This window comes from Acetobacter orientalis, from assembly GCF_000963965.1.
GTDB classification, from domain to species: Bacteria; Pseudomonadota; Alphaproteobacteria; order Acetobacterales; family Acetobacteraceae; genus Acetobacter; species Acetobacter orientalis.
The window spans coordinates 1-55,081 of the sequence record NZ_BAMX01000031.1 but is presented as its reverse complement, the minus strand read 5'-3'; the positions used below and the strand labels follow the sequence as shown (position 1 = coordinate 55,081).

The window sequence follows — 55,081 nt, the reverse complement described above, 5'->3', positions numbered from 1 at the left end:
TGTTTGAGCGCGTTAATTTTGGCGGCATCAGTAATCTTGGTGCCCAACGCGTAGCCAAAGCCTTGCGTTGTCACCACGTAGGCATCTGGCGTTTGGGCAGCCGGTGGGGTTGCCGCCACAGGGGCAGCTACAGCCGTGCTTTGATCTGGCATTATGTTACTCGGTTATTGTGGGGGTAACGGCCAGAACGCGGCTGTCTCCAACCGTAACTGTACCGCCGCCATGTGGGGTTAGGCCCGCACCATGGAACAGCATTTGCGCCATCGTGCTGCGGGCGTCTGTGTCGTATGTCGCAATGTAGCGACAGGGCCGCATGTAAATGCCATTGTTCTGCGCGGCGTCGCTGTTCCAGTCGCCCCGGCTCTCAATCTGGAATGTGGAGCCGCTGGCGTCTGTCAGGAAGTCAATGAAGGCCATGCCGTCATTAAGCGCCGTGCCAAGCGCGTCTCTGGCATCGGGTGAAGCTGACCAGATCGTGACCTGAAACAACTGCTGCTGCCTGCGGGCAATGCGGGCAGCGTTAGAATAGCCTGCCACCGCGGCTTCTATTGTTGTGGCGTCTGGCACACTTACTGTCGCGCCGTTGGCTGTGGCGTTGGGTATCTGTGTAGCAAGCGCTGCAGCTATGGTGCTGGCCGTGTCTGTGGCCTGTACGGCATAGGCCGCCACGGCCCTATCTTCTATCGCTACGCTGTTGGAGCGTATGCGCAGCCCAACAATGCCTGCTGGCGTAGCGTCAACCTGCACGGTGACAGTTGCGGTGGCGCCCTTAACCGCAAGGTTAACCGTTGGGGGTATCGTCTCGCCCTGCTTCCATGGCCTACCCAACGGCTCATCAATGCGCCGCCAGCCGCCTTGCAGGTCAATAACCGTCACAAAGTCCACGCCGCGCCGTAGCGTGCAATCTGCACCTTCGTAATCTGCCTGCGTTATCCAGCCTCGGAATATTTTGGTTGGCCTCCCCGTAATGGACGACTTACCCTTCCCGTCTGGGTAAATAATGGCGGCCATCTGCGCCACAAGCGCATGAGATACGGAAACAATATCGGCCATATCATACCTGATTGATGCCCATTAAGCACCGGTTGCCGTACTGGCTGGGTTCAACCGCGCTGATTGTATAAGTCGTGCCCAGATCGGTTGTCACGGTCATGTAGGTGGTGGGCACGAAGTTGGGCATCACTGGCAGCAACATTTCGTAATCCGCCGCCTTGATTGAGCCGGGAATACTATCCCCAGTGACGTTGCCTTTATTCCTGATCTGAATGAAGGCGGGCCAACCAGAGGCCAGTACTGTTTTGCCGTTTCCACCCGTGCCGTAATCGTCCGAAGCGCCCACGTCCGTACACACCCCGCCATCCCCGTTAGTGCTGCCCTGCCCCGGTAAGCCAGAGAGCGACACAACGCGGTTGCACAATATGCAAAGGGGCGGCCTGAACGGCTCTAGCCGGGCCACAAAATAGTTCTCGCCAGCACAGGTCAGTAAGTCGCCTGCCAGCACGTCTGTAGTGTCCAGCAAGCCAAACACCGCGGGCTTATCCCATAGCGCTGGCCCATCAAAGCCAAACTTCTTGTCGTTGTTAAACGCAGCCAGAAGCGTGGCGTAGGGCGCGCCCATTGGGGCATCGAGCGCAGCGGGGCGGTATTGCGCGGTTGTCGCCCCCAGCCGGAGCGCGGCCTTAGCATAACCCCGCGCTACTTTTTGCTGAAGGAGAGCTTGGTGCATTAATGCCGCCGCCCTTTGGTTGATGTGCGGTTAAGCAAAGACACCATTTCGCGGTCAATACGCTTGGCCTGCGGGGTCTTTTTGAACGCTGCGGCAGTCATGCCGACCAATGCCGCGTTCTGCCCATCTTCCTTGCGGTCAGCTTTGGAGCGCACATACTGCTCTAGCGTCACGCGCTTTGTTGGCTTGACCATCACTTCTTCCGCCTTATGATGCTGTTCGCTTTGGCGTTAATTTTCGCCTGCGAGGATTTGGAAAGGCCGCCCGCTTTCACCTGCTGTGCCGCCCGCGCCTTTGCGTTTACCGCGTGGGCTTTGTCGGGCATCGGGTAGCGGCGCGAACCGGGCAGGCCAAAATTACTCTTTGGCAGACTGTTCCGCTTGCTCGTCGTTAGTTTCACCATGGGCTACGGGTTCCGCGTCTTCTGGTTCTGGGATGGTTGTCGCGCCAGTGTCCACGCCTGCGCCGTCATGGTAGGCAGCTTGGCCGGGCTGTAGCGCGGTTGTGCGGCCCTCTGCTGGCGTTACGTTGCCAAAGCTATCAACAAGGTGCCCCACCAGAGCGCCGGTTCCCGTCACACGGATTGCAGCCTCACCCACCATCGGGACAGACACGCCGCCCCCAGCAACAGGAGCATTTTTAAAGGGCGGCTTCTGTTCGTCGTAGGTATGGACAACGGCGGCAATAAAGCCGTCTCGTACCAGTGCCCATGCGGTGCGCGGGATTGCGTACCCCGCTGCCGTCACCAGCACCGGGCTATCTTGATATGTCATAAATACCTCAGATGATGATCCGGTTATTCGGCACTTGCAGGCCGGGGCCGGGCGGCGTTCCCATAAACTGGCACAACTGCAACCGCCAGCGGTTGAACAGACCCATGCGATCTTGCACTTCCTGCCTGTTGTGGTGCCAAACTGCCGCTTGATCTGTGTCCAGGTTATCTGTCGCTGACAAAATGGCAGTTTCGAGCGGGTAAATCTGCTGCAAATACAGCCTAACCTGCTGCAACTCGGGCGGTGCCAGGTTGTCCATGCGCCACTCGTTCTGACCGTACTCCGTAAAGAAGCGCCATGATGAGCGGCCAGATATTTGTGAGCCTATGGCCGGATAGCCCATAAACCGCCGAATATCGGTTTTCTCAGCGTCCGTTAACGGGTCTGTTGAGAGGCTGGCTGAGCCGGACATTCAACATTCTCCCAACTGGCCCCACGCTCTATCAGCAAAGCGATGGTCTCAGGGTTTGTAACCACTTCCCCCGCTTCCCAATGGAAAACACCCTTGTTGTGCGTGCTTTCTATGAAGCCGTGCGGGGCTGTAAGCCGGATAGCTAAGGGGTGAATGGGGGCATTATCGCCCCCACCCTGCGCAACCGCCCCACTACGAGGACGGCGCGCCATTAGCCTGCACCGATCTGGTCAGTGCCCAGGCTTTCAATCACAACGCCGCGCTTTAGGTAGCTGTTGGTAGCAGTCGGGATAATGTCTGGCGCTGCTGTTTTATCCGTAGGCAGAGCGAACCCGCCAATCCAGTACCAAGACTGCGCAATGATCTGCTTGAGACGGTCAAGCGGCTCACGCGTAACCATGGCCACGCTGTCGATCATTTCAACAAGCCCGTCATTAAAGCCGGGAATGTCTGTGTGACCGGTGGCCTGATAGTCACCCTCAACCAAGGCGCCCTGCCCCACCACAATGGCGCGATGAATTGGCCCAGCGCCCAAAGACGCCTGCTGCGGGGCTTCTGTCGTGTCAATGAAGCGCACGCCCAGAAGTTCTATAATCTGGCCGTCACGGTACGCGTCTGAGCCGTAAGCGCCGCGATAGAGCAGCTTAAAGTCAGGGTCGCGGAACAAAGACTGCCGCTGGATTGGGTCGAGGTAGCAGTTATACAGCCCACCAATTGTCGGCACGTTGTTGGAGCGCAGGGTGGCAACCGCTGAGTTAACGTCCTGAATGCCCAACGTGTCACCGGCCTGAAACGCGGCAGAGGTTGCGCGGTTGTTTGTGCGCAAGACCAACGGCGCAGTAGCAGAGCGCACCGCAATACCCTCTGTGCCGTCAGCTACAGCCACGTTACCATCAAACGTCAGGGTACCAGAAATACCACCTGGGGCAGTTGAGGTGGTTACAGCATCAGGCTGAACGCCAACCAGTTGGTAAACACCGGCGCCGATAGTAACGGTCATGGCGCTGGCTGTGCCTACTGGTACCACCAACCCATTCACCAGAACATTCTGGAAGCCACGAATGTCGTCAACCTTAACGGTGGTGCCTGCGGAGCCGAGCGTTTCTGTCACGCGGGTATTGCCACCAAGATAGCCGCCCACGCCGTTCTGGCCGCCGCCAAACAGAGTGTTGCGAGCAATGCGGTCGAGAGACTGCATGGCCTGCACGCCGTTTGTGTGAGCGTTGGCGAGGAACTGGCTGGCAATACCAACACCACTCGTCACCATATTCAGGTCAATGGTGTCACCATACTGATTGATGGTTAGGGTGTATTGTTCAGCCCCCCAGCCGCTCTCAGTCAGCCCGTTATCAAAATTGGTGTTGTTGCTGGGGTTCAGCGGCGTTGTAACCGGTGTTTTCAGCCCCTTGCGGGTTTTGGTGAGGGTTTCACCAATCTGCACCGGGAACAGTTCGCGGTCAGCAATAGCGCGAAAGCCCAGCTTGGACTGTAGGCCGTTCTGGAACTCACGGGCCAGAAAGCCCTGCTGAATAGCGCCCTGTAGGGCTGCGGGAAAGTTTGCAATACTCATGGTTTTCTCTTGATGCTGGGAAAAATTGGCGCGTCATCAGACGCAAAAACGCCCAGCATCAGCCGGGCGGGAACAGGTGTTAGCCGTTGAGGAATTGCTGCTTTTGTTTAGCGTAATCCTCGTCGGAGAGCGTGCGGGCGTTCAGTGGCCCCGGCTCTCCTGCTTTGGGAGCAGGAGGCGTCTTTGTCGTGCCCGTCTCAGCCCCCGGCTTTGGCGGCTCAGAGAACAGATAACCACGAGCCTCTTTAGCTGCGGCCATCACCGCATCCAGTCCTTCGACCTCGCCATTCTCACCGATCTTGACCGCATCAAGGTCGATCAGCTTCACCACATCCTCAGGTGCTACGGCACCAAGGCGGGTGGCTGCGGCCTTCGCTTCTGCACGAATAACGGCGGCATCGGCTTGGGCTTTCGCTGCTTTCCCAGCCTCTACCGCATCGGCCTGCGCCTTGGTTACGGCTGCGGTGGCATCGGTCAGCTTGCCCTCAAACTCAGTTTTCTGCTTGTCAAATTGCGCTTTTAGGCCATCGCGGGACTTAATCGCATCATCACGCTCAGCACGGATGGTGTCCCGCTCCGCGCGCGCCGCCTGCAATTCTGCGCGCAGGGTTTTGAGGTCGCTGCGGGCCTTTTCAAGTTCGCGCGGTGTATTCGGGTCAATCGGAGGATTGGGCTCTGTGGTCATCTGACACTCTGTTTTTGGAGTTTCCAGCATCTGCTGGGGAACGATCAGGCCGTAACCTGTCGCGTTTCTGTGCGCCCTGTTCCGGCGGCCTGCCGGTCAGTTTTGGCGGTATTCTTTGCGGCTTCTCGCTTGGCCACCAGAACAGGGTCGGTCAGCTCATCAAGCACCCGCTCCCACTCAGCCTGCGGTGTCGCTGTACCCACTTTTGCCGCGTAAATGCTGCACGCCGTCTGATTGCTCATAAAGCCGCTGGCAACGGCGGTCGCTAACCCTTGAGCCAACTGCAAAAGCTCTGGGTCTGTGCTGGGGAAATAAGGCGGCCATTGCAGCGCCAACCCGGCATCAGGCAGGTTTTGGTAAGTTTCACCGCCAATGATAATCCCGCCCGTCACGGCTGATGAGAGCCGGCAGATCATGCGATACAGCGCGAGCAATCCGTACTCGCCGTAGGATAGGCGCAGGCGGTCGGCCAGCCATACGAGGCTTTGGCACATCATCTCCATGGCGCGGCCAGATTGTGCGGCGCTTATTTTGTCAGCGTGTGCGCGGTTGCCGTGTATCTGCTCCAGCACAATAGCACGCAGTTCACGGTACTGCTCCAGCATGGCGCTTGAGGCATCACCGTTGATTTCCAACAATTTTGCATCGCCGTCCATTGGTAACGTGAGTGCAGTTGCCGAGCCACCACCGGCCCCGCTACTATCGCCACCGCCCATGGGGTCAGACCCGGCTTTAATCACCAACTTGGGGTCAGAGCTGTATTTCAGACCGCGCCCAGATTGAGACAGCAGGTAGTCGCACTCAATAACGGTATCAATCGCCCGTTCAAACGTGCAGGGGCCGTCCACAACGCCCGGCTGAGCCATGTTGGCCATCCAAACCCACGGCACGAATTTTAGTCCGTGCTGCACCGTGCGGACTTTATCGACCTTGTCCGGCTCCCCTTTGCCAACGGGCCGGGGCACGTAAACGCGGCACTCCGTGGTGTTCCATTCGCGCCGCCACCAATATTCCGTGGCCGCGTTATCCTGCGGAATAACCCAACCCTGCGCGGCAAGGTCTTTGCCTTTGACCTTGTATTGCTCCGTTACCCGCACAAGTTGGCGTGCAGCGTTCCATTCTGGAGTGAGGTAGCGCGTGTCAAACATTGTCACGCACGGCACATGTTCGGCCACCTCCACCAGCAGGGCGGACGAACCAACGGAACCAGCAATGGTGGCTTCAAGCATCACCGCTGGTAGCGCACATTCTGCGTCAAGTGCAGCAAGCGCCTGCGCAGTACGCTCATCTGCAGCCTTTACCGCTGGCCAATGGCTCTCACCAAACACCAGAGACGCGCTCTCATCAACCACGGTCGCGCACATATTCGTGCGAACAGACGGCCTGCGCTGCGCCAGCGGAATGTACCCGCCCGCTCCGTTGTATTCGCTACTGAACGGGTTGGGGATGCTGTCGTACTGCACGCAGTCTCGCACCCGCATAAGCGCAGATAAACGGGCCGCGCGCGGCGGCAACTGCTCGTCGCGTAGGTAAGTTTCCCGAAGTTGTTTCCAGTCCATGCCACCCCGTGGCCGTTAGCGGCCCAGATTGAAACGTGTTGGTGTTTGGCGTGCAGGCTGTGGCGGGCACTTTAGGCCGTACAGGAGGTATCCTGTGGCATCCACAATGTGATCGTAGCCGCTGCGCTTGTCTGGCTCGTTCGTGCCGTCCCGGTAGGTTTGGCGCTCGTAGGCCTCAATGGATTTTGTGCACTTAGGGTCAACAAACGCCGTAATAGAGCCATCAGCCGCGCAAAACTGCGCGTTCGTAACGTTCAGGCGGTCACGCACAAGGGGGTGCGAGGCCGCAGCTACAACAGCAAACCCCTTGGCGCGCAAAATGCTTATATCAGTGCGCCCTTGAGCAGATGTTTTGCGCTGCGCTCCGGCTGGGTCTGGGTAGATGGTAATGTGGGCAACAGAGCCGCCACGCTGGTAACGCCGAACGATTTCATCCGCCATTTCATCAGTGTTAGACGTTGGCATGATAATCTCATCAACCTGCCCTATCGTGCCATTTTCACCCTGCTGCCAGATGGTGGCCGACATGGGGTTGATGTTGAAATCCATACCCACAAGAACAGGCTTGGCATTACTAAATGGCCACGCTTTTACGTTGTTTGCCCTGCTGAATGCGTACAGAACACGCCCGGCATAGGTCTCAAACGAGGCCTCATATTCCTGCCTAAACTGGCGGATATCCATGTCTCTCATGGCCGCCTTCACTTCAGCGTCTGGGATGTTGCCCCCAGCCCGCGATGTGTAAAGGCATGACCACCAGCCACTTTCGTGCTGCGACCCCGACTGGCCCTTTAGGTAGCTGTCTCGAAAATGGTTAAACCCCTTGGGGGTGCCAATAAAGAGCGCGTGGCCACCTGCAGTTGAAAGCATTGGCCTGATTGTCTCAGTCCACGCCTCCAGCTTAACGTCTGCCCATTCGTCGCCCACAAAGAAATATAGGCCCGACCCACGCAACGCGTCATAGTTATCAAGTCCCACAATACGAATGATATGCCCTGATTTCAGGGTCATGCTGCATTCGGTTTCGTTTGGGCGCTTAAGCAACCATTTCTCAGGAATGGCGCGCTTTAGCCGGTTCCAAAAGTTCTTTTTGGCCTGCTTGAAGGTAGGGCTACCAAACCAAATTTCATTCTCAGGGTGCACGTCATTTTTGACGGCCATTCTCACTGCGCGGCGTATTTCTTCTTGCGCCAGAAAGGTTTTACCAAACCGCCGCCCACATACAGCGGTACGAAACCTGCTTTCTGGCCGCCAACCGTGCTCGTAAATATTCCACTGCGGGTTGGTTAGCTTAGCGCGCTCACCCTTCCTCAGTAGTTTCGCCACGGTCTATTCGCTCCGGGTCTTGGTCATTTGCCATGTCGTCAAGAGCATCATCGTCTTCAGGCTCAGGCTTATCCAGGCCCAAGTGTTTGGCTAGGGCCGTTAATGCCGCGATCTTACTATGCGACTTCACCTTGATTGTGCGGTCGCCGCTCTCGTTTACCGTCTCGCTAATTTCGGAGATTGAGCGTCTTGCGTCCTCAGTCAGGCCGTCAGTGTTACTTATTTTCACACGCCCATCGGCGATAGAAACAACGTCCGTCACATCCGCAAAGCCTATGCGCGCAAATTCACGCAGCACATTTTCTTTGGTGATTGCGTAGCGTTCCATGATCTTGTCAGTGCGTTTTTTGGCCCGACCATGGGCCTCCTGAATTACTGGTACAACCTTGGCATTTTTCAAAAGCCGGAAGGCGTTACGCTCTACGGTGCTGTCTGATGCATTTGGCTTATACGCCACTCGGTACGCTGCCGCCGCGTTTTCACCATTAGACAGATACTCTTCAACGAACCGCCTCTGCTTTGGCGTGAGATTAGCCATGCCACTTTACCGCGATATATCTCCAAAGATTAAAAGCACTCCCCGCCTTACCGCTATTCGATTTAAGAGCGCACGGTTTGCCCACATTCGCGCCACTTTGACAGGTGGGCACGGTGCATTTAGGGAGGTTGGGGTTCGTCACGTCCGTGCCAGAGGTAATAAGGTCGCGCTCGCCCAAACTGTTATAAGGATGGCAACTGCCACCCATCTTCAAACGCTCGCAGGACGGCTTCACGCCGCACGGCTGCGTTTATTCTTGTCATGCTTACGGTTGACAATTTCCCGATGATGATGCCGCCTGCCCCGGCTTGTGGCCAGCAGCGCACACGCACATCAGGTCTCGTTCCCGCATTTGCACACTCGATCAGCGACAGCGGCGCATCAGCGCGATGCCACGTTGCCTCTGTTGTCGCAATCACGCGACATAGATACGGGACGCCGCTCATACTCCCAACACAAACCGCGTCGTGACGCTTGAAGCGCACAACATGGCCGGGTTTGAGAGTGCGCATTGCGTCCAGAAACGAAAAAAGCCACCGCGATGGGTGGCCTGTTGGCGTAGGTATTCGATTGTGGTTAAACACATACCATTTAATGTACAGCGGTACAAGTTTTATCCCGCGCCCGTTTGCTGCGTTCGCTCTGGTAGTATGCGGCCAGCGTTTCCAGAACAATGCAGCACTGAGCGTTGGCTTTGTTGGACGCTAGACTGCGGGAAATTGACGGGAACAACCGTTCGCCAATTTTAGCCAGCGTCATTTCGTCGGCCAGCATCATTTCCAAAAGCGTGTGAGCACATTTACCGAGTGTAAATTTCACGTCCAGCACATGCCCCCAGGCATTGGCCCGCACAACCTGCCACGAAATATCGTCGTGTTTTGTCGTGGTGTCCGGCACGTAATCTGGTTTGTATTCAACGTAGCCGCATTTCCCGAACACGTAATCACGATACCACCGCTCGGCGGCATTGGCCGCATCTTGAGAAATACTCTGGGCATTGAGTAGCGCCTGAACTGTGGTCAACACACGCGGCGGCGAACCCTTGGTGAAAACGGACTTAGCCAACCGCTCCACCGTAGGCCCGTTATCCACCGCATGAGCGATTTGGTAGCGTGGCCGCGTGCGTGTTTTAGTCATGCCTCTTTCCTCACCTGCTCCAGCATTGCTTCCTGCCCCTCAGTCAAAACGACCCACGCTTTCATCTGCGTAATGGCGCACGCGACCTCCCAATTACGAGGCTTTGCGTAAATCTCGACGTTGCTGGCGTGGCGGCAGTCTGTGGGGGTCACTTTACAACCACCAGCCGTTTAGAAACGTTGGGAGGCGCAATATTGGACGGAATGGGCCAGCGCCACGATTGCGAAAAAATGCACGTTTTTTACGATGGTTTTTCATACCCCTAGACTCCCACAATCCCGCCCCGTTGTACAGCAAAAACGTACAGCATTTTCGCGTACTGCTAGTCGGGTACTGGCCCTTTCACCCAATCCCACCAGAGCGGCAGTATTTCCTCATCGTTAAGCCCGTCTTCGTGCTCGTGAAACACGCGCCCGTCGCATGGCGGGAGCAGTTCCACAGGCTGGGCAACGGGCCATTCTTCTTCTGTGATTAAGTCTTGGTCTGGGGTCATGCGTGCCCCGTCAACACAACAGAAACCGCAACCAGAGCAGCCAAAAACCCACTCAGAAAAATCACGCACCCCATAGCCAAATCAGCCAAGCGTTCGTGTTGTTTGATGGTCATTTCTGCCCTTCCCCACCCTCTGGATACTCAAACCCAACAAAATGAAATTCCCCGCCGTCCTGCATCTCAACAGCAACCTCATAAACCGCTGTTTGGTGGGGCGCATTTGGTGGCCTGAAATGCACTTCAAACCTCGTTGCCATGGGGCGAATTGACCGCCTTTCTCCGTCCAAAGGGCCGCCCACGAACAGGACGGGCACGCCCTCTGGCTTGGGCTTGGGTGCCGGTCTGCAACGCGGCTTCGGTTTGGTAGAGCGCTCCTGAATGGGTCTCGCTCCGAATAGGTCACGGGCCGAAAGGAGGTCTATGACTTGCGCGGTCATTCCTCAATCTCCACACAAGGCCCTGCATAAACGAAACCCAATGCGCCAGCTTTTTGGGGTGTCAGTTTGGAATTATACGTTAGCCAAACATCCTCCCAGATAGACCAAGTAAACGGCCACAAACTTCCGTCCCTATCACGTAGCCAATGGGTTACCCCGCCCGTCCCTTCCGGTGGCAAAACCGGGTCGACAGGTTCAAGGCTTTTTAGCCGCCGCGCCTCAGTCAATATCGGCCACCCATCGTCGGTATCAATCACAACCACATGACCCGCCTGGGTGTTTTTTATCTCTGCGATAGTCCCGGCCACTTCCGGCTCCTGCCGGGCTGGGACTGATACGCGCTGGCCTACCGTAAATTTCTTCATTCCGCAGCCCTCAAAAATGCCTCAGCTTCCTCGGCGGCAGTGAGTAGCGCCATGGCGAAAAGTCGTGCGAATTTGGGGCTTTCTAACTCTAGCGTTGCTGTGCTTTTGCCATCCGCCATCGTCACATTCACGCTTCCATCTTCACTCGCCACCACCGCTAACTTTGTATTTATTTCCAACTTAGACATACCCCTAAAATCCCCCACGTTGCCCGCTGAGTGCGGTGCGGTTTCAGTACATAACATTTACGCTTGAAACGCTTTCGCGACACTCTCCGCTAAACCTCGCGGCTCTCATGCGGATTTTCCAAGCACCTCCTCCACGATGCCCATGTTCTCCGGCGCATATCGCTGCACGGCAGTGCGGAGCATCGACTGGAGCGCCAGTAGGCTTCCCTTGGCGGCATTGGCCTGCTTACGAACCACGACTGGGTCACTCCATGCCGCGTTGTCCGTGACTGGCCGGGCCTGCCGTCCGGTAATTGCCTCGTATGCCAGCGGCGACTTGCTGCGAATGAGCGAGAGTGCCGCCTTCTTGCGCTGGCTAACCTGCCATGGCTCCACGCTGTGCTCGGCCTCGTCCTTCCAGCCCGTGAACTCCCTGCGGTCCCAATAGCGCCGCCACTCCAAATCCATCCCAGCCAGCGGAGCGCCACCAGAGCGCATAGGCCCGGCAATGCGGGTGGCGCCAGAGGCTCGCTCGTTTTGCCGTCGGATTTTCTCGGATTTCCACTGCTCGGTCAGCAGTTCGGTCAACACCTTCACCGCCGGGAACCACTCGCACTGGCTCGCCACGTAGTGCAGCGCATCGGTTGTGAACGCAGCAGGCGGAACGTCACGGATGAGCATTTCAGCATACAGCACGGCCTGCGTCTTCGTCACGGGCGGATTGCTGCGGACAACGACTGACAGCCGCAGAATCCATTCCACGATAGCCTCCCCGGCTGCTGGGTTGCGGGCTGTGACAAATTCAGCAACGGCGTTCATCGGCAAATCTCCTCACCAAGGGCGGCGGCCTGCGCGTCCATCTCGGCTAAGCTCATGGTTGGCATCTGGAACTCACTGCGAATGCGGTCAGCGGCGTGCCCAGTTCGGGATGCCACGGCCTGCGTCACCCAACTCACCGCATCGGCTGGACGCAACTCGGACGCTTCCCGAATGATGCTCAGGAGCAGCCCGCAATCATCCCGCGCCGTTTTGAGCCACTTGCCGAGCAATGGCCTCAACTGGCGGTCTGGCTTCCCGGTCATGTACTTCAACCGCTGCAATCCGTCTGCCCAAAGCTGGCTCCGGGCATCTGGCGCTTGAACTTCCATCGGCATGATTTCAGCTTCGACCGGCTCCGGCGGTCCCGAACGTAGTGAGGGTAATTCTCCTCTCCTTTCCCCTCCTCTCCCCTCCTCTCCTGTTGGAATTGGTTCGTTACTGGTGGGGAACTTGTGGGGAACCGTTTCTTTTATTATCTCGCAATTTTGGGAAACGGTTTCTTCCTCGATCTTAGAGGTGGCGGAAAACTGCCGAATTTCTTCTGACATAGGCCATTTGCGGGAAGGTTTCTTTGGAGACTGAAACTTTCCAAAGTTTCGAATTGCTCCAAACTCGCTACCATCGCACGAATAATGAAGAATGAACCCTTGCTTCGAGAGTTCGTGCAAAAGAGCTTCGATATTGACATCATCGGAGCCTAAAATTCGAACTTTTAGCTGCTTTGGCTTCCACGCAAATGCGCCACCATCATCAGCTTCCGTCCAGAGGCCGATAATGAGGAGCCGCGCAAATGGAGAGAGGTCCATAAATGCCTCATCTGTCCAAATGCCGGGGTGAACGCTACGGATACGGGCCATTAAAACCCGCCTTTCGTTCTGATTTTTTGAGTGCTATAAAAGGGAGTACCCATCATCTTGTTACTCCAAGATTGTGGTCAGAAGGCCGCCCGGTGCTCCAACACCAGCGGCCTTCGCCATATTAGCAGGGTTGCGGGCCGGTGTGTACCGGGCGCATTGAGAAAAACTGCTGATAATCACGGCAAAATCTCCGTAATCGTCACGACTGTTTTCTGTGCGCACATGCGGCTTTTGACGGCTCGAATATCGAACGTGGCATAGTCCGGCCCGTCATCGACAATGAACCCCAACCCGCGTTTATTCCGCACACGCTGGCGCGTTCCCAACTTGCGCACATTGAGCAGCTTTGGCGTTGTCAGGGCGTCGATCAGAAATTTAGCCCCGCCCTGTACCCCGTCATGGTCTGGCGTACCGCACGAATGCCGCTCAATCGTCACGTGCGCTTTCTGGAATGGCTCTGGAATGCGCAGCCCCGAAGTGGCGGCGGCAACTGCGCGGGCCATCTTCTGCCGCATGCCAGTGAGCGCCCAACGGCTCTGGCCAATGCTGTGATTGAGTAGAGGATATGGCTGGGGAAGCTCGAAGCGTATCACCCTCATGCGAACTGCCCCTGCCGGTTGCGCTCACGCTCTACCGCTGCCAGTTGGTTGCGCGTATCCCGCAACTGGTCACGCAGGCGCATGTTCTCGTTGCGAACACGCAGAACGGAATCAAGAAAACGCGCGTTCTCCAGCCTCAATCTCTCGTTTTCGCGCCGCAATTTTGTGTCAGGGGATTGGAATATTTTCAGCATGACTTACATCCCCAAAGCTTTGCGGTAGATATCAAGAAGAGTTTCCTGCTCTTCCACATCTGCCGGTTCCTGCTTGCGTAGGCGTATGATCTGCTTGAGGACTTTCACGTCAAAGCCAGCAGATTTGGCCTCTGTGAAAATGTCCTTGATATCGCCAGACAGAGCTTTGCGCTCGCTTTCAAGACGCTCCACGCGCTCGATAATTGACCGTAGGCGATCGACGGCAATCCCGCCCACATTTGCGGTGCTGTTATGGCCCAATTCGCTCATACGTGCCTCCATATTTTCCCGCGCTGAATAAGACTTATTGTACTGATAGAGACGTCATAAGAGTCAGCGATATCAGCACATGTTTCTCCCCTCATCAGTCGCACTCTGATTTTTGGTATGTCTTCCTCATGGAGCTTTGCCCCCTTCACAGCGCTACCGCATGTTTTTGTCCCATGCCTGCGACGGTCTTCTTGATTTTCCGCTAAGCTTGCCCAGCGCAGATTGTCGGCGCGGTTGTTCGTTTTATCTCCGTCATTATGGGCAAGTATGGCCCCCACAAACGGAGGAAACCCCAGGAAAGCATCAGCAACCAGTCGATGAACGCGCCGCGTTTTGATGCTTCCTTGATGGCAAAGGCTCACATGCGCATAACCATGAGTCCAAGCTGGTATGAGTGCTGCGCTATGGCCAAAGCGACGAACTCTTCCATGTGATGACACTTCATAATTTTGGAATTCATCAATTGGACGCCAGACCTCTTCTTTGCACATGCACACAAGAAATCCCGAAAGTGTCTCAACGGGAGAGGATATTCTTGGAATGCTCATCAAATACCCTCCCTGAAGCGCCAATATCCACCAGTCGGAGGAACCCACTCGACGCCCAGAGCGCGAGTAAGAGGACTATCCTTCCGCGGTATCGGCTTCGCGCCATTTCGTACGGCAGAGAGGAATGCCTCCGTGAGTCCATGCTTGGCGGCAAATGCTTTTGCTGTTCCTTCATCATTAACCTTGCGGTTAATAAGCGCGTAAATATCTGGTGTAGTCAGAGAATTTCTCATCCTCCACACTCCCGTTCCAGCCGGTCAGCTTTAGCTTGCAGCGCGTCCGCTTTGGAGTTCAGCCATTGAGCAAGCTCTCGGAAGTAGAGTGCGCGGCGCAATGCTCTGCCCGCGCGCTTTCGAGCGACAACAATTCGCCACCGCAAAACGAGTTTCCCCATTTGCTTTCCCATTCATCATTGAGGGCGCGATAAACGGCAGCTTCATGCTCTGCCTTTTTCTGCAAGCGCCCAAGATTGGCTTGGTAAACGGCAAGCATTCTCATGAATAACTGAGCAGTTATTGTGATCGGCTCGCCGTAATAGATACTCTTCGCTTGCCGGTCTGAAATTTTCAGAGCAGAGGCTAAGCGATGAATTATTTCCTTGACGCCGAGACCTACCCCGAACGTCTTTACGATAGTTCGGGCCATAGTCTGGGCGTCACGCGTGACTGATTCAGTCATCTGCATTGGACGTTTTTCCAAACTTTTGGAACGATTTTCCAAAATATCTTTCATTGCCTGCTCCATTCTTTGTTCTGCGAGAACATGAGACTGGAGAAACAAACATGGAGGTGATGCCCCACACATATGATTGCGCAGACCCCACCACACCCATAGCCTCACCGTTCCTCAGTATCTCACTACTGAGGACGGCTAAGCTTTGGAGCTTCTTGCATCCGGGCGCGACACAGGGGCAGCGGGTTGCGCTGGCTCTGGAAGTCGCCAAGATGCTGGGGGTTAGCGCGGAATACATGACCGAGTGATGGCGCTAGAATGGTATGGAATCGTCCAGATCGGACGAACCGCCCCAGCCATTGGACTGCTGGCCGTATCCTCCCTGCTGGCGAGGCTGTTCGCGCGGCTGGGGTTGCTGGTTACTCTGCCCGCCTTCGTTGTCAGCGCGGCTATCAAGCAACACGAGCTCGCCACGGAAGCGCTCAACAATCACTTCGGTCGTAAAGCGTTCCTGCCCAGACTGATCCGTCCATTTGCGGGTTTGCAACGCCCCTTCAAGGTAAACCTTGCGCCCCTTGCGCAAGAAGCGTTCGGCCACATCGGCAAGGCGCTCGTTGAAAACAACTACCCTGTGCCATTCCGTCCGCTCGCGGCGCTCGCCAGATTGCCTGTCGTTCCACGTGTCACTGGTCGCCAGAGAGAACGATACGATCTTCTGCCCGCCCTGCGTGGTGCGGACTTCCGGGTCTTTCCCCAGATTGCCGACGAGAATTACCTTGTTTACAGACCCGGCCATTTACTTAGCCCTCACAAAAATGCACTCGCGCCCGTCCCGCTCAATTACGCGGATATTGTTCGGGTCTGCGTAGGCGCATTGTTTCAGAAATTCCGGGGCACGGGCCTGCGTGCCAAACTTCGCCCACTCGGACGATTTCAGGTCGCGGGCATAGGCCAACTTGAAGCCGTGGGGAGGTTTGATAGCGCTCATGCGTGCCGTCCCGCGCTATGGCGCGTCAGCGAGATTTGGGCATCTAGTGCGATAATGTCGCGGAAAGATGCGAGCGGCAGAGAGCGTAGGCGGTGCTCCTCTTTGTCAATTTTAGCCTCTGACCACGCCTCATTTGGGCATGAAGGCTCGTCTAGGTCGCACTCAGTGGTTGCCGAGAGCATGCGTGCCCAATCCGGGCCATGCCTGCGAAACAGAAAAGAAATTTGCTGCGCAATGCTGATTTCTTCGCGCTTTAGAACGAGAGCGATATCTGCGTTAGATGCCCCGGCGGCCTTCATGTCGCACAAAATTACACGCTCATCATCGCGCCACTTGATGTACACTTTACTCTTCGGCTTCGGCGCTTTGTACGTGTCCAAAAATGCACGCAGTTTCTTCTCGAACCGCTTAGGAACAGCTTTCCAGTTTGTTATTGCGCTCGGTGTTATTCCCAAGTGCGCCGCGGCTTTGACCGGGCAACCACGCATGGAGCGCATTTTTATAAGCAGTTCCTCGCTCATGCCACGCGCTCCGAGGTTGGGGTGCGTTTTGGCATCTTGGGGTGCGCCAAAAAGGCAAACACCCGGTCGCGTGTTTTTTTGCGCAACTCCCGCCCTTCGCGCAGGTCACGCACAAATGCTGGATCGTTCACGGCATTCTTCCCGAATGACGTGGGTGAGATGCCTTCGCGGGCTAAAAACGCCTCCACTGCAGGCAAGATGGGGTCGGGTTCAGTAACCATAAATAGGAAACTAGTAGGAAATATCCTAGTATGCAATAGGATAATTCATATTGGATATTTCCTATTTTATATAAGATAATGAGCGCATGACTGTTCTCGATAAAGCTAGGCTCGCACTTCTCGAGCTAATCGGACGCAACTCCGAACATACTCTCAAGAGTTTGTCTTTGGCTCTTGGGAAGAACGATGCGTATCTTCAGCAATATGTAAAGAAAGGCTCTCCGCAGAATTTGCGTGAAGATGTGCGCGAGAGGCTATCTAGCATATTGGGTGTATCAGCCGATATATTCCGCAGTGACGGCGATAATAAGCGCGTTGATCTAGATAAGGTGCATACAGAGGCTTACACTCAAGAAAGGCCAGCTCGGCAGATTAGCGAAATAAGCGGTCGGTTAGTAATACCGGAGTATGATGTCCAAGCTGGCGCTGGCCCCGGTACACTTATAGATCATGTTGCATCAGAAAACGGGAATATCCCTGTTGATCAGTGGCAAATCCCTGCCCGTTTTCTCGAGGCGTTCACCGACAACATACAGTCCCTCGCCATTATTCAAGTACGAGGCGATAGCATGGAGCCAGATTACCATTCTGGCGAGCGGGTCTTAGTGGACTTAGCTCACAGAACCCCTACCCCGCCCGGTGTATACGTTGTTTGGGACGGGCTGGGGTTAGTTATGAAGCGGCTTGAGGTTGTTTTTGGCTCATCTGACCCAATCCAAGTCAAGATTTCCTCCATAAATCCAGCCTATGACAGCTATGAACGGCCACTAGATGATCTCGTCATCAGCGGTCGCGTTGTTGCTAAGTGGATGTGGAAATAAGATTTTTCCCAGATAAATAAGATTTTTCCTCTTATTTCCTATTTTCCTATTGCATTATAGGAATATTCCTATCATATTAAACCCATCAACCAAACAGGTGATGGGCAATGACACAGACAAGCACGGTCGAGCAGCAGACTGCTCCCGCACTTAAAGAGAAAATCGAAAACACTCTGGTTTTAGCTGCATGGGCTGCTGGCCGGGTCTATTACTCAGTGATCGACAACCCTTACACACAGGCAGCTTTTGGCCTGCTTGTGTACGGCTCAATCGCTTACCTCCTCATGTTTACAGAGACTGGCCTCGCCGTAACGGGAGACCTTCTCGCAATGCTTATGGCGTTCGGCGCGCTGTTTGCTGATCTAGGCTCCGCATTCCTCTAACGCCCCCGCGTCACCCAGCTTGTGGGCTGGGCTTCGTGGCCGTGTTGGCTGAGAATTACTTGTTGAGGCAACAATGCAAAAAGAAATTACTTTAGACGTTGTGGAAACACTTGTTCCGTCGGTCGTGTTTGCTGCTGGTGGCGTCGAAGACGTGGTTTCACGCCTAGAAGCGCATGTGCGCGGTCTATCGTTAGACGCGACAACAGAAAAAGGGCGCAAACACATCAAGTCAGTTGCCTACGATGTGGCCCGTTCCAAAACCGCCCTCGATAATATGGGTAAGGTTGTTCAGGAAGCGGCAAAAGCCACTGTTGACCGCGTCAATGCAGATCGGCGGATTATAAAAACGCGCCTTGATGCTTTGCGCGACGAAGTAAAAGCGCCGGTTGTTGAGTTTGATGCCCGCGAAGCTGCGCGCGTCGAGGAGCACCAGAACGCAATACGTGACATGGAGGCGTTGGCACGGTTCGACTTTGCGCCTGATGAAGAAACTGTTTCCGCTCGTCAATCTGAGCTTACCCGCCTTTATGGGCGTGACTTTGAAGAGTTTAAAGAGCGAGCGAAGGTGGGTTTCGAGCAGTCAGGTGTGAGCCTTTCTGCTCATGCTGAGGCAGCAAAGGCTCGTCGCATCCAACAAGAAGAAGATGAGCGCAAAGCGGCGTTGGCCGCAGAAGAAGAGCGCAAGCGCCTTGAGGCGGAGCGTATTGCCCGTGAAGAGCGCATTGCTCAGGAGGCTGCGGAGCGCAGCCGCATGCAGGCGGAGAAAGCTGCGCAGGCAGAACGTGAGCGCCTTGAGCGTGAGGCTCAGGCGGCAGTTGCAAGAGAGCAGGCAGCCGCACAGGCGATGAAAGAGGCTCAGGCCCGCGCTGAGCGCGAAAAGGTCGAGGCCGCAAGACGTGCGGAGGAAGAGAAAGAGCGCGCCGTACTGGCAGAACGTGAGCGTGTTGCGGCGACGAAAAGGCAAGAGGAAGCCGAGGCAAAGCGCCGGGCCGCTGATAGGGCCCATAAAAGCGCGGTCAATAATGCAGCCCTGCTTGCTCTCGTGGAGGCTGGCGCATCTGAGGGCATCGGCAAGGCGATCGTGACAGCCATCGCGCTCGGAAAAATCCCTCACGTTTCGATCAATTACTGACACCGCCGCACGCATCGGGTCTCCCAGAGGCCCGGTGAAGTGGCCGTGTTACCGGCGAACGATTTCCCTAGGGAGAGATGAAAAATGGCAGAAAACCATTACGCATATGCAAAAGCTCTGCGAGATGGAGTTTTTGATACAGATGAGTTGCCCACAAGTTTGGCTCAGGAAATTACAAACTACGAACGCGCTGTGATCGGGCTTTCATCAGCATACAATGCACTTGATGCACACTTCACTAATGAAGACGGCGCAAGTGACATGCTGGCAAATATTGATGAACTAATTTGTGGCATTGTTCATGAAGTAACAAAACTACAAGAGCAGAACAGTGAAAGTGCTTCTTGCCGCGCTCAAAGCCATACTGAGTATCGGCGTGAGTTGGCGGAGTGCGTGTGATGCTCAGCGACCGCGAACGAAGCGAACTGGTTGCCCTTATTGCCGCAGCAAAAGAGTGCCTTGCAAATAACGCGATAACGCCAGCGCAGGCACATTCTTTGCGTGTACATGGCGAGAACATGGTGGAGCTAGAGCGCGTCAGGCGCTTTCCGGCTTATGCGCCTTGCTTGGTGGGGTGTGTGGTATGATTGATCCAATCTTTAAGGCAGTTAACCAAATTTATGCAACGCATCTGGTTGATGACCTTCGGGCGCTGTCGGATTGCATGAAGGCCATTCGTGCAGAAGGGGCAAAAACTGACAACGAGGCGCTAGAACTGATTGGTATTCTAGAAAATCTAGAGCGGCACGCAAAGTATGCACGGGAATTACTGCGCACTGAACTGGCGCAACAAATGCAAGCGGACGGCGTGACAGGCATGCAGTCGCAGAACTGGAAAGCCTCACTGACTGATGCAGCGCGGACAGCCATTATCACTGACGAAACGGCGCTTAAGGCGGCAATGCCCGGCCTGTGGGAGCCTCAGCCAGACAAGCTGAATAAGACTGAACTGAACAAATTGGCACGCAAGGGCGATGTGCCCGGCGTGACCCTATCGAATGGCGGCGCTCCAGTTCTCCGTGTGAGCGCAAGGAAAGGTGAGTGAAAATGAGCAACGCAGTAGCGACACATAACCCTGTTTTGCAGCCAAACAATTTCCAAGAATTGATTGGGTTCGCAAAAATGGCGGCTGCATCTGATCTGATGCCCAAGGATTATAAAGGTAAGCCAGAAAACATCATGATTGCCGTTCAAATGGGATCTGAATTGGGTCTAGCGCCGATGCAGGCAATCCAAAATATCGCGGTAATAAATGGGCGCCCGAGTGTATGGGGTGATGCAATGCTGGCCCTCGTTCGAGGGTCAGGCAAGTGCTCTTCTGTAAAAGAAATTTTTGAAGGTGATGGCGACAACCTCGCGGCAGTTTGCGTCGTTCGCCGCGTTGATGGTGACGAGGTCCGCGGAGAATTTAGTGTCGCCGATGCAAAACGGGCCAACCTGTGGAGCAAGCAAGGGCCATGGCAGCAGTACCCGCGCCGCATGCTACAAATGCGAGCCCGCGGCTTTGCGTTGCGTGATGCATTCCCAGATGTTCTGCGCGGCCTGATTGGGGCTGAAGAGGCGCAGGACATCCCTGCGGACCCTATTGATGTGACCCCTCGTCACCGCCACGTAGAGCCGCCCAAAACCATAGACCATAAGCAGATTTTCAGCGACCGGCTTGAGGGCTGCCCCGATGCACTCTCAGTCGATAATCAATGGACAGTCTGGGAAAGCACAATTCAAAAAGCCTTCGACGCTGGCCGCCCCATTCCAGAAGCCGTACAGGACGCTGTGCGTGACATGATCGCCGCCAAACGCGCCGAGTTCGACCGGCAGGCCACAGAGGCACCAATCGAGGAGCCAGTAGCATGATCCTCTTTTACGACACAGAAACAACTGGCCTGCCAGATCGTTCCGCGCCACTCAATTCTGAGCGCCAGCCCCGCTGTGTGCAGCTTGCTGCGTTACTTACTGATAATGCTGGCAATGAGTTGTCCTGCATCAATCTGATTGTGCGCCCAGATGGTTGGTTAATTCCCGCTGGGGCGGCAGCTATCCACGGCATTACCACAGATAAAGCTAAAGCGATTGGCATTAGGGAGGCTGTTGTCGCGGCCGCTTTCTATGACCTTAGCCAAAAAGCCGACCTTCTTGTGGCGCACAATGAAAAATTTGACAGCCAGATCATCAATATCATGTTTGAGCGCTTTGGTCGGGGCTGGAAACTTGATGCTCCAGCCTTCGACACGATGGAGGCTGCTGCGCCAATCGTAAACCTCCCGCCAACGCCGCGCATGATCGCGGCTGGTATCGACAAGCCCAAAGCGCCAAAGCTGGAAGAATGCATACAGCACTTCTTCGGCGAGAAACTTGAGGGTGCGCATGACGCCTTAGTCGATGTTCGCGCCTGCGCTCGTCTTTATTTCCACCTTCGTGCCGAAGGAGCCGCCGCATGACCGATAAACCCACCGGCGTGTTCGTGCGGTTGCCGCTGAGTGATGAGCAGGAAGAGCAGTTTGACACATTTTATGGATTAGGGGGAGGACTTGAAAAAGCAGTTTCCTGCCTCGGCACCCCTGTCACGGGCGGGGAGTTGGAGGTTGTGGGTTATATAACCGATAATCGGCCATTTGACACCAATACGCTCACACATTGGATTTTATACAAACATCGGCAACATGACCGGGAGTATGGGGTTGTACTCCAATCAGACGCCCTCGCCCAGATAGCCGCCCGTGATGCTGAGATTACGCGGCTGCGTGAGGCGCTTGTTCAGCAAAAAACCTTTCATGAAAGCGAAGATAAATCACTCTCAAAGCAGCCACCGTCATCCCAAGGAGCATGGAGACGCAACCAGCATCAGGAACAGATAGAGCTTATTGACGAAGCCCTGAAAGGCGGTGCGGCATGAGCGAGGAACTTCGCCCCACCCGAAACGGGCGGGAGTATGGAGAGGCTGCTGCGCTCGAAATACAAAAAGCCCTGAAACTATCATCTCATGACCTCCCTGCGTTGGCACGATACGCAAGGTCTTGCTTTGACGATGGTGCCGCATGGAACACCCGCGCAGGAGAGAAGGCGTGAAGGGGAAATTATACCTCGCCCCCGTAACGATAAAATCTGCATCTGCTTTTGTGGGAGAACACCACAGACACAATAAGCCGCCGCAAGGGGCCTTGTTTGCTTTAGGTGCTGGATATGGTGAGAATATGGTCGGTGTAGCAATTGTAGGGCGCCCTGTAAGCAGACATAGGCAAGATGGCCTCACGGCAGAAGTGACTAGATGCTGCGTGATTGATAGCGCCCCTAAAAACACTTGTTCATTTTTATACGGGGCGGCTTGGCGGGCCTGTAGAGCATTGGGGTGGCAAAAACTCATTACATATACGCTACAATCAGAAAGCGGCGCATCATTGCGGGGATCTGGCTGGCGTATAATAGCACAGACTACGGGGGCCAATCCCGCAAACTGGCAGTCTCGTATCGGGCGAGACCATCAGGACGTTACTGCACATCCTAAATTTGTATGGGAACAAACAATATGACCACCCCCGCCCAAATAGCCGAGATGCTGGCGGGGGAGCGGGAACGGTGCGCGAAGGCCGCAACAGAAGTCAGTAATGCCTATTATGACCAGCGCTAAGAGGCGGATGGCGATGATGAGAGGGTTTATGCCGACGAGCGTATGTGCGCTGCACAGGAGTGTGCAGAAGCTATCCGCAACCTAGGAGGCGCGCCATGAGGACGAGAGATGAGCAGATTGATAGCCTGTATCATGATTATATTTACACAGCATTATCACGCAGTGATTTTCGCGCCCACATCCTCGAAGCCGAGAGCAGAGCAGAACAGCGAGTGCGGGCGGAGATTGGGCGGGATAGTGAGCGGTTGGATTGGTTGGAGAAAACCCGATCTGTTGTGCTGGAAGATGCCGATAATGGGTGGTGCGTCACGATTGGCGGCATTGAATTTTCGCTACGGGAAGAAACCGCACGTAACGCCATCGACGCAGCGCGGGAGGTGGAGTGATGGATGATTGCGCACATTGCAAAAATGGCTGGCTAGATCGCGGTGATGTTGAATGCATCAATGGCGTTCTTATTGACATAGACGAGGCTCATGAGGGTCACCAGAAGGACGTTTGTTACCCTCCAAGCCCATGTCAATCGTGTCCATCATGTGATGGGGAGGCTTTTGATGGGAATATTGAATGCCATGCATGCAACTCAACTGGCTGGAAGTCCGGGAAAGATGAAAGTCAGGCCAGACTAGAAGAATGGAGAAACCCATGACTGACCCAAGAATTGAGGCTGCTGCGCGGGCACTTTTTGATAAGACACGCACCAAGGTCGAATCAAAAAAATCTGTTTCTATCTGCGATTATTCTGATCTGTCTGATAGCGACAAGGAATATTGGCGCGATGATGCCAAAATTGCCCTCGCAGCAGCAGACGCGGCGGCTTGGAGAGCAACGGCGGTTCTCCCGCCAGCCGTGGACGTGGGAGGTGATGATGAGTGAGGCATTGCCAGCCCTAATGACGCTGTCGGATGTTTTGGAAAGGCTGAAAGGAATTGTCGGGAGGACTTTTATTCTTCAGCACTTAAAAGAGCATCCAGAACACAAAGGCAAACCCACGCACCGCCGCATTGGCAGGAGAATTATTGTCTATGCGGAAGATTTCCCACGTCTGCTTGAAAGCTTAGAATGTCGCTCAAAGTCGTCAAACGCCCAGGCCGTGAAACGCTCTATGTGCGCGGAACCATCGGCGGACAGAGCATATATGAAAGCACAGGAACTAATAACCAAAAGCAGGCAGAGGCTTACAGAGCAAAGAGAGAAACGGAACTCTGGCAAGAGAGTGTCTATGGTAAGCGCGCAGTAATAACCTTTGACCGAGCCGCGGCGGCCTACCTCGCTGCGACTCAAAGGAGCGCGACAACAATCACTCACATTGAACGGTTACTAGCCCACTTTAAGGGCAAGAAAATCAACACTATAAAGCAGCAAGACCTTGATGGCGCTTATTCCGCCATTCTCACGGCAGGAAACGAGGCAAAGGCTGCTACCAAGATAAGAGCCGTATTGACGCCGCTCAGAGCAATTTTGGAATTTTCAGCCATTCGTGGCTGGTGCGACAAACCAGCTTTTGAGCGCCCCAAAGTAGAACAAGTCAGAATGCAGTTCTTGCGGCCAGAGGAGGCTACCTCTTTAGTTAATGAGGCTGCGCCGCATATTCGCCCCCTGCTCGTCTTTCTTATAGCGACAGGCTGCCGCATGTCAGAGGCTCTGGAACTAGATTGGCAGGATGTTGATTTAGATGGAGCAAGGGCAGTCGTTTGGCAGAAGCAGGGAAATGAACGGCATATTGACTTACCCAAAGTGGTGCTCATTGCGTTACGCGGGATACCGTGGCGCGATGGTCGGGTGTTCCGTCCAGCAGTCAAGAGGCGTGATCGAAATGGAATCATGAGGTGGGCCGTCGGAGAATCGTATTCTGATACGAATCGGACTGGTGGCGGCCAGATTAAGTCCGCTTGGGCTTTTGCGAATCGCCGCGCTGGACTCCCGGGATCAGAAAGGGTCTGGACGCCAAAAAACGAAAAGTGGCCCAAGCGGCAGTTCGTTCCCGATATGTCTCCGCACTGCCTGAGGCATACATTTGCTACATGGCACTATTGTGCGTACAAAGACCTTCTTAAGCTCAAGGAGGATGGAGGCTGGCAGACCATAACAATGGTAACGAGGTATGCAAAGAAAATGCCAGACCACTATCGTGAGCAGATTTTGCAATGGTGGGGCTATACAGACTGGCCAGAAATTGAGTATTGCGTGCCATATCCGGGCCAAGAAGTAGAAACACAAGGAAAGTGATTGTTTTTCAATGAGTTAATATGTGTGTATATCGCCTTCACACGGCGGGGGTCACAGGTTCAATCCCTGTCGCGCCCACCATATTCCCTTTTTCAGGGAGTTATGGTTCTCGGTTGCTTTATTAGATATTATAAAAATATAATTTAAAATTCTTCACCTTATAATTCCATAAAAACCTTCCCTGAAAGGTATAAAGGTAATATTATTTTTACATCTATCAATCTAAACGGATTAAAATATTACTCTGCTACCATCATATAGTAATTTTAATAATTAACATTCATACGCCCCGACAATAAAAGCCTGTAACGATGTTAAACTAAATACTCTCTATTCTAAAATTTCCATAAACATAAGGTGCTTGTATGAGTCACTTGACGAATAAAGAAAACATTATTCATATAATATCATTTTTTAAATTTTCTATTGCACATTTTATTAAAAAATTATGGTCTGGGTGACCATCGTAGCTAGAAACTCCAATAGAAAGGTGAATATTAATGCTCGTTAGGTCTGCTGTATAAAACGTTTTATTTTGAATGTCGGATTTGATACGCTTGCCTAGTTGTATAGCGCCTTCTGTATTCATCTCGACGAGAACAAGAAGAAATTCTTCGTGGTTATATCTGAATAAAAAATCTGAAGGGCGCGTGGTTTTTTGCAAATATTCAGCAACTTGTTTTATAGCAGAATCACCAGCCGGAGAGCCTAAATTTTTATTGATTTCAGAAAAATTATCAATATTCAGGACAATTACCGAGAGTGGCATGCGGGCATGCACAGCGATAGAAATTTCCCGAGATAAAATTGCAGACAAAAAACGCCGGTTTAATAAAGTTGTAAGAGGGTCAACGCCCTCAGTCGTTTTGTCATTATTTTTGAAAAGATCACTTAAAAGGCTTTTTATTTCATCAACAGCTTGCTGAAACCTAATGGTAAATGCTTGCTGGGTTTCTGAATTAATAATTTGTGCTTTAGAGAGAAAATCTTGATCGAATTGTGTGGTTTTATTTGTTAGTTCTACTAACTGTGGGGTGCCGCCAAATAATATGGCAGCGCGATGGCGTAGCCATAACCCCAAAGCTGAGCCAGATAAAGAAGGCAATATATTTTCATGCGTAATAAGAGCAAAAAGAAACGATTGGCTCCATTCCATTAATGCTACAAGTTGCCCTTCCCTCTCCGTAGCTAAATTTTGTCCAAAAGACATAGCTCTGTAGGCTTCGGCCTCTTGAACATTTTTCTTTGTATCTGAGATATACGATGCACTCATAAGAGCCATTGCTTTATCTATTCTATTGCACGAGAAAAGAATGGCATCAGACAACTGAAGTGGATCATGCATTTCCTGCATGAGGCATGTGCCTAGCTCAGTTTTAAGAAGGATAGCTCCTTTTAAAACTAAATTAATAGGAATGCCCAGATGGGCATGCACTTTTCCTATTTTTTTCTGTGCTATTTCATCAATATCACTAAATTGAGGATCAAAAATATTTTTTATCCAAAGTTCCATAGAACTCTTTAAGCGCTGATGCACCGTATCATGGGAAAGAAAAGGAGCGGCATCTTCAGACCTAAGAAAATAACTATAAAATGTGGAAGCCAAGCATGAGGCCTCTCGACTAACAATCGCATGAAGTTGTGCTTGAGTGTCTGGTCTAAGGGCTTTGTAGATTGTTGGAGAGTAGTGATTTAAAGAAGAGCTCATAGAAATTCAAATTTTCTAATTGTGGAAATATTCCTTATTTTAACATTTTTTTGTATATAAATAAATAGAAATTATATTCTACACCCCTTATCCGTAATGTTTTTATAAAAAATTACCGTTTTTTAATAATGCAGCGTTTTTCTAAACGTATGCGCATTTAAGTTTATATATCTCATCATCTACGAGAAGCATTAATATCACCGGCACAACGTTAATAAAAAATTAATATATTTATATTTAAAAATGCCACTATATAGTTTGAGTATATTCAATAGTCAGAATTGTATGAATTTATGAAAAGAAATTTGATTAATCCTATGAAGAATCATATTTTTTCGGAAGTATCAAACGATATTTTACAGAAAAAATTTATAGCTGTAGCACGCCCCTCTTTACCCACGGCAGAATATATTCTGCCGTATCTACAACAAATTGATCAGAATCATTGGTATTCAAACCAAGGTCCGTTGCATAATATTTTTCAGGAAAGATTGGGGGCGTTGTGGGGCGTTGAAACTGGCCGCATTGTGTTAGTCACCAGCGCTACAACTGGGTTAAGTTTGGCTTTACGAGCGCATAATATTACGCACGGCAAGTATTGTCTAGTGCCATCATGGACCTTTGTGGCGACTGCATCTGCTATTGTGAATGCAGGCTTAAAGCCTCATTTTTTAGACATATCTCCAAATACATGGAGTCTTGACCCTAGTTATGTTGAATATCTAGCAGAAAGGCGTGATATTGGTGCTATTTTAGTGGTGGTACCATTTGGTGCCCCTTTAGACCTTGCGGAATGGGATAATGTGGCAGAACGTACCGGGTGCCCGGTAATTATTGATGCTGCGGCCGCATTTGATACATTGAGGAGCGATGGCCCTATGCGGCCACAGAAGAGCACTGTCGTTGTTAGTCTTCATGCTACTAAAGTTTTTGGCGTAGGTGAAGGTGGAGCTGTAATTGCACGAGATCCGATTGCAGCAGAACGAATAAGAGCTTTAACGCGTTTTGGATTTTCTGGTGGTAGAATAGCTCATTATTCTGGTATTAATGCAAAAATTTCAGAATATACAGCTGCGGTTGGCCTGGCATCATTGGATTGTTGGGCTATAACGCGTGCTAAATGGAATAGGGTCACGGAACTTTATAAAAAATATCTTCCTTCTACTGTCACTCTGCCTCCAAATTTTGGTAATAGTTGGATTTCTTCTACCTTAACTGTGCTCTGCTCTGTAAATTCATCTACACTACAAAGCTGTCTTTTAAAGCGTCAAGTTGAAACAGTCTTGTGGTGGGGGTATGGTTGCCACGAGCAGCCTGCTTATACTGCCTACACTCGCGAAGCGCTCCCAGTTACACATGATTATGCGCAAAGGAGTGTGGGTTTACCATTCTGGTTGGGCATAGAAGAAGAAAGTATTCAATACATTTGCAATGTAATTTTCAATTACTTGGAATGAGAGTATAACAATAGAATGTGTTTGGTCTATATCCTGATCAAAAATGATTTCTTGTGTTTAGAAATGTCCCGTACGATTATGAAATCCGTCCCAAAAACCTTTTAACATGTAATGAATGCGTTTTTTCCTTTCTTCAACAAAAAGTGAATAAATCGGAAAAAATAAGAACGTACGTTTGAAAAAATGCATTCTCCAGCGTCTGTTTAGATTTTTTCGTTTAAATAGGATAATAGAATTTCGTATCAGATAATAATTTCTAATAGGTTTATGTACAGATATATGCCTTCCAAATAAATTTATTTTCTTTTCTCCTATTGTATGCTGCATAATACACTGATTAACTTGAAAATTCTTATACCCATAATTTTGGGCACGTAATCCCCACTCAATATCAACTAAGTCAATAAAAAGTCCTGCATCCATTAGGCCAACAGTGTCAAATACGTTTGTAGCAAACAGAGAGCCTGAAGAAATTGAAAAATCGACTTCCACTATAGAATCTTGGGGGGTAAAAAGTATTTTTTCTATTTTGTGCCCATTATCTCGCCAGATATGATTTACGAACTTGTTATTCGTATCTTTATAAGCAACACCCACAACGCCCACTTTGATATTGTCTTTTCCACTTAGTCTTTTATGATTTTGCAAGAGTGTTTTTACAGTATAGCCATCAAAAACACTATCTTGATCCATAAAAAACACATAATCAGCATTGTGTTTGATAGCGCGACTGATGCCAATATTTTGAGCAAAGGCAATGCCCATATTACTATCGAGTTTCTCTATTATTTTTTTTTGATCGTTTATTCTTACTCCAGATAATGATTTTGAATGATTATCTATAATAACGATTTGATCGACTTGATGGGTAATGGAGGCAATCGCTGCATTAAGCTTTTCAATATCAGGATTATATGTGACTAGAATGGCAATAATTTTTTCCATAGTAAGCAGTTGGTTCCATAATGATAGTTATGTAATTTTGCAAAACATTATATATATTATTTTCTGTTTATCAAATGTTGTTATTTATACGTATATCAAAATATACTCCCCACTTGAGGAATGGAATGTTAAATTATTTTGCAAAAATATGGCAAAAATATCAACATTTAAAGAAATAAAAATACAAATTAATATGCAAATACGAAATTATCTCTGCACTTTATGTTGCTGTTTCTGGAAATGATAAGATAATTACTTATATGGTAAAATATATAAAAAGTCTGTGCTTCAGTATTTGCCTTTTTGCCCAACCCTCTTGGCAAAGACCGTTAACCCTACATCGCAAACGACAGCAATACGCAACGTTGCGAACGATTTTAGCGTGATGAGAAAAATAATTTTGAAAATGCAGGAGATAGCTTATTTACATTAAGCTGTAAGAACTCTACCTGCACGACCGTGTGCTTGCAAGTATGTGCTTTTCGAGAGCAAAAAGGGTACCTTGCCTCACATAATTAATTATGTGGCTGACTTATGCGGCGTTTTATAGGTTGCTCATAAGTTTATAGTGTTTCTGAGACAACTGCGTGTACCTAGAGAAAACAAGAGATTTTATGAGCGGTATACTTATAAAATTTATTTTGAAATTTTATTTTTCTGCCCATGGAGGCCGTTCAAATGCCTGCATCAAATACTCAAGTAACGCAGTTACTCTGGATGGTCGTATAGAACTTGGTGGCGTTAAAAGATACACACCTATAAGTGCCCCCTCCCATTCAGGGAGTATTTGTTGGAGGTGACCGTTATTGAGGTCTGTCCGCACCATGAAGTCGGGAAAAAGACCGTAACCTAGGCCCTGTGCAAGTGCAGGCATAAAAGCCTCTGCATTATCTGCCAGAAGGCTTGCTTTTTGTGTTAAGGTAAACTCTTTACCAGACCCTCTTTGACGCAACCGTATTATGCCCGGCCCCGTATTATGGGTGTAAACAAAGCCTTTATGACCAGCTAGGTCGCGTGGGTGCGTAAGGTTTCCCGCAGTTGCAAACCATATTGGTGCGGCAACAAGAAGCAACCTGACATCGCAGATTTTTTTGGCACGCAATGATGAATCTGCCAAAGACGAGATACGCAAGGCAATATCAAACCCATCTGCGACCAGATCAATAGTCGCATCGTTAAAGCTAATATTTAGCTCTATTTCTGGGTAACGTTGCATGAAATCTGGCAACAAAGGTGCTAGGTGGCTAATGCCAAATGTCATTGGTGCAGCAACACGCACGCGCCCGGAAGGGCGTTGCAAGTTTCCCCTTGCCTCCGCTTCTGCCGCCTGTGCCTCTAACACAATTTTGTTGGCATATCCTAATAATGCACGCCCTGTTTCAGTGAGCGATAGGTGGCGAGAGTTACGGGAGAACAAGCTGACGCCTAATGACTGCTCAAGACGGTTGATCGCTTTAGATACGGTAGGTTTAGAGAGCTGCACGTCCTCTGCTGCACGCGAGAACGAGCCAAATTCAGCTACTTTTGCGAAAATAGCCCATGCTTCAAAATCTGGTAATCGCATGTTGGTTTTGCCTCATTGTGTGTGACGCTACGCGGCCAAACTGTATGAGAATATGCAAAATTTAGAAACGATATTTTTCTATTATTTCTATATTCTGATCCAATGTGAATTGGCTACTCTTTAAATCAGAAACCGAGACCTTGAGGCTTTAGTGGAGCACCAACATGATAGACGTACGTCCCTTTGCACAACTTGGGCATGCTAACCACGGCTGGCTCGATGCAAATTACCATTTTTCTTTTTCCCGTTACTATGACCCCAACCGTATGAACTGGGGCGCATTGCGTGTGTGGAACGATGATATTATCGCCCCCGGAACGGGCTTTGGCACACACCCGCATGATAATATGGAAATTATTACTTATGTAAGACACGGCGCTATCGCACACGAAGACAGCTTGGGCAACAAAGGCCGGACTTTGGCTGGAGATGTACAGGTTATGTCGGCTGGTACGGGTATTAGACATAGCGAACATAACTTAGAAGACGTGCCAACACACGTATTTCAGATTTGGATTATACCCAATAAAGCCGGGCACGTTCCTTCTTGGGGTACGCGCTCATTCCCTAAAGATGGTCGCGCCGGAAGATTTGTGACCCTAGCCTCCGGCTACCCTGATGAGAGTGAGGCGCTACCCATTCATGCAGATGCTCGCGTGTTGGGTGCCACGCTTAGCAAAGGTGAAAGTCTGGAGTACCTGCTTGGCACACAAAGGCTTGCGTATTTGGTGCTGGCTAAAGGCGCAATTGAAATTAACGGTAAAACTGTTAATGAGCGCGATGGGGTAGCTATTTCAGAAACTGAGGAGTTAAAAATTCGCGCACTCGAAGAGTCAGAGATAGTGATGGTAGATACAGGTCCCTGAAATTCTGCGCAAATATTCCCCTAGTGAGGGGAATATTTGCGCCTTCTTGTTCTTCTTCATTTCAATTTATTGGCGTAGTGGTGCAAAAATCTGCCTTTTCTCACATCATTTTTTGGTAATATGCTTTAGCATAAGCCCCTCAATACCACATGTGGTATTGAGCTGTACGGTGACGTTTAGTAAGCCTATTTTACAATTTCAGGTCTGTTTATGTGCTTAGAAACTGGAATTATAAAACTCACATTTCTGTCCATATGACATGGTTTAAGAGAATAATTTAGAACAATTAAACCGCTCTAATAATCAGAATTTTTTTGATAATTCTATACTATATGACAATAAACAAACAGAAATTGCTTGCTTATTGTCACATTTATTTTCCGCTATTTAAGCTCTAGCCTGCTGTGCCGGTAACGATGATGGAAGCATGATGTGCTCAACTTTTTTTTCGTGCACCGCAGTACAGAGGATCTGCACAATATCCTGATCAGTTAACGTTGACAGATCTCCCAAACTGTCAATTTCGTCGCTTGCAATTTTACGCAAGAGCCGCCGAACTATTTTACCAGAGCGCGTGCGTGGTAAGTCGGGTACCAAGTAAACAGTTTCTGGCGTGGCATAGCGGCCCAATGTGTCTGCAACTAAAAGTTTAATGCCTGCTTCTGTTGGCTGCGTTGTTGCATCTTTACGGATAATGGCAAATACGATCAGGGCCTGCCCTTTTACCGGGTGTGGTATGCCAACAGCCGCACTTTCTAACAAACGATGGTCTGTTGCCAGTGCATCTTCTACTTCAGCCGTGCCAAGCCTATGTCCTGCAACATTAATGACATCGTCCATTCTCCCGGTAATCCAGTAATATCCATCTTCATCGCGCTTGGCGCCATCACCTGTAAAATAGAAACCAGGCACCATAGAAAAATACGTTTTGCAGAAACGATCGTGGTCGCGCCAGATGGTACGGGCTTGCCCCGGCCAAGAACCTGCAATACAGAGACTGCCCTCCGTAGCATTGTGTTGTATCTGGCCCTTTGTATTAGCTATGGCCAACTCTAGCCCCGGCAACGGCGTACTGGCTGAACCGGGCTTTAAAGGTTGAGCACCGGGCACTGGGCCTAAGACAATGCCAGCAGTCTCGGTTTGCCACCACGTATCTACTACAGGGCATTTCCCGCGGCCTATAACGTCATGGTACCATAGCCATACATCAGAGCTAATGGGTTCTCCTGCAACGCCAAGTAGGCGAAGGGTTGCAAGGCTATGTGCCTGTACCACGTCATCTCCATCAGCCATCATGGCTCTTACCGCAGTGGGAGATGTAAACAGCATGGTAACCTTATACTGATCGATAAGATCCAGCCAGCGCCCTGCATGGGGGGCATTGGGCAGACTATCGGAGATCATGGTTGTGCCACCATTGGCTAGAGGGCCGTACACCACTGAGGTATGACCGGTAATCCAGGCAACATCTGCCGTGCACCACAGAACGTCTCCTGGCTGTTGTGCATATACCATGCCCATGGTGTAGGCCGCCCACACCATATAGCCACCAGTTGCATGCACAACGGCTTTTGGTTTGCCTGTGCTGCCTGACGTGTAAAGCATAAACAAAGGTGCCTCAGCCGATACGACAACGGGTACAAAATCAGGCTCAAACGTATCGACAAAGTCATGGTAATCATAATCTCGGCCCGGCAACATGGGGACTGCTGCCTCGGAGGTTCTAACGACCAGCACTGAGTGCACGGTACTCTTCTGCTCACACTTTAGCAAAGCTTCGTCCATCGTTTGTTTAAAGGGTACCGTTTTGCTACCCCGCTTGGCTTCGCTGGCGGTAATAGCCAACACTGCCCCACTATCCATCAAGCGTTCGGCAATGCCCTCGGCTGAAAAACCACCAAACAAAACAACATGAACGGCCCCAATACGTGCACAGGCCAGCATGGCAACCACGGCCTCAGAAATCATGGGGAGGCAAATAGCAACTCTCTGGCCTTTCTCTACGCCCAGGTCTGTGAGTGCATTTGCAAGGCGGCATACACGCTCGTGGAGCATGCTGTATGTAATTTGTTCAGCCTCAGGCCGTCCTTCTCTATGGCTTATAAGAGCAACTTGGTCGCCCCGCGTTGTTAGGTGACGGTCAATACAACAGACAGATGCATTAAGAACGCCATCTTCGTACCATTTGATAGAAACATCGCCATGAAATGAGCCACGGAACCCTTTGCTTGGTTTACAGTGCCAATGAATACGGCGTGCCTGCTCCAGCCAGAACTCTTCTGGGTTCTGGCGTGCATGGTCTTGCATAGCCTTTAAATGCGTAGCGCTCATGGTTGTGGCGTAGCGTTGGTAGCGGCTTGCAGGCAAAGAGGGCGTATGCGACATAACTTCTACTCCATTGTTATTTTTGAGTGGGAAGAAGTATAATTAAGCGGCGTTGCGGCTATGTTGTTGTACACCTGCTTGCGGCAGCACTGTTGCAACAATACTGGCATCGAGAGCTTCGTAATCATAATATCGAATTGTTTTATAAAGCTCTTCGCGGGTTTGCATTTTTGGCAGCATAGCTTGTGTGCTCCCTTGTTGTGCCAACGTGTGGTAAAGGTCTGCTTGGGCTTTATTGGCAACACGTAGAGAGCTTACTGGCCATATGACCATGCTATACCCCATGGCTTGAAACTGCTCTGCCGTAAAAAACGGAGAGCGGCCAAACTCGGTCATATTTGCAAGCAAGGGTACATCTGGCAAACGGCGCGCAAACTCCCGAAACATCTCTTCAGATGTTAACGCTTCAGGAAAAATAGCATCTGCCCCGGCTTCTCTATACAGTTTTGCACGGGCCACTGCTCCCTCTAGCCCTTCAGACCCTGCGGCATCTGTTCGTGCAATAATAACTAAATCACGGCGTGCTTTCACTGCTGCTGCAATTTTTTGAGCCATATCGTGCGGTGCAACCAGTTTTTTGTCGTTAAGGTGCCCACATTTTTTGGGTAGTATTTGGTCTTCAATATGTACCGCCCCTGCCCCGGCATCTTCAAACGCCCGTACCATGTGCATAACATTCAAAGTTTCCCCATAGCCGGTATCTCCGTCTACCAGCAGAGGTAAGCCAGAGGCGCGTGTAATCTGGCGGATAAAAAAGCACACATCTTCTATTGTTATAATACCAAGGTCTGGCAGGCCCATGCTGGCAGACATGGCTGCTCCGGAAAGATACAACGCATCAAAACCAGCATCTTTTGCTTGCAAAGCGGCCTGCCCATTGTGGGCACCGGGAATGCGCATAATGCCTTTTTGACCCAACTGAGAACGAAAGCGCGTTCCTGCAGGGGCTGCTGGCACATCGTGCCCTGAAAGATATGTCATGCTGCATTCTCCAGTCCGTCACGTTCACGCAGAGAAATGAAAGGGCGGTTATCTGGCCCTATATAGTTGGCAGAAGGACGAATAATTTTACCGTCTTCTCGCTGCTCAATAATATGGGCACACCACCCAGTAACGCGTGCAATTACAAACAGAGGCGTAAACATAGCTGTTGGCACCCCCATAGCTTGGTAAGAAACGGCACTAAACCAATCTAAATTAGGGAACATATTCTTCTTTTCGGCCATAATGCGCTCTATGCGTTCAGCAACATTGTAGAGCCGCATTGTGCCGTTACGGCGCGCCAGACTGTGTGCCGTGTCTTTGATAATTTCATTGCGCGGGTCTGCAATGGTATACACTGGGTGCCCAAAGCCAATAATAACTTCACGATTTTCTAGACGGTGGCAGATATCGGCTTCAGCTTCATCTGGAGTATGGTAACGCTGCTGAATATCAAGAGCGACTTCGTTTGCGCCACCGTGTTTTGGCCCACGCAGTGCCCCTATAGCTCCCCCCACTGCCGAGTACACATCAGACCCTGTGCCTGCAACAACCCGTGCAGTAAAGGTTGAGGCATTAAATTCGTGCTCTGCATAAAGTATAAGAGACGTATGCATGGCTTGTACCCAAGCATCAGGCACTTCTGCGCCATGTAAAAGGTGCAAAAAATGTCCCCCCACGGTTTCATCTTGCGTAAAGGTCTCAATTCTTCGGCCATGTGTAGAAAAATGGTACCAATAAAGCAGCATAGACCCCAAAGACGCGACAAGTCTGTCTGCTATATCTCGGGTGCCAGCTATCGGGCAGTCACTACGCTCTGGCAACGCGCAGCCCAGCAGAGAGACCGCAGTACGCATAACATCCATCGGGTGTGATGCAGCGGGTAAACATTCCAACCCATTTTTTACTAAAACAGGTATTTCCCTAAGTCGCATTAAGTTCTGTCTGTAGGCTGTAAGCTCATGCGAGTTGGGCAGGTAACCATAAATGAGCAGATACGCAACTTCCTCAAAAGTGCAGTTTCTGGCCAAATCCTTTATATCGTACCCACGGTAGTGCAGGTCGTTGCCGCTATGCCCGACTGTACTAAGGGCTGTGTTGCCAGCCACCGTGCCAGACAAAGCAACAGATTTTTTTGGTTTTCTGTGCAGGTGTGTTGTCATGGTATTTATCCTGTCTGCAAGGCATATGGATAATGTGCCGTTTTACGATGTCAGAATGGCAGATGGCTTTGCACGCTCGGCCTCAATTTTGCTTTGTCCAAAATTGAAGATTCCTTCGGCTTTACTTTGCTGTAGAGCCGTTGCTGGAAGTTGCAGTTCCAAGCTGTGCAGTTCACCCGCTTGCAAATGGGGCAACCGCTGCACAACTTCTAAAAAGCGCTTTATTTCTTCTTTTGGTACAATACCGTCAGCAAGCGTGTTGAATTTGCGAATATAGTCAGCCCGCTGCCATGGCGTTGCGCCCAGAGTGTGGGCATTGGCAACTGCCAGTTCATCTTCCAGAACGGTACCATCTTTCATACGAATAATAATACGGCCACCAAATGCCTTACGGTCTGGGTTGGTGTCGTGGTAGCGTTCTGTCCATTCTGGCTTTTCTAATGTGCGTATTTTACGCCATAGCCTTACTGTATCTTCACGGCGTGCACGTTCTGGTGCGTAAGACCGCTCGTGGTGCCATGTGCCATCTTGCAGCGCTACAGCGACAATATACATGATTGAGTGATCCAGCGTCTCACGAGAGGCATGAGGATCAAACTTCTGCGGGTCGTTAGCCCCTGTCCCAATCACGTAATGCGTGTGGTGGCTGGTTTCGATCAGGATATCTTCAACCGCATCCCAATCAGAAATTTTCTGACCCATTTTAAAAGCCAGATCAATCAAGGCTTGGCTCTGATATTCAGCAGAATGTTCTTTCGTAAAAGAAGACAGAATGGCGCGTTTTGCTTCGCCCAGCGCTGGTAGCGGCACTTTATAGTGCGCGTTTTTACCATCAAGCATCCAAGCAATAACGCCGTCTTCTCCTTCATATATGGGAGTTGGTGCGGTTTCCCCCATCATGGCACGGTCAACGGCTTCTACCGCCATTTTACTGGCATGCGCTGGGGCATATGCCTTCCATGATGAAATTTCGCCTTTGCGGCTTTGCCGTGTTGCTGTGGTAACATGCAACGCTTGCCCAATAGCTTGATAAATAACCGTAGGTGGCAACCGCAGCAGGGTGCCAATGCCAGCAGCTACTGATGGGCCAAGGTGTGCTACATGGTCTATTTTGTGCTTATGCAAGCAAATTGCACGGGCCAAATCTATCTGAATTTCATAACCTGTAGCCGCACCCCTAATAAAATCTGCCCCACTACGGTTACATTGCTGCGCTACAGCTAAAATACCGGGCAGATTATCTCCGGGGTGCGAATATTCGGCTGCTAGAAATGTATCATGGTAATCTAGTTCGCGCACGGCAGTGCCGTTGGCCCATGCAGCCCATTCGGCATGTACCCGTATATCTGGCCCCATTCCAAACACAGTGGCGCCGTTATTGCGCGTATGCGCAAGCGCTTCCGCACGAGCGCTCATGACGGAGTGGCGATTGAGAGAGGCAACAGCCACGGAAGCGTTATCAATAAGCCTGTTGACAACCATTTCCGTGACATCAATGTCAACAGGAACGGGGTCGGCTGCGACCTGCGCTATTTTCCATGCGAGTTGCTCTGAACGGGGCAGGCGCGCAGTTTCTGGGTGCACACAAACATCATGGTACTGCATGTTTTAATTTCCTGATCTTGCTCTGAATACACACAGTCTGACAAATAAAAACAAAAATCAGGAGAGAGATAAGAGTGGAAAAAAGCGAAGAAATTGAGCGCATTTGCGAAGTTTGCGAAGGTTTGTCATGCCTATAAACCGCTCAAAACTGTTTGCAGGGCAACGTTTGCGAGAACTGCGAAAACGCGACAAATTGACCCAACAAACACTTGCTTCGCTGCTCGGAATATCACTGAGCTATCTTAACCAGTTAGAGCGTAACCACAGGCCCCTGCCCGACCGCCTACTGCACCTTATTTGTGAACATTACGATCTTACCCCTGCGTGGTTTAACGACACGCGCGAAGCCCACCGGCTGCAAGCCCTGCGTGAAACAATGGGAGACGTCGTTTTTAAAGAAGCACCGCTTACAATGGCCCATATGGCTGAAGCCGTAAGGCACGCTCCCGCGCTGTGTGATGCATTTTTAACATTATACCGTGCCTATACTTTTGAGCAGCAACGCGCACCGTCAACCTTGCCTGATATAGCACCGTTAGAACCTTATGAAGTTGTAGGTAATTGGGTACAAGAAAAGCATAACTATTTTCATGAACTTGATTGCGCGGCAGAAAAATTCTACCAAACATTGCCAGAGCATAAAGACGGCCTAGAGCCAGTTTTAACCATGTTTCTACTAGAACAACACGGTTTAAAAATAACCCATGATACAGACATGGAACAGCAAGGGTTGGTCTGGCGTATTAATAGGCAACGCAATACAATTATACTGCCGCATAATCAGCCACAAGAAAGCCGCTTGTTTTACTTGGCTCAAATTATAGGCCAACTCAATTACGATACGCTTATAACCAAAATTTTAAACCGTTCAGCTCCTAAAGATAAAAATTCTTTCCAATTAGCGCGTGTTTATTTGGGAAACTACTTTGCGGGAGCCTTGTTGTTACCCTATGGAGACTTTTTACAAACAGCACAACAGATGCGTTACGATATAGAACGCATTAGACGGCATTTTGGTGTTAGTTTTGAACAAGTAAGCCACCGTTTAAGCACTCTGCAACGGCCGGGTTTAGAAGGTATTCCCTTTTATTTTCTGAAACTTGATATTGCAGGAAACATTTTAAAAAGTTTTTCGGCTAACCGTTTTTCACAAGCACGTTTTGGAGGCCCTTGCCCTTTGTGGAATATTTTTCGTGCATTTGCCACACCGGGCCAAGTTCAGGTTCAACTGTCACAAACGACTGACAGTACAGTTTATCTTAATGTGGCCCGCACTGTTTCCCACGAAGGGCGCACCTATACAGATAGGCCGCGACAAAGCGCTATCGTATTAGGGTGCCACATTAAAGACGCTCCCCAAACTGTTTATGCCGATGGTTTGGATCTAGCGGATCATAGCCTTGTCATTCCCATTGGCCCTGGGTGCCGGGCCTGTAGTCGCGATAATTGCAGCCACCGCTCTCTTCCTCTTTCTGGGCGGCTGTTAGATACAGGGAGCGATGCCCGCGGCGTTGTGCCCTATAGGGCCTACCCAGAATAGTGACAGGCGTTAAAGAGTAACGATACCGCTAATCTGGGTACGCGTTACGCCGCCCACCCAAATACTCTCTGCAATTTGCTCTATATATACACGCCCCTCACGCTTTAATATTGTACCTTGGCTGGCAATATATTTTACAGGTACTCGGCCAGTGCCAATTAACCACTGTGCCAGAGCAGCGTTTAGGCTGCCTGTCACCGGGTCTTCTGCTACTCCAGCACCCATAGCAAACGCCCGCACCTCGAATTGTGCGTCAATGCCATCCTGAACAGGGTTCCACGGCCCAATAACACCAATTTTCATATCAGACAGGGCTGCATAATCAGGCTCAAGAGCCAAGACTTCTTTCCGAGAGCCAAGCATAATTGCGAGCCACCCCGGCCCGTTATCCGCCCAAGAAGAAGCCAGAATGGCAGATAATGGGATTTTTAACCCTTTAGCAACACGCTCAAGCACTACAGGGTCAACATGACCCAAGCGTAAAAGTGGTGGCGCCGCAAAGGATAATTTTTCAGTATCTCTACGAATTGCAACAAGCCCAATCCCACATTCTTGAATAATTGTGCTCCCTTTTGGTTGCCCACCAGAAGTTAACCACGCATGGCAACTCCCTAGTGTTGGGTGCCCAGCAAAAGGCAGTTCTGTTTTAGGTGTAAAGATACGCACTCGATAATCAGCTTGCGGTAAAGTTGGTTTGAGCAAAAACGTTGTCTCACTCAGGTTTGTCCAGCTTGCGAAGCTTGCCATTTGTTCGGTGGTTAATGCATCTGCACCGACCACAACAGCAACAGGGTTACCTTTACAGGGAACTGATGAAAAAACATCAACCTGTTTGAAGTTATATTCAGTCATTATCATGTTCCGCTTACATATAATGAAGAAAAGATCAGCGATTATTGCCTTGAGCAGGGCACAAAGCGTCAATTAAACAACGTGCCACCTGCCCTACGTTAGCAGCTGGCCCCGGGGGGGAGAAAAATTGACCACAGGCATAAGTACCTTCCATCAATAAAACGAGGCCATCTGCAAGAAGTGTTGGATTGATGGCACCTATGTCGGTAGCTTTCTGTTGCATCCAAGCGCGAACTTCAGTTTTTAAAGTCTCGGCCTTTTGGCGTACAGAATGTGCCCGATCTGGAAACTCAACGAGTGCATTTGACACACCGCAACCACGATAAGTCGGTTGAGACGCGCGCTCAGATAACCCATCAAAGTAAGCTAAGAGTTGGACACGACTGTCATCTGGATAAGCGCGACACACATCATCAATACGATCCCAAAAACACTGTTGATAATCTGCCAAATAAGTCTCGGTTAACCCGTCTTTGGACTCAAAAAGCCGATAAAGTGAAGGCTTTGTTACGCCTGCCTTCTGTACAATCTCGTCTACGCCAACACTACGAATACCTTGCGTATAGAATAGCTCCTGAGCAGCGTCTCGAAGTTTGCCAGCTACTTGGGGGTGTGGCCCTTTGCGCTTTGCTAAGACCTCTAAGCTATCAGTTCTTGACTTTATCGACTTTGGCTTCATAAGAGACCTCATAAATAACTTACTGGTCAGTAATATGAACCCGCTTCCTCAGCATGGCAAGCCTACCCAGCCCTTACGCTATTTTGTTATTGTAATGCTGGTTACGTTTGTGGCGCTGCTTGTCTCTGCAGGTGTACGCGCTACTCCTGGCGTATTGATGGTACCTTTGCAGAACGAACTTGGGTGGAGCCGTGCCAGTATCTCTTTTACTGCCGGTGTAGGCATTTTTCTTTATGGTCTCGTCGGGCCTTTTGCTGCCGCTGTAATGCAGAGTTTGGGTATTAGGTACACGCTTATTGGTGCCTTAAGCCTGATTGGTGGGGCTGCATTCTTGTCTTTATGGATGACCCAACCATGGCAGTTTTTTATCACATGGGGTGTTTTATCAGGGCTTGGCACAGGTGCTGTGGCTATGGTTTTGGGCGCAACAGTTGTTAACCGTTGGTTTGTCCTACGCCGTGGCACAATGATTGGTTTGCTCGCGGCAAGCACAGCAACAGGCTCCCTTTTATTTTTACCTGCGCTAGCGGCTCTTGCGCATACTGGGGGCTGGCACGCACCGGTATTGGCTGTATCACTCTCTTGTTTAGCTCTTATACCTTTGGTTGCCTTCTTTATGCCTGAGCACCCGGCAGATTACGGCCTTCGCCCTCATGGTGCGCCGTATAATTATGTTCAGCCCATACAACCACCGGGCAGTCCTGTAAGGCTTACACTCACAACACTTGTTCAAGCCATAAAACAACGTGACTTTTGGCTACTCTCCTTCACTTTTTTTATTTGCGGATTCACAACAAACGGCTTAATCGGCACTCACTTTATCGCCATTTGTGCAGATCATGGCATTGGAGAAGTGCCTGCTGCAGGTTATTTGGCTCTAATGGGTTTTTTCGACCTTTTCGGTACTACACTTTCTGGTTGGCTGACCGACCGCTACAACCCTCGCTGGCTACTCTTCAGTTATTACAGCTTACGCGGTCTTTCTCTAGTCGCTCTGCCATTTTGTAATTTTTCTATGACAAGCATGATGATATTTGGAATTTTTTATGGGCTAGACTGGATTGCTACCGTCCCACCAACTCTTAAATTAGCAAATGCTGCATTTGGTGATAAAGCAACCCCAATTATATTTGGTTGGATTTTATTGGGGCACCAGGTTGGCGCTGCCTGCGCAACTTCTCTGGCTGGTTTAATGCGCCAGGTACAAGGTAATTACCAAGACGCACTTATTCTTGCTGGCATATCCGGTATTTTCGCTGCTTTTGTTGCTACAAGAATCTGTTCCAAATTGTCTTAAATATTTATGAGCTTGTAACCGTTTTGTGCCGGTCAGGACGTGATTATGCTGCTCATACTTCAAAAATGAGAGGGCTGATATCGCCTAGATAGGAATGACGTCGATGTCGTAACCGAAAGCTAGATGCGGATATGAGCGATATTATGGGCAGTTATTTCTGCGGAAGGTTTCTTTCTGTTACAAATACAGAATCTTCAAGTCCTTATGTCTTTATCTCTGCATCATCGTAATCCATTTGACCATCTCCTGATGGCGCAGGCACAAGCCGAACACGCCTTGCTCCGTTCGGGCGACGGGCAAAGAGATCGCTACTCCATTAAGAAAATACGCTGTTCGTGACACAAATTTCCGTTAGAGTATTCTCGCGTCTCAGTCCTATCTAAAATTTTTATAGTCGCAAGCAGACAAATACTTCCTTTAGTTTTTAGTCATTCATATTCGACATTTTATCTTGAGGTTATGCCTCTTTATAAACGAATTATTTATTGCAACTGGCAGTTCATTATGAAACTGGATTTAAAATCTATGAGACGGATGATTGTATTGATTGTATGAGGCATGTTCAAGTAGAAATTTCTTAATTGTATGGAAAAATTACTCCATGTCCGATTACGCTTATCTGGCTCAATGGAAAGAGGAAATCGGCCGAAGTCCGAATGCCATCTATCTGACACTGGCGGACGCGCTGGCACTTTCCATCCGCAAAGGCGACCTGCGGGAAGGAGACAGACTGCCCCCTCAGCGGATGATTGCGGACTATCTTGGTACCAATCTCACGACCGTGACCCGAGCATTGACAGAGGCCCGACGGCGTGGGCTGATTGACGCAACAGTCGGGCGCGGAACCTTTGTGCGCGTGGGTGCTGGGGAAAGCCACTGGCGCCATACAGGACCGGCGGTGGTTGACTTGACCATGAACCTGCCGCCTATTCCGCAGGATCCACCACTGCAGCGCATCATCCAGAGTGATCTTACCGCTATCCTCAAACAGCAGGACTTGAACAGCCTGATGTCCTATCGGGTAACGGGTGGCACGATTGAAGAACGCCAGCTTGGCGCAAAATGGATTACCCCGCTGACAGGCCAGCGTCGCACAGAGGAAATCCTTGTGGCACCGGGTGCCCAGAGCGCGCTGGCCGCCATTGTCAGCACATATACCCAGCCAGGCGACATCATTGTCACCGACCGCATTGCCTATCCGGGAATACGTACAGTCGCTGCACAGTTCGGCCTTATCTTGGTGGGCGTCGATAGTGATGTCGAAGGCATGATGCCGGATCAACTGGACCGGGTCTGCGCCGAACATCACCCTCGCCTGCTCTACTGCATTCCGACTATTCACAACCCCACAACGGCCACAATGTCACTCCAACGTCGCAAGGATATTCTGAGCGTTGCGCAACGCCACCACCTGCATATTGTTGAAGATGATCCCTACAGCCTGCTGATGGATGCACCGGCTCCAGCACTAGCCGCCCTTGACCATAGCCGTGTCAGCTACATTGCAACACTTGCCAAAACACTGAGCCCGGGCCTGCGTACGGCCTATGTCGCACTCCCCAGCGCGGACATGACCAGACGGGTGACTGCGGCTATCCGTGCGCTCGCGCTGACCAATGCGGGCCTTCTCAGTGCGCTGACAGCACGGTGGATGCAGACTGGGCAGGCACAGACAATCCTGGATGCAATCCGCACAGAACTTCGTCTGCGGCAATCAATCGCCCGCAAGGTTTTGGGAGACGGGCATTGCATGAAGCCTGATGGACCGCATGTCTGGTTAAAACTGCCGGACTGGTGGGGCAGTGCGGATTTTGTGGCGTATGCCCGCAGACGTGGTCTGGCGCTGGTGCCGAGCACCGTTTTCACAATCAGTGGCGAGCCACCTCAGCGCGCGCGTATCGCATTAGGTAGCGCACCGGATGCGGCGAGCCTCGAGGAATCCCTGCATGGTGTTCTCTCGATCCTGCAACACAAGCGCTCACCCGGTTTTGCAGATATTGTGTGATCCGATCACGGGGCAGGATTCGTGCGGACCGCCCCGTTTCGGGGTTTTTGTCTGCGTGGGAAGGAAACAAAAAGACGCCGAATTCACAAATGCGTGATTCGAAAAAAACAGAAAAACAAAGTGTTAGCGGGCAATCGTCCGATTGTATGGCACCTCAATTCAATTTGCATGACAATGCCTCTACACGAGAGAAATATATTAGCCATATTGTTTTTTTTGTACCCAAAAACTGAGGCATACAATATTTTGCCCCTGAGTTATCCCGTGTCATGTCTGTCCCGGCAACAGCGGTCAGCATCGGCCCTCCGCCGGAGATCGCAGCACACGGGAGAAATACTATGCCGCAAATCGAACATGCTCCTCATAAAGATGGTGACTGCTTCGTCAATTATGAAAACAAGGTTTTCGAGGACGTCAAAGCCCAGCCCGGCGAAAAAGCCCTTATCACCTTTCACACCGTGGCCAATGAAGGGTCGGTTGGGTTTGTAAACCTGTTGCAGGCCACACGTCTGATCCGCAAAGGGTTCGAGACATCGGTGCTGCTGTACGGCCCGGGTGTCACTCTTGGCGTGCAGCGCGGTTTTCCCCGTCTGGGTGATGAAGCTTTTCCGGGGCACATGAACTGCAACAAGCAGATCGCAAAAATCCTTGAAGAAGGCGGTAAAGTTTACGCCTGTCGTTTCGCACTTCAGGCTCTTTATGGATACGGCGAGCATAACCTGATCCCCGGCATTACGCCGATCAACCCGCAGGACGTGCTCGACATCATTCTGCTCGCCCGTCGTGACAACGCCTTCATCCTCAACACTTGGACTCTCTGAAGGCTGAAGGGAGGACCGCCGCCATGTCCCGTATCGTTCGCGCCGCTGCCATCCAGATCAGCCCCGTCCTTGGTGACGATGGTCTGGGTACAGCCCGGAAAGTCTGCCAGGCCATCCGCGATGCCGCCGAAAAAGGTGTGAAGCTGGCGGTCTTTCCTGAAACCTTTGTTCCTTATTATCCCTATTTCTCGTTTATCCAGCCTGCTTTTCGCTTCGGCGGAGAGCATTTGGAGCTTTACGAACGCGCCGTCATCATTCCCGGGCCGGTGACCGACATGGTGGCTGAAGCCGCGCGTGATACCGGCATGGTTGTGGTGCTGGGGGTAAACGAGCGCGATTTCGGCACGCTGTACAACACACAGATCGTTTTCGATGCAACGGGCGAAATTCTGCTCAAGCGACGCAAGATCACGCCCACCTATCATGAGCGTATGGTCTGGGGACAGGGCGATGGTTCCGGTCTGAGAGTTGTCGAGAGTGCGATCGGGCGTATCGGGGTACTTGCCTGCTGGGAACATTACAACCCTCTTGCCCGCTATGCGTTAATGACCCAGCACGAGGAAATTCACTGCGCGCAGTTTCCCGGTTCGCTGGTGGGCCAGATCTTTGCCGATCAGATGGAAGTTACAATCCGCCATCACGCGCTGGAATCCGGCTGTTTTGTCGTGAACGCCACAGGATGGCTCTCTGAAGACCAGATCAAGGACATCGCGCGCGAACCTACACTGGAAGGGCCACTGCGGGGCGGATGCTTTACCGCTATCGTCTCGCCCGAAGGCAAACTGCTGGGTACGCCGTTGACCGAAGGCGAAGGCATGGTCATTGCCGATCTCGATTTCGGGCTGATTACCAAACGCAAGCGAATGATGGATTCCGTGGGGCATTACGCCCGCCCCGAACTGCTGAGCCTACTGCATGACCAACGGCCCGCGCGCGCGGTGCATTACATGGGTGAAACCGACCCGTCTTTCTTGCATGCGAATGAGGTCGCGCCATGACCGTACCAACACTTGGCACGCTTTCGGGGCGCAAGCTTGTCACCGACCTGCAATCCTTCGGGCTCCAGATCGGCGGCGATAAGGGTGGCATTGCCCGCAAGGGCGGAGCTGGCCCTTCGGATCACAAGACCATCACCATCGCGGGGCAAACCGTCATGGTTCCGGTCTATACGTCGGGGGCGCAGCGCTCTCCGTTTCAGGCTAGCCCGCCCGACCAAAGTGGTGCCAGCACGCTGCTGCACGATGGGCGGCCCCTGGGCACAATCCACTTTCCTGCGGCTCCGCGCTTTTACGGGCTGACGACGGCGGACGGTATCCCCTACTGGAAGATCGCCCTACTGCACGGGCGCGACACGCTGGCCACGACGGTACACCAGACCTGCATCCGCTATGCCGACCGACGTACGTCCTGCCAGTTCTGCGCCATTGGCCAGTCACTGGAAGCCGAGCGCACCATTGCCCACAAAACGCCCGCGCAACTGGCCGAGGTGGCCAAAGCCGCCGTGGAACTGGACAATGTGCGTGACATGGTGCTGACAACCGGCACGCCCAACGTCATCGACCGGGGTGCGGCGGTTCTGGCTGAGTCCGCTCGCGCCATCAGGGCGGCGGTAGACCTGCCACTTCAGGTCCAGTGTGAACCGCCGCGTGATCATGGCTGGTTCCAACGCCTGCGCGATGCAGGGGCCGATAGTCTTGGTATGCATCTCGAAGCCGCCACGCAGGCCGTGCGCGAAAAGATCATGCCGGGCAAGGCTACGGTCAGCGCCGATCGCTATATGGATGCCTTTGCCAGCGCAGTGCCGGTTTTCGGGCGTGGGCAGGTCAACACCTACATTCTGGCAGGTCTGGGTGACACCGCCGCAGACATTCTGGCTCTGGCCGAACGGCTGATCGCTCTCGGGGTCTATCCCTTTGTGGTACCATTCGTGCCTATTTCCGGAACACCACTGGAAAATCACGCGCCACCCTCATCCGATTTCATGAAGTCAGTTCTAGCGCCACTCGGGCGGATGCTACGGGAAGCAAACATGAAATCCACCGATATCCGGGCCGGGTGTGGCCGGTGCGGTGCGTGCTCCTCTCTGTCGGCCTATGAACAATGAACACGCTACTCGATGGCATGGAAAGCCGACCGTTCATTCCCACGGAGTATGTCGTGCGCCTTGCCCGCACACCTTGGGAACGCACCGGTTATCACGCGCTACGCCGCAATGTGTTCTGTACCGAACAACATGTTTTTGCGCATGATGACCGAGATGCGCTCGATGATGTTGCCATTCCCATTATCGCGGCTTGCTGCATAGCGGGCATGCCGGATCGGATCGTGGGTGCCGTGCGCATTCATGAAACCGAACCCGGCGTCTGGCGTGGTTCCCGCCTAGCCGTTCATGCTGATCACCGCAAATTAGGACGGATCGGGGCTGAACTGATCCGCATGGCGGTCAGCACTGCACACGGGCTTGGAGCCACACGATTTCTGGCACAGGTGCAGGAACAGAATGTGCTGTTCTTTCGCCGCCTGCACTGGAAAAGCCTTGGTGCCATCACCCTGCATGGGCTGCCGCATCATGACATGCAGGCCGACCTCGCACGCTATCCGGCACATGGGCAGGATCAGACATGGCTGCTACGCCCGCAGCCCCGCACCCGGCAGGTGGCCTAATGGCGCACGATCTTGCCACACTACTTGCCACGCTGCGCCATAGCCGCGCGCTCGCGGGCAAGAAGGACATTGCTCAAGCGGCAGCAATCCTGCAGCCCACCAGCCCCGACGCTATCCGCCTGGGCGATGACTGCGCGGCGATACCAGATGGCGATGGATATCTTCTGCTGGCCAGCGAAGGGTTTCAGGACAGCTTTGTCCGCTCAATGCCTTGGTTCGCCGGGTATTGCGGCGTGATGGTCAATGTCAGCGATATCGCGGCCATGGGTGGTCGCCCCATGGCTGTGGTGGACGCATTATGGAGTGACACGTCAGACGCTGCGGCAAAGATTTTGACCGGCCTGCATGACGGAGCACGGACCTATGGCGTACCTGTCGTGGGTGGTCATACCAACATGCGCAGCACCCATAACTCGCTGTCGGTCGCGATCCTCGGCCGGGCCCGCCATCTGCTGAGTAGCTTCGACGCTCAGGCGGGTGAGGTTCTGATTGCCGCAATCGACCTGCGCGGTCGCTGGCACGACCCCCACCCGTTCTGGGATGCCAGTTCAGCCCTGTGCGGCACCGACCATGTGGCACGCCTGCGAGGTGACATAGAACTGCTGCCCGCAATAGCCGAGGACGGGCTGAGCCGTGCAGCCAAGGATATCAGCATGGCTGGGCTGCTAGGTACGGCACTCATGCTGGCCGAATGTTCTGGTGTGGGTATGACCATCAGGCTTGATGACATTCCCCGCCCCGCCCCTGCGCCTATGGAACGCTGGCTTTCGGCGTTCCCAAGCTATGGCTACCTGCTGACGGCCCGTCCCGAAAATGCCGACGCGATCATGGCCCGCTTTCATAAGCGTGGCATTGCATCTTCGGTCATCGGTCAATGTAACGGCACGCAACGGCTGGATATGACATGGGCAGACGAGAGAGAAACCTTCTGGGATCTCGCACAGACACCGCTCATGGGGTTTGCGCCATGAGCCTGTGCATTGGCATTTTAACCCACTCGACCAACCCGCGCGGCGGCGTGGTACACGGCATGGCGCTGGCCGAAGCCCTATGCCAGGCTGGGCATGACGCCACCCTGATTGCACCAGATGTAACGGGCAACGGATTTTTCCGCACACCCCGCTGCGCCACCCGTTGTATCCCCGCCGTGCCTGAGCCTGATCTGCCCACACTGGTGGAACGCCGCATTAGCGAGATCAGGAATGCAATACGGGGGCAGCATTTCGATGTACTGCATGCCCAGGACCCCATCAGCGCCAACGCACTGGCCGACCTTGTAGCAGAACGCCGGATATCCGGCTTTGCTCGCACGGTTCACCACCTTGATGATTTTTCACACCCGGCCCTTGCAGCGCGGCAAGAACGCGGGGTCAGGACGGCGGCCGAACTGTTCACTGTCAGTGCCGTGTGGGAAAATATCTTGCGTGATAATCATGGCCGTGCAGCCCCCGTTATCGGTAACGGGGTCGATCCTGTGCGTTTTACGCCAGAGCCGGGCCGGCAGGATGAAACGTTGCGGGCGCGCTATCGCCTGCCGGCCGATCATCGCCTGATCTTGGCTGTCGGTGGGGTCGAGCGGCGCAAGAATACGCTGCACGTGCTGGACGTATTTCTGGCCCTGCGCCGCGAACAGCCTGACGTGCATCTGGTTGTGGTGGGCGGAGCATCGTTGCTGGATCATACCGCCTATCGCACCCAGTTCGAGACACGTCTACGCGACAGCGGGAAAGCCGAGCATGTGACCATAACCGGCCCGGTGTCCGATGACGACATGCCGGCATTTTACCGGCAGGCCGCCGTGCTGGCTTATCCATCCGCCACCGAGGGGTTCGGCCTTTGCCCGCTGGAGGCCCTATCCTGCGGCACACCCGCCATTGTGCCAGAAATTGCCCCGTTCACGGAGCACTTTTCGGAAGTGGATACACTGTGGTGCCACCCGGACAGTCCCCATACCCTGCTTTCGGCTTTGCGTGATGCCCTCAGCCCCCGCAATCTCGCGCGTTTTCGGGTCAGCGGGCCCACTACCGCCCGCCGGTTCGACTGGTGCCAGGTGGCGGAACGGCACATGCCCGCATACCGGCGCCTGGCAGCCCTATCACAAGCCGAAACCCCTTTTTCCGGAGCTCTGTCACCATGCCTGAGATGATTTTTCGCGTGCGCTGGCCCAATGGGCAGGAGAGCGACTGTTACTCTCCATCGCTGGTCATACGCGAACACTTCACACCCGGTCAGGATTACCCAGTTCGGGAGTTTCTTGAAAAGGCTGACACGGCCCTGACGGACGCCAGCGAGCGAGTTCGCGCGCGCTACGGCTTTGCCTGCAGCCGCGCCCTTGGCCAGCTACAGGCCATCCGGCAGATGGGGGAACCTTTTCTAACCCAACCCGATGCGCTGGTGCGCGTCCTGTCTTTCAAATTCTGAGACGAAAAGAAAAGATCATGACACAGAACGAGAAAAGCATTCCCGTCGTTATCGTGGGCGGTGGCCAGGCTGGCCTGTCCATGAGCTGGTATCTCTGCCGCGAACAGGTCGAACATGTGGTGTTCGAAGCAAAAACCGCCTGCCATTCATGGAATGACGAACGCTGGGACAATTTCTGCCTGGTCACCCCTAACTGGCAGTGCGAACTCCCAGGGCATCCCTATAAAGGGAATGACCCGCACGGTTTTATGGTGAAGCAGGAAATTATTGATTACGTCAAAGGTTTTGTAGACTCATTCAGCCCGCCGCTACGCGAGCAAACACCGGTAACCTCCATTACGCGCCATGAAGCTGGTGGCTATCGAGTTGTGGCGGGGGGCGAGACTTGGCATGCCCGGCATGTGGTCATAGCCTCGGGCGCGTATCAGGACGCGGTCATTCCCGGCTATGCCGGTGCAATCGACCCCGCCATTTATCAGGTTCATTCGCAGGATTACCGCAACGCTGCGCAGCTACCGGAAGGGGCAGTGCTGGTGGTGGGGAGTGGCCAGTCCGGCGCACAAATTGTCGAAGATCTGTTCCTTGAAAAACGCAAGGTTCATCTGTGCGTCGGCTCTGCCCCCCGTGTCTCGCGCTTCTATCGTGGGCGGGACGTTGTGGACTGGCTTGCGGACATGCAGTTCTACGACCTGACGGTGGATAATCACCCTCTGCGCGATGGCGCGCGTGACAAAACCAACCATTATGTCACCGGTCGCAATGGTGGGCATGATCTTGATTTACGGCTCTTTGCCAGAGAGGGCGTGGGTCTGCACGGCACGCTGGAGACAATTCGCGATGAAGTGGCGCACTTCGCGCCAGACCTTGCACAAAACCTTGATGATGCGGACAGAACCAACGCCGACATCAAGAAGTCCATTGACGCCTATATCGCCCGTGAAGGGATCAGTGCGCCTACCGCAGCACCCTATGTGCCGGTCTGGGAACCCGATGGCAGCAACACCCCGCTCGACCTGAAAGCCGCCGGGATTACCTCAATTGTCTGGTGCATCGGCTTCCGCCCGAACTATCGCTGGATCGACGTGCCAGTCTTTAACGGAGCCAACAAGCCGGTCTGGCATAGGGGGGTGACCGACGCGCCGGGCTTTTACTTCCTTGGCCTACCTTGGCTGCACACATGGGGGTCGGGCCGGTTCTCCGGTGTTTCGCGCGATGCCGCGTGGCTGGCCAGCCAGATCACCGGCAAAGATGTTCCTGTAGCCTGAACGGAGTAAAGCGCCGTGCTTCCATGGACGACATACGAGGCGATGTACAATGCAGCATTGCACCAGCCTGAGCAATTCTGGCTAGATGCGGCCCAGCGCCTCACATGGAACGACACGCCCCGCATCGCGTGCCAGACACGAGCCGATGGCTGGCATGACTGGTTTCCTGATGCCACGCTCAACACCTGTTACAATGCGGTGGACCGGCATGTGGAACGCGGCCGGGGTGCGCAGGCGGCGTTGATCTGGCACTCCTGCGCCACAAAAGAACGGCGGATCGTCACTTATCAGGAGCTGCAGGATAGGGTGGCCGGGTTCGCCGGCGGCCTGTGCACGCTGGGTGTGAAAAAAGGCGACCGTGTCTTGATCGCCATGCCAACCATGATCGAAACGGCCATTGCCATGCTGGCCTGCGCGCGGATCGGTGCCGTGCATGTTGTGGTTTTTGCAGGTTATGCCGGACCAGAACTGGCCCGCAGGATCGATGACGTGGCCCCCAAGGTCATGATTATCGCCAGTTGCAGTTTTCAGGGGCAGACTGCCATTCCGTCCACCCCGGCCCTCAATGCTGCGCTGGCGCAAGCCACGCACAGACCGCAGGCATGTATTATTGTGCAGCGCGACGCCTGCCCTGCACCTCTTGTGCCCGTGCGCGACCATGACTTTCATGCCCTAGAACGCTCCCCACCTGTGGCCCCCCTCATGCTCCGTTCTCAGGATCCGCTTTATATCCTTCATACATCGGGAACGACGGGAACATCGAAAGGCATTGTGCGGGACAATGGCGGGCATGCCGTAGCCCAGGCCCTATCCATGGCGTTGATTTATGCCTGCAAGGCCGGAGATACGTTTTTTACAACATCGGATCTGGGCTGGGTGGTTGGCCATTCCTACGGTGTCTATGCACCTCTAATCAGTGGCTGCACCAGTGTGATCGTGGAAGGCTCGGTCACCTCTGCCGCCATTCGCACACTCTGCCGCGAACATGCCGTGACATGCCTGTTCACGACCCCGACACAGATGCGGCTCATGCGGCAGGAAAGTCGTAACCTATCAGGGTCGACGTTGCCTGCTCTGGCCCGCATCTTCGTGGCCGGAGAGTATGCCGACCCAACATTGCTGGACTGGGCGCGAGCATATTTTCGCAAACCAGTGGTCAATCACTGGTGGCAGACCGAAACCGGGTGGAGCATTACGGCCCATTTCTTCGGTCTGCCCGAGCCTGAACCGATAACGCTTCTGAACGACATAGGGCGACCCGCACCGGGGTTCCGCCCGACCATTGTTCCCGCCACGCCGGATGAATCGTGCGGCGAAATTGTCCTCTCCTTACCATTGCCGCCTGGCTGTCTGGCTGGTGTATGGAAGAATAAAGAAACCCATGTACCTGAAATTTATCTTAATGATACAGGTAGGTTTTACCGCACATTCGACGAGGGCATGATCGAGAAATCAGGTGCCGTTCACATGCTCGGACGATCCGACGATGTCATAAAAGTCGCAGGTCGGCGGATTTCGGGGGTGCAAATAGAAAAAATCATCGCTACCCACCCTGCCGTTTATGCGTGCGCTGTGGTGGCAATTCCCGACGCATTAAGGGGACAGAGGCCGTTGGCTTATGTCGTGACGGATCGTGATCTCACCCCACCTTCCGCTGAAGACATTCTCAGACAAGTACATCAGGCCCTCGGTCGGTGGGTGGGAATAAAAGAAGTTCGTTTTGTTCCGCAGATACCCACAACTAAATCCGGAAAAATAACTAGAAAATATCTTCATATTTCCTAAAAATTAGATGAAATTACATCAGTTCCGTTTATACGGGATATGTTTTCAAAACATAACGGAAAAATGCAAATAAATTTCTGCCAAATTTAACAAGTTCACGTACATTCTTAGAGTTTGATAATCTCTACCAGCCAATCGATGAAAATGCGTACACGCGGAGAAAGCTGTTTGTTGCTTGGATACAGCACAGAAAAAGGCGTGGGGGTTGGCGGAAAATCGGCAAGGACCTCGATCAGAGTGCCCTCCCGCAGATCGTCCGCAAAGCGGTAACGTGGCGCTTGTATGAGACCAAAGCCCATGCGTGCTGCTGTAACACTGGTGTCTGCACCGCTAACCAACAAGCGCGCTGGAAGTGCTACCTCGATTACCTTGTCTCCGTGCGTGAACTCCAGCGGTAAGGGGTGGCCGGTACGCGATGACACAAAGCCGATCATCTGATGCCCCTCAAGATCCTCCGGTGTCGATGGTATTCCATGCTGGGCAAGATATTCCGGGCTGGCCACGGTGGCTTCCTCCATAACACCCAGAGGCCTTGCCACCATATCGCTGTCGGTGAGCATACCCGCACGCACGACGCAATCCACCCCCTCACGCACCAGATCGACAAACCTTTCACCTTCTCCAAGATGAACGGTCAGTGCAGGGTGCCGCGCTAGGAAATCCGGTAGTGCTGGCAGCAAGATCGTGCGCGCGAGATAGCCGACAACGTCTACACGAAGCACACCGGAAACACCGCCGGCCACACTCCGGTCCGCGTCCTCCAGATCAGCTAGGATCGCAATGCATCGCCGATAATAGGCGGCTCCCTCCACGGTGGGCCGGACGTGGCGGGTCGAGCGTTGTAGTAGTCGGACGCCTAACCGGCTCTCTAAAGCCTTGATCGTAGCGGTCGCAACGGGCCGGGAGACACCGCAAGAGGCTGCCGCAGCAGTGAAGCTGCCACGATCAACAATGCGGACAAAAAGGTCAAGTGTAGCGAGCCTGTCCATGGGATTATTCCATGATGCAAAACAATGCAGTCGAAAAAGAAGATCTTATCGAACAAACGATGATGTGACCAACATAAGCGCACCATCAACCGGAGTGTCCTATGCCTGAAGCAAAAAAGATTGCCCTTGTCACCGGTGGAAGTCGAGGCCTCGGTCGTTCGACTGTTGAGGCTCTTGCCCAACGCGGTGTTTCATCAATCTTCACCTATCACACCAACAAACCTGCAGCCGATGAAGTTGTTAGAAATGTCGAACGCAGTGGAGCACGCGCCGTGGCTCTGCAACTCGACACCAGTAAGACTCAAGCTTTTCCGTCTTTTGCAGACGAGATTCGACGCATCCTGCCGAAGTGGGAGGCTGAGCGTTTAGATTATCTCGTCAACATGGCAGGGACATCACATAGCGGCCTGTTCGGCGAAGTCACAGAAGCAGACTTCGACGCCGCATATAACATTCATGTCAAAGGCCCATTTTTCCTTACACAGGCGTTGCTACCGTTGATCGCGGATGGAGGTCGGATCGTGAATATTTCTTCCGGCCTGACCCGTTTCACCTTCCCAGGCCGAATTGTCTACGCTGCCATGAAGGGGGCTGTGGAAGTCATGTCACATTATATGGCCAAAGAACTCGGTCCCCGCCGTATCGCCGTTAATACGGTCGCGCCGGGCGCCATCCAGACTGATTTCTCAGGGGGGGTTGTGCGCGACAACCCGGACATTGCCCGGCATATCGCGGAGGCGACCGCGCTTGGCCGCCCTGGATTACCTGAAGATATCGGCCGGATGATTGCCTCTCTACTCTCCGAGGACAATCGCTGGATCAACGCGCAACGGATCGAAGTCTCTGGCGGTCAAGCTATTTGAATCTAACAGCGACAAGAAACCTGACATAAACGACTGACATATTGTCGCCCAGACTATACCAAATAATGCCGACTTTCGTCGTCGGACTACATCTCGATCTGGATGAGAATTGCGACGGTGAACTGCCCCGGGTTTACCGGAGAGTAAAACTCTCGGAGGA

Annotated in this window: 66 protein-coding genes (1 of these 66 cut by a window edge); 29 read left to right on the top strand and 37 right to left on the bottom strand. The window is 52.3% G+C overall.

Annotated elements, in window-relative coordinates; translation table 11 throughout:
* The 27 genes from Abor_RS11045 to Abor_RS13235 all read right to left on the bottom strand — a co-directional run.
* Positions 1-152, bottom strand: the 5' portion of a protein-coding gene (locus Abor_RS11045) for a hypothetical protein (protein WP_048841947.1). Its footprint begins 55 nt before the window's first position; the window shows 152 of its 207 coding nt (coding positions 1-152); the start codon lies at positions 150-152; the stop codon falls past the left edge of the window.
* 4 nt (positions 153-156) lie between these two features.
* Positions 157-1,053, bottom strand: coding sequence for a hypothetical protein (locus Abor_RS11040; protein ID WP_048841946.1), 897 nt, complete (start codon positions 1,051-1,053; stop codon positions 157-159).
* A 1-nt stretch (position 1,054) separates the two neighbouring features.
* On the bottom strand, positions 1,055-1,726 hold the full coding sequence (locus Abor_RS11035) for a hypothetical protein (RefSeq protein ID WP_048841945.1): 672 nt from the start codon (positions 1,724-1,726) through the stop codon (positions 1,055-1,057).
* On the bottom strand, positions 1,726-1,920 hold the full coding sequence (locus tag Abor_RS11030) for a hypothetical protein (RefSeq protein WP_048841944.1): 195 nt from the start codon (positions 1,918-1,920) through the stop codon (positions 1,726-1,728). The genes Abor_RS11035 and Abor_RS11030 overlap by 1 nt, the downstream gene beginning before the upstream one ends.
* A gap of 162 nt (positions 1,921-2,082) precedes the next feature.
* A complete protein-coding gene (locus Abor_RS11025; protein WP_146855080.1) occupies positions 2,083-2,499 on the bottom strand; it encodes a hypothetical protein in 417 nt (138 codons plus the stop codon).
* A gap of 7 nt (positions 2,500-2,506) precedes the next feature.
* Positions 2,507-2,911 carry a hypothetical protein gene (locus Abor_RS11020; RefSeq protein ID WP_048841941.1) on the bottom strand — a complete coding sequence of 135 codons (405 nt, stop codon included), beginning with the start codon at positions 2,909-2,911 and terminating at the stop codon, positions 2,507-2,509.
* Positions 2,875-3,123 carry a hypothetical protein gene (locus Abor_RS11015; protein ID WP_084594501.1) on the bottom strand — a complete coding sequence of 83 codons (249 nt, stop codon included), beginning with the start codon at positions 3,121-3,123 and terminating at the stop codon, positions 2,875-2,877. The genes Abor_RS11020 and Abor_RS11015 overlap by 37 nt, the downstream gene beginning before the upstream one ends.
* Complete coding sequence (locus tag Abor_RS11010; protein ID WP_048841940.1) at positions 3,123-4,481, bottom strand: hypothetical protein; 1,359 nt, start codon at positions 4,479-4,481, stop codon at positions 3,123-3,125. The genes Abor_RS11015 and Abor_RS11010 overlap by 1 nt, the downstream gene beginning before the upstream one ends.
* 79 nt (positions 4,482-4,560) lie before the next feature.
* Positions 4,561-5,166: a phage scaffolding protein gene (locus Abor_RS11005; RefSeq protein WP_048841939.1), complete on the bottom strand. Its 606-nt coding sequence runs from the start codon at positions 5,164-5,166 to the stop codon at positions 4,561-4,563.
* A gap of 44 nt (positions 5,167-5,210) precedes the next feature.
* The gene (locus Abor_RS11000) at positions 5,211-6,725 is read right to left on the bottom strand and encodes a portal protein (protein ID WP_048841938.1); all 1,515 of its coding nucleotides are present in this window, start codon (positions 6,723-6,725) and stop codon (positions 5,211-5,213) included.
* Between the two features lie 15 nt (positions 6,726-6,740).
* The gene (locus tag Abor_RS10995; RefSeq protein WP_181014224.1) at positions 6,741-8,051 is read right to left on the bottom strand and encodes a terminase large subunit; all 1,311 of its coding nucleotides are present in this window, start codon (positions 8,049-8,051) and stop codon (positions 6,741-6,743) included.
* Positions 8,026-8,589: a terminase small subunit gene (locus Abor_RS10990; protein WP_048841936.1), complete on the bottom strand. Its 564-nt coding sequence runs from the start codon at positions 8,587-8,589 to the stop codon at positions 8,026-8,028. The genes Abor_RS10995 and Abor_RS10990 overlap by 26 nt, the downstream gene beginning before the upstream one ends.
* A 591-nt stretch (positions 8,590-9,180) precedes the next feature.
* Positions 9,181-9,726 (bottom strand): hypothetical protein, encoded by a 546-nt coding sequence (locus Abor_RS10985; RefSeq protein WP_048841935.1) that lies wholly within the window; start codon positions 9,724-9,726, stop codon positions 9,181-9,183.
* Entirely contained in the window at positions 9,723-9,878 is a 156-nt protein-coding gene (locus Abor_RS10980; protein ID WP_158319738.1) for a hypothetical protein, read from the bottom strand. Before Abor_RS10980 ends, Abor_RS10985 begins: the two co-directional genes overlap by 4 nt.
* A 170-nt stretch (positions 9,879-10,048) precedes the next feature.
* Positions 10,049-10,219 (bottom strand): hypothetical protein, encoded by a 171-nt coding sequence (locus Abor_RS10975; RefSeq protein ID WP_158319737.1) that lies wholly within the window; start codon positions 10,217-10,219, stop codon positions 10,049-10,051.
* 797 nt (positions 10,220-11,016) lie between these two features.
* Positions 11,017-11,208 carry a hypothetical protein gene (locus Abor_RS10970; RefSeq protein WP_146855083.1) on the bottom strand — a complete coding sequence of 64 codons (192 nt, stop codon included), beginning with the start codon at positions 11,206-11,208 and terminating at the stop codon, positions 11,017-11,019.
* 105 nt (positions 11,209-11,313) lie between these two features.
* Positions 11,314-12,006 carry a hypothetical protein gene (locus Abor_RS10965; RefSeq protein ID WP_048841931.1) on the bottom strand — a complete coding sequence of 231 codons (693 nt, stop codon included), beginning with the start codon at positions 12,004-12,006 and terminating at the stop codon, positions 11,314-11,316.
* Positions 12,003-12,863 carry a hypothetical protein gene (locus Abor_RS10960; protein ID WP_052946429.1) on the bottom strand — a complete coding sequence of 287 codons (861 nt, stop codon included), beginning with the start codon at positions 12,861-12,863 and terminating at the stop codon, positions 12,003-12,005. Before Abor_RS10960 ends, Abor_RS10965 begins: the two co-directional genes overlap by 4 nt.
* Before the next feature lie 176 nt (positions 12,864-13,039).
* Positions 13,040-13,378, bottom strand: a complete 339-nt coding sequence (locus tag Abor_RS10955) for a hypothetical protein (RefSeq protein WP_084594506.1) — start codon at positions 13,376-13,378, stop codon at positions 13,040-13,042.
* Between the two features lie 80 nt (positions 13,379-13,458).
* Positions 13,459-13,656, bottom strand: coding sequence for a hypothetical protein (locus Abor_RS10950; RefSeq protein WP_048841929.1), 198 nt, complete (start codon positions 13,654-13,656; stop codon positions 13,459-13,461).
* A 3-nt stretch (positions 13,657-13,659) separates the two neighbouring features.
* Positions 13,660-13,926 (bottom strand): DUF2312 domain-containing protein, encoded by a 267-nt coding sequence (locus Abor_RS10945; protein WP_146855086.1) that lies wholly within the window; start codon positions 13,924-13,926, stop codon positions 13,660-13,662.
* The gene (locus tag Abor_RS10940; RefSeq protein ID WP_048841927.1) at positions 13,923-14,474 is read right to left on the bottom strand and encodes an HNH endonuclease; all 552 of its coding nucleotides are present in this window, start codon (positions 14,472-14,474) and stop codon (positions 13,923-13,925) included. Before Abor_RS10940 ends, Abor_RS10945 begins: the two co-directional genes overlap by 4 nt.
* A 291-nt stretch (positions 14,475-14,765) precedes the next feature.
* Positions 14,766-15,206 carry a hypothetical protein gene (locus Abor_RS10935; RefSeq protein ID WP_126621388.1) on the bottom strand — a complete coding sequence of 147 codons (441 nt, stop codon included), beginning with the start codon at positions 15,204-15,206 and terminating at the stop codon, positions 14,766-14,768.
* 253 nt (positions 15,207-15,459) lie between these two features.
* Positions 15,460-15,942 (bottom strand): single-stranded DNA-binding protein, encoded by a 483-nt coding sequence (ssb, locus tag Abor_RS10930; protein ID WP_048841923.1) that lies wholly within the window; start codon positions 15,940-15,942, stop codon positions 15,460-15,462.
* A complete protein-coding gene (locus Abor_RS10925) occupies positions 15,943-16,134 on the bottom strand; it encodes a hypothetical protein (RefSeq protein ID WP_048841922.1) in 192 nt (63 codons plus the stop codon).
* Positions 16,131-16,655, bottom strand: a complete 525-nt coding sequence (locus Abor_RS10920; protein WP_048841921.1) for a hypothetical protein — start codon at positions 16,653-16,655, stop codon at positions 16,131-16,133. The genes Abor_RS10925 and Abor_RS10920 overlap by 4 nt, the downstream gene beginning before the upstream one ends.
* On the bottom strand, positions 16,652-16,786 hold the full coding sequence (locus tag Abor_RS13235) for a hypothetical protein (protein WP_261767197.1): 135 nt from the start codon (positions 16,784-16,786) through the stop codon (positions 16,652-16,654). The genes Abor_RS10920 and Abor_RS13235 overlap by 4 nt, the downstream gene beginning before the upstream one ends.
* A 176-nt stretch (positions 16,787-16,962) precedes the next feature.
* Between Abor_RS13235 and Abor_RS10910 the strand changes: the two genes are divergently transcribed.
* From Abor_RS10910 to Abor_RS10850, 14 genes are all read left to right on the top strand, one after another.
* Positions 16,963-17,697 carry a S24 family peptidase gene (locus tag Abor_RS10910; protein ID WP_048841919.1) on the top strand — a complete coding sequence of 245 codons (735 nt, stop codon included), beginning with the start codon at positions 16,963-16,965 and terminating at the stop codon, positions 17,695-17,697.
* A gap of 107 nt (positions 17,698-17,804) precedes the next feature.
* Entirely contained in the window at positions 17,805-18,080 is a 276-nt protein-coding gene (locus Abor_RS10905; RefSeq protein ID WP_048841918.1) for a hypothetical protein, read from the top strand.
* Positions 18,081-18,153: 73 nt separating this feature from the next.
* Entirely contained in the window at positions 18,154-19,212 is a 1,059-nt protein-coding gene (locus Abor_RS10900) for a coiled-coil domain-containing protein (RefSeq protein ID WP_048841917.1), read from the top strand.
* An 84-nt stretch (positions 19,213-19,296) separates the two neighbouring features.
* Positions 19,297-19,611, top strand: a complete 315-nt coding sequence (locus Abor_RS10895; RefSeq protein WP_048841916.1) for a hypothetical protein — start codon at positions 19,297-19,299, stop codon at positions 19,609-19,611.
* A complete protein-coding gene (locus Abor_RS10890) occupies positions 19,608-19,799 on the top strand; it encodes a hypothetical protein (protein WP_219809799.1) in 192 nt (63 codons plus the stop codon). The genes Abor_RS10895 and Abor_RS10890 overlap by 4 nt, the downstream gene beginning before the upstream one ends.
* Positions 19,796-20,257: a hypothetical protein gene (locus tag Abor_RS10885; protein ID WP_048841914.1), complete on the top strand. Its 462-nt coding sequence runs from the start codon at positions 19,796-19,798 to the stop codon at positions 20,255-20,257. Before Abor_RS10890 ends, Abor_RS10885 begins: the two co-directional genes overlap by 4 nt.
* Before the next feature lie 2 nt (positions 20,258-20,259).
* Complete coding sequence (locus Abor_RS10880) at positions 20,260-21,066, top strand: recombinase RecT (RefSeq protein WP_048841913.1); 807 nt, start codon at positions 20,260-20,262, stop codon at positions 21,064-21,066.
* Positions 21,063-21,650: a 3'-5' exonuclease gene (locus tag Abor_RS10875; protein ID WP_048841912.1), complete on the top strand. Its 588-nt coding sequence runs from the start codon at positions 21,063-21,065 to the stop codon at positions 21,648-21,650. Before Abor_RS10880 ends, Abor_RS10875 begins: the two co-directional genes overlap by 4 nt.
* Complete coding sequence (locus tag Abor_RS10870) at positions 21,647-22,105, top strand: hypothetical protein (protein ID WP_048841911.1); 459 nt, start codon at positions 21,647-21,649, stop codon at positions 22,103-22,105. The genes Abor_RS10875 and Abor_RS10870 overlap by 4 nt, the downstream gene beginning before the upstream one ends.
* Positions 22,102-22,278, top strand: coding sequence for a hypothetical protein (locus Abor_RS10865; protein WP_158319736.1), 177 nt, complete (start codon positions 22,102-22,104; stop codon positions 22,276-22,278). Before Abor_RS10870 ends, Abor_RS10865 begins: the two co-directional genes overlap by 4 nt.
* A complete protein-coding gene (locus Abor_RS13300) occupies positions 22,248-22,739 on the top strand; it encodes an XF1762 family protein (RefSeq protein WP_371861221.1) in 492 nt (163 codons plus the stop codon). The genes Abor_RS10865 and Abor_RS13300 overlap by 31 nt, the downstream gene beginning before the upstream one ends.
* Before the next feature lie 310 nt (positions 22,740-23,049).
* Positions 23,050-23,223, top strand: a complete 174-nt coding sequence (locus tag Abor_RS10860) for a hypothetical protein (RefSeq protein ID WP_158319735.1) — start codon at positions 23,050-23,052, stop codon at positions 23,221-23,223.
* 259 nt (positions 23,224-23,482) lie between these two features.
* The gene (locus Abor_RS10855; RefSeq protein WP_048841909.1) at positions 23,483-23,713 is read left to right on the top strand and encodes a hypothetical protein; all 231 of its coding nucleotides are present in this window, start codon (positions 23,483-23,485) and stop codon (positions 23,711-23,713) included.
* Between the two features lie 186 nt (positions 23,714-23,899).
* The gene (locus tag Abor_RS10850; protein WP_048841908.1) at positions 23,900-25,066 is read left to right on the top strand and encodes a tyrosine-type recombinase/integrase; all 1,167 of its coding nucleotides are present in this window, start codon (positions 23,900-23,902) and stop codon (positions 25,064-25,066) included.
* 397 nt (positions 25,067-25,463) lie between these two features.
* Here Abor_RS10850 and Abor_RS10845 read toward each other — a convergent pair whose 3' ends face one another.
* On the bottom strand, positions 25,464-26,774 hold the full coding sequence (locus tag Abor_RS10845) for a GGDEF domain-containing protein (protein ID WP_084594500.1): 1,311 nt from the start codon (positions 26,772-26,774) through the stop codon (positions 25,464-25,466).
* A 293-nt stretch (positions 26,775-27,067) separates the two neighbouring features.
* Between Abor_RS10845 and Abor_RS10840 the strand changes: the two genes are divergently transcribed.
* Entirely contained in the window at positions 27,068-28,231 is a 1,164-nt protein-coding gene (locus Abor_RS10840; RefSeq protein ID WP_244877889.1) for a DegT/DnrJ/EryC1/StrS family aminotransferase, read from the top strand.
* 57 nt (positions 28,232-28,288) lie between these two features.
* Here the strand turns inward: Abor_RS10840 and Abor_RS10835 are convergent, their stop codons facing one another.
* Together Abor_RS10835 and Abor_RS10830 are read right to left on the bottom strand one after the other, a co-directional pair.
* The gene (locus tag Abor_RS10835) at positions 28,289-29,176 is read right to left on the bottom strand and encodes a glycosyltransferase family 2 protein (RefSeq protein ID WP_048841906.1); all 888 of its coding nucleotides are present in this window, start codon (positions 29,174-29,176) and stop codon (positions 28,289-28,291) included.
* 649 nt (positions 29,177-29,825) lie between these two features.
* Complete coding sequence (locus Abor_RS10830) at positions 29,826-30,740, bottom strand: LysR family transcriptional regulator (protein WP_048841905.1); 915 nt, start codon at positions 30,738-30,740, stop codon at positions 29,826-29,828.
* A gap of 164 nt (positions 30,741-30,904) precedes the next feature.
* Between Abor_RS10830 and Abor_RS10825 the strand changes: the two genes are divergently transcribed.
* A complete protein-coding gene (locus tag Abor_RS10825; RefSeq protein ID WP_048841904.1) occupies positions 30,905-31,606 on the top strand; it encodes a pirin family protein in 702 nt (233 codons plus the stop codon).
* Positions 31,607-31,993: 387 nt separating this feature from the next.
* Here the strand turns inward: Abor_RS10825 and acs are convergent, their stop codons facing one another.
* Genes acs through Abor_RS10805 form a run of 4 tightly spaced genes read right to left on the bottom strand, consistent with a single transcriptional unit; the run spans position 31,994 to position 37,740 of the window.
* The gene (acs, locus tag Abor_RS10820) at positions 31,994-33,991 is read right to left on the bottom strand and encodes an acetate--CoA ligase (RefSeq protein WP_084594498.1); all 1,998 of its coding nucleotides are present in this window, start codon (positions 33,989-33,991) and stop codon (positions 31,994-31,996) included.
* 42 nt (positions 33,992-34,033) lie between these two features.
* A complete protein-coding gene (prpB, locus tag Abor_RS10815) occupies positions 34,034-34,972 on the bottom strand; it encodes a methylisocitrate lyase (RefSeq protein WP_048841903.1) in 939 nt (312 codons plus the stop codon).
* Positions 34,969-36,135 carry a bifunctional 2-methylcitrate synthase/citrate synthase gene (gene prpC, locus Abor_RS10810; RefSeq protein WP_048841902.1) on the bottom strand — a complete coding sequence of 389 codons (1,167 nt, stop codon included), beginning with the start codon at positions 36,133-36,135 and terminating at the stop codon, positions 34,969-34,971. Before prpC ends, prpB begins: the two co-directional genes overlap by 4 nt.
* A gap of 42 nt (positions 36,136-36,177) precedes the next feature.
* Positions 36,178-37,740: an MmgE/PrpD family protein gene (locus Abor_RS10805; protein WP_048841901.1), complete on the bottom strand. Its 1,563-nt coding sequence runs from the start codon at positions 37,738-37,740 to the stop codon at positions 36,178-36,180.
* 127 nt (positions 37,741-37,867) lie between these two features.
* Here Abor_RS10805 and Abor_RS10800 point away from each other — a divergent pair, with 127 nt between their 5' ends.
* Positions 37,868-39,280 carry a helix-turn-helix domain-containing protein gene (locus Abor_RS10800; protein WP_048841900.1) on the top strand — a complete coding sequence of 471 codons (1,413 nt, stop codon included), beginning with the start codon at positions 37,868-37,870 and terminating at the stop codon, positions 39,278-39,280.
* Between the two features lie 9 nt (positions 39,281-39,289).
* Here the strand turns inward: Abor_RS10800 and Abor_RS10795 are convergent, their stop codons facing one another.
* Entirely contained in the window at positions 39,290-40,132 is an 843-nt protein-coding gene (locus tag Abor_RS10795) for a PhzF family phenazine biosynthesis protein (RefSeq protein ID WP_048841899.1), read from the bottom strand.
* A gap of 34 nt (positions 40,133-40,166) precedes the next feature.
* Positions 40,167-40,811: a TetR/AcrR family transcriptional regulator gene (locus Abor_RS10790; RefSeq protein ID WP_084594505.1), complete on the bottom strand. Its 645-nt coding sequence runs from the start codon at positions 40,809-40,811 to the stop codon at positions 40,167-40,169.
* Positions 40,812-40,845: 34 nt separating this feature from the next.
* Here Abor_RS10790 and Abor_RS10785 point away from each other — a divergent pair, with 34 nt between their 5' ends.
* The 11 genes from Abor_RS10785 to Abor_RS10735 all read left to right on the top strand — a co-directional run bounded on the left by Abor_RS10785 (position 40,846) and on the right by Abor_RS10735 (position 53,069).
* Positions 40,846-42,108, top strand: coding sequence for an MFS transporter (locus tag Abor_RS10785; protein ID WP_048841898.1), 1,263 nt, complete (start codon positions 40,846-40,848; stop codon positions 42,106-42,108).
* Positions 42,109-42,709: 601 nt separating this feature from the next.
* The gene (locus Abor_RS10780) at positions 42,710-44,113 is read left to right on the top strand and encodes an aminotransferase-like domain-containing protein (RefSeq protein ID WP_048841897.1); all 1,404 of its coding nucleotides are present in this window, start codon (positions 42,710-42,712) and stop codon (positions 44,111-44,113) included.
* 338 nt (positions 44,114-44,451) lie between these two features.
* Positions 44,452-44,934: an MSMEG_0572/Sll0783 family nitrogen starvation response protein gene (locus Abor_RS10775; protein ID WP_048841896.1), complete on the top strand. Its 483-nt coding sequence runs from the start codon at positions 44,452-44,454 to the stop codon at positions 44,932-44,934.
* Between the two features lie 23 nt (positions 44,935-44,957).
* Positions 44,958-45,932 (top strand): Nit6803 family nitrilase, encoded by a 975-nt coding sequence (locus Abor_RS10770; RefSeq protein WP_048841895.1) that lies wholly within the window; start codon positions 44,958-44,960, stop codon positions 45,930-45,932.
* On the top strand, positions 45,929-47,038 hold the full coding sequence (locus Abor_RS10765) for an MSMEG_0568 family radical SAM protein (protein WP_048841894.1): 1,110 nt from the start codon (positions 45,929-45,931) through the stop codon (positions 47,036-47,038). The genes Abor_RS10770 and Abor_RS10765 overlap by 4 nt, the downstream gene beginning before the upstream one ends.
* On the top strand, positions 47,035-47,598 hold the full coding sequence (locus tag Abor_RS10760; RefSeq protein WP_048841893.1) for an MSMEG_0567/Sll0786 family nitrogen starvation N-acetyltransferase: 564 nt from the start codon (positions 47,035-47,037) through the stop codon (positions 47,596-47,598). Before Abor_RS10765 ends, Abor_RS10760 begins: the two co-directional genes overlap by 4 nt.
* On the top strand, positions 47,598-48,569 hold the full coding sequence (locus tag Abor_RS10755) for a sll0787 family AIR synthase-like protein (protein WP_048841972.1): 972 nt from the start codon (positions 47,598-47,600) through the stop codon (positions 48,567-48,569). The genes Abor_RS10760 and Abor_RS10755 overlap by 1 nt, the downstream gene beginning before the upstream one ends.
* Positions 48,566-49,744 carry an MSMEG_0565 family glycosyltransferase gene (locus tag Abor_RS10750; protein ID WP_048841892.1) on the top strand — a complete coding sequence of 393 codons (1,179 nt, stop codon included), beginning with the start codon at positions 48,566-48,568 and terminating at the stop codon, positions 49,742-49,744. Before Abor_RS10755 ends, Abor_RS10750 begins: the two co-directional genes overlap by 4 nt.
* Entirely contained in the window at positions 49,732-50,019 is a 288-nt protein-coding gene (locus tag Abor_RS10745; RefSeq protein WP_048841891.1) for an MSMEG_0570 family nitrogen starvation response protein, read from the top strand. The genes Abor_RS10750 and Abor_RS10745 overlap by 13 nt, the downstream gene beginning before the upstream one ends.
* 17 nt (positions 50,020-50,036) lie before the next feature.
* Entirely contained in the window at positions 50,037-51,284 is a 1,248-nt protein-coding gene (locus Abor_RS10740) for an MSMEG_0569 family flavin-dependent oxidoreductase (protein WP_048841890.1), read from the top strand.
* A 15-nt stretch (positions 51,285-51,299) separates the two neighbouring features.
* On the top strand, positions 51,300-53,069 hold the full coding sequence (locus tag Abor_RS10735; RefSeq protein ID WP_048841889.1) for an AMP-binding protein: 1,770 nt from the start codon (positions 51,300-51,302) through the stop codon (positions 53,067-53,069).
* A gap of 107 nt (positions 53,070-53,176) precedes the next feature.
* On the opposite strand, the gene Abor_RS10730 is transcribed toward Abor_RS10735, so the two are convergent.
* On the bottom strand, positions 53,177-54,058 hold the full coding sequence (locus Abor_RS10730) for a LysR family transcriptional regulator (RefSeq protein ID WP_048841888.1): 882 nt from the start codon (positions 54,056-54,058) through the stop codon (positions 53,177-53,179).
* A 101-nt stretch (positions 54,059-54,159) separates the two neighbouring features.
* Here Abor_RS10730 and Abor_RS10725 point away from each other — a divergent pair, with 101 nt between their 5' ends.
* The gene (locus Abor_RS10725; RefSeq protein WP_048841887.1) at positions 54,160-54,921 is read left to right on the top strand and encodes an SDR family NAD(P)-dependent oxidoreductase; all 762 of its coding nucleotides are present in this window, start codon (positions 54,160-54,162) and stop codon (positions 54,919-54,921) included.
* Positions 54,922-55,081 lie beyond the last annotated feature (160 nt).

Bases quoted from the DNA above. Each gene is read 5' to 3' on its own strand.
- Abor_RS10795 (WP_048841899.1), bottom strand. From the start codon at position 40,132: ATGACTGAATATAACTTCAAACAGGTTGATGTTTTTTCATCAGTTCCC.
- Abor_RS11020 (WP_048841941.1), bottom strand. From the start codon at position 2,911: ATGTCCGGCTCAGCCAGCCTCTCAACAGACCCGTTAACGGACGCTGAG.
- Abor_RS13300 (WP_371861221.1), top strand. From the start codon at position 22,248: ATGGAACACCCGCGCAGGAGAGAAGGCGTGAAGGGGAAATTATACCTC.
- Abor_RS10950 (WP_048841929.1), bottom strand. From the start codon at position 13,656: ATGCTGAAAATATTCCAATCCCCTGACACAAAATTGCGGCGCGAAAAC.
- Abor_RS10880 (WP_048841913.1), top strand. From the start codon at position 20,260: ATGAGCAACGCAGTAGCGACACATAACCCTGTTTTGCAGCCAAACAAT.
- Abor_RS10865 (WP_158319736.1), top strand. From the start codon at position 22,102: ATGAGCGAGGAACTTCGCCCCACCCGAAACGGGCGGGAGTATGGAGAG.
- Abor_RS10790 (WP_084594505.1), bottom strand. From the start codon at position 40,811: ATGAAGCCAAAGTCGATAAAGTCAAGAACTGATAGCTTAGAGGTCTTA.
- Abor_RS10940 (WP_048841927.1), bottom strand. From the start codon at position 14,474: ATGAGCATTCCAAGAATATCCTCTCCCGTTGAGACACTTTCGGGATTT.
- Abor_RS11005 (WP_048841939.1), bottom strand. From the start codon at position 5,166: ATGACCACAGAGCCCAATCCTCCGATTGACCCGAATACACCGCGCGAA.
- Abor_RS10885 (WP_048841914.1), top strand. From the start codon at position 19,796: ATGATTGATCCAATCTTTAAGGCAGTTAACCAAATTTATGCAACGCAT.
- Abor_RS10960 (WP_052946429.1), bottom strand. From the start codon at position 12,863: ATGGCCCGTATCCGTAGCGTTCACCCCGGCATTTGGACAGATGAGGCA.
- Abor_RS10990 (WP_048841936.1), bottom strand. From the start codon at position 8,589: ATGGCTAATCTCACGCCAAAGCAGAGGCGGTTCGTTGAAGAGTATCTG.
- Abor_RS10760 (WP_048841893.1), top strand. From the start codon at position 47,035: ATGAACACGCTACTCGATGGCATGGAAAGCCGACCGTTCATTCCCACG.
- ssb (WP_048841923.1), bottom strand. From the start codon at position 15,942: ATGGCCGGGTCTGTAAACAAGGTAATTCTCGTCGGCAATCTGGGGAAA.
- Abor_RS10925 (WP_048841922.1), bottom strand. From the start codon at position 16,134: ATGAGCGCTATCAAACCTCCCCACGGCTTCAAGTTGGCCTATGCCCGC.
- Abor_RS10840 (WP_244877889.1), top strand. From the start codon at position 27,068: ATGAAAAGAAATTTGATTAATCCTATGAAGAATCATATTTTTTCGGAA.
- Abor_RS11015 (WP_084594501.1), bottom strand. From the start codon at position 3,123: ATGGCGCGCCGTCCTCGTAGTGGGGCGGTTGCGCAGGGTGGGGGCGAT.
- Abor_RS11010 (WP_048841940.1), bottom strand. From the start codon at position 4,481: ATGAGTATTGCAAACTTTCCCGCAGCCCTACAGGGCGCTATTCAGCAG.
- Abor_RS11030 (WP_048841944.1), bottom strand. From the start codon at position 1,920: ATGGTCAAGCCAACAAAGCGCGTGACGCTAGAGCAGTATGTGCGCTCC.
- Abor_RS11040 (WP_048841946.1), bottom strand. From the start codon at position 1,053: ATGGCCGATATTGTTTCCGTATCTCATGCGCTTGTGGCGCAGATGGCC.
- Abor_RS10835 (WP_048841906.1), bottom strand. From the start codon at position 29,176: ATGGAAAAAATTATTGCCATTCTAGTCACATATAATCCTGATATTGAA.
- Abor_RS11000 (WP_048841938.1), bottom strand. From the start codon at position 6,725: ATGGACTGGAAACAACTTCGGGAAACTTACCTACGCGACGAGCAGTTG.
- Abor_RS10935 (WP_126621388.1), bottom strand. From the start codon at position 15,206: ATGAAAGATATTTTGGAAAATCGTTCCAAAAGTTTGGAAAAACGTCCA.
- Abor_RS10965 (WP_048841931.1), bottom strand. From the start codon at position 12,006: ATGAACGCCGTTGCTGAATTTGTCACAGCCCGCAACCCAGCAGCCGGG.
- Abor_RS10895 (WP_048841916.1), top strand. From the start codon at position 19,297: ATGGCAGAAAACCATTACGCATATGCAAAAGCTCTGCGAGATGGAGTT.
- Abor_RS10745 (WP_048841891.1), top strand. From the start codon at position 49,732: ATGCCTGAGATGATTTTTCGCGTGCGCTGGCCCAATGGGCAGGAGAGC.
- Abor_RS10770 (WP_048841895.1), top strand. From the start codon at position 44,958: ATGTCCCGTATCGTTCGCGCCGCTGCCATCCAGATCAGCCCCGTCCTT.
- Abor_RS10870 (WP_048841911.1), top strand. From the start codon at position 21,647: ATGACCGATAAACCCACCGGCGTGTTCGTGCGGTTGCCGCTGAGTGAT.
- prpB (WP_048841903.1), bottom strand. From the start codon at position 34,972: ATGACATATCTTTCAGGGCACGATGTGCCAGCAGCCCCTGCAGGAACG.
- Abor_RS10775 (WP_048841896.1), top strand. From the start codon at position 44,452: ATGCCGCAAATCGAACATGCTCCTCATAAAGATGGTGACTGCTTCGTC.
- Abor_RS10780 (WP_048841897.1), top strand. From the start codon at position 42,710: ATGTCCGATTACGCTTATCTGGCTCAATGGAAAGAGGAAATCGGCCGA.
- Abor_RS10945 (WP_146855086.1), bottom strand. From the start codon at position 13,926: ATGAGCGAATTGGGCCATAACAGCACCGCAAATGTGGGCGGGATTGCC.
- Abor_RS10905 (WP_048841918.1), top strand. From the start codon at position 17,805: ATGACACAGACAAGCACGGTCGAGCAGCAGACTGCTCCCGCACTTAAA.
- Abor_RS10955 (WP_084594506.1), bottom strand. From the start codon at position 13,378: ATGCGGCAGAAGATGGCCCGCGCAGTTGCCGCCGCCACTTCGGGGCTG.
- Abor_RS10740 (WP_048841890.1), top strand. From the start codon at position 50,037: ATGACACAGAACGAGAAAAGCATTCCCGTCGTTATCGTGGGCGGTGGC.
- Abor_RS10750 (WP_048841892.1), top strand. From the start codon at position 48,566: ATGAGCCTGTGCATTGGCATTTTAACCCACTCGACCAACCCGCGCGGC.
- Abor_RS10900 (WP_048841917.1), top strand. From the start codon at position 18,154: ATGCAAAAAGAAATTACTTTAGACGTTGTGGAAACACTTGTTCCGTCG.
- Abor_RS10825 (WP_048841904.1), top strand. From the start codon at position 30,905: ATGATAGACGTACGTCCCTTTGCACAACTTGGGCATGCTAACCACGGC.
- Abor_RS10765 (WP_048841894.1), top strand. From the start codon at position 45,929: ATGACCGTACCAACACTTGGCACGCTTTCGGGGCGCAAGCTTGTCACC.
- Abor_RS11025 (WP_146855080.1), bottom strand. From the start codon at position 2,499: ATGACATATCAAGATAGCCCGGTGCTGGTGACGGCAGCGGGGTACGCA.
- Abor_RS10875 (WP_048841912.1), top strand. From the start codon at position 21,063: ATGATCCTCTTTTACGACACAGAAACAACTGGCCTGCCAGATCGTTCC.
- Abor_RS10985 (WP_048841935.1), bottom strand. From the start codon at position 9,726: ATGACTAAAACACGCACGCGGCCACGCTACCAAATCGCTCATGCGGTG.
- prpC (WP_048841902.1), bottom strand. From the start codon at position 36,135: ATGACAACACACCTGCACAGAAAACCAAAAAAATCTGTTGCTTTGTCT.
- Abor_RS10800 (WP_048841900.1), top strand. From the start codon at position 37,868: ATGCCTATAAACCGCTCAAAACTGTTTGCAGGGCAACGTTTGCGAGAA.
- Abor_RS10845 (WP_084594500.1), bottom strand. From the start codon at position 26,774: ATGAGCTCTTCTTTAAATCACTACTCTCCAACAATCTACAAAGCCCTT.
- Abor_RS10975 (WP_158319737.1), bottom strand. From the start codon at position 10,219: ATGACCCCAGACCAAGACTTAATCACAGAAGAAGAATGGCCCGTTGCC.
- Abor_RS10920 (WP_048841921.1), bottom strand. From the start codon at position 16,655: ATGAGCGAGGAACTGCTTATAAAAATGCGCTCCATGCGTGGTTGCCCG.
- Abor_RS10855 (WP_048841909.1), top strand. From the start codon at position 23,483: ATGACTGACCCAAGAATTGAGGCTGCTGCGCGGGCACTTTTTGATAAG.
- Abor_RS10755 (WP_048841972.1), top strand. From the start codon at position 47,598: ATGGCGCACGATCTTGCCACACTACTTGCCACGCTGCGCCATAGCCGC.
- Abor_RS10910 (WP_048841919.1), top strand. From the start codon at position 16,963: ATGACTGTTCTCGATAAAGCTAGGCTCGCACTTCTCGAGCTAATCGGA.
- Abor_RS10970 (WP_146855083.1), bottom strand. From the start codon at position 11,208: ATGTCTAAGTTGGAAATAAATACAAAGTTAGCGGTGGTGGCGAGTGAA.
- Abor_RS11035 (WP_048841945.1), bottom strand. From the start codon at position 1,726: ATGCACCAAGCTCTCCTTCAGCAAAAAGTAGCGCGGGGTTATGCTAAG.
- Abor_RS10725 (WP_048841887.1), top strand. From the start codon at position 54,160: ATGCCTGAAGCAAAAAAGATTGCCCTTGTCACCGGTGGAAGTCGAGGC.
- Abor_RS10805 (WP_048841901.1), bottom strand. From the start codon at position 37,740: ATGCAGTACCATGATGTTTGTGTGCACCCAGAAACTGCGCGCCTGCCC.
- acs (WP_084594498.1), bottom strand. From the start codon at position 33,991: ATGTCGCATACGCCCTCTTTGCCTGCAAGCCGCTACCAACGCTACGCC.
- Abor_RS10785 (WP_048841898.1), top strand. From the start codon at position 40,846: ATGAACCCGCTTCCTCAGCATGGCAAGCCTACCCAGCCCTTACGCTAT.
- Abor_RS10730 (WP_048841888.1), bottom strand. From the start codon at position 54,058: ATGGACAGGCTCGCTACACTTGACCTTTTTGTCCGCATTGTTGATCGT.
- Abor_RS10850 (WP_048841908.1), top strand. From the start codon at position 23,900: ATGTCGCTCAAAGTCGTCAAACGCCCAGGCCGTGAAACGCTCTATGTG.
- Abor_RS10830 (WP_048841905.1), bottom strand. From the start codon at position 30,740: ATGCGATTACCAGATTTTGAAGCATGGGCTATTTTCGCAAAAGTAGCT.